Source organism: Tenacibaculum sp. AWR4_210, from assembly GCF_056160945.1.
In genome coordinates, this window is record NZ_JBSWYF010000012.1 from 1 (window position 1) to 57671 (window position 57671).

The 57671-nt window shown below is 35.5% G+C and carries 48 protein-coding genes and 1 pseudogene (1 of these 49 running past the window's edge); 23 read left to right on the forward strand and 26 right to left on the reverse strand.

The window, feature by feature from the left end; translation table 11 throughout:
- Positions 1–1304 precede the first annotated feature (1304 nt).
- The 8 genes and pseudogenes from ACXAG7_RS17675 to ACXAG7_RS17710 all read right to left on the reverse strand — a co-directional run bounded on the left by ACXAG7_RS17675 (position 1305) and on the right by ACXAG7_RS17710 (position 8363).
- Positions 1305–1874 (reverse strand): hypothetical protein, encoded by a 570-nt coding sequence (locus ACXAG7_RS17675; RefSeq protein WP_476667657.1) that lies wholly within the window; start codon positions 1872–1874, stop codon positions 1305–1307.
- A 769-nt stretch (positions 1875–2643) separates the two neighbouring features.
- Entirely contained in the window at positions 2644–3075 is a 432-nt protein-coding gene (locus ACXAG7_RS17680; protein ID WP_476667658.1) for a hypothetical protein, read from the reverse strand.
- Between the two features lie 1351 nt (positions 3076–4426).
- Positions 4427–4792 carry a hypothetical protein gene (locus ACXAG7_RS17685; RefSeq protein ID WP_476667659.1) on the reverse strand — a complete coding sequence of 122 codons (366 nt, stop codon included), beginning with the start codon at positions 4790–4792 and terminating at the stop codon, positions 4427–4429.
- A 16-nt stretch (positions 4793–4808) separates the two neighbouring features.
- Complete coding sequence (locus tag ACXAG7_RS17690) at positions 4809–5099, reverse strand: hypothetical protein (protein ID WP_476667660.1); 291 nt, start codon at positions 5097–5099, stop codon at positions 4809–4811.
- A gap of 89 nt (positions 5100–5188) precedes the next feature.
- Positions 5189–5629, reverse strand: a pseudogene (locus ACXAG7_RS17695) (RHS repeat-associated core domain-containing protein); the annotation flags it as partial.
- Positions 5630–6930: 1301 nt separating this feature from the next.
- The gene (locus tag ACXAG7_RS17700; protein ID WP_476667661.1) at positions 6931–7212 is read right to left on the reverse strand and encodes a hypothetical protein; all 282 of its coding nucleotides are present in this window, start codon (positions 7210–7212) and stop codon (positions 6931–6933) included.
- A 116-nt stretch (positions 7213–7328) separates the two neighbouring features.
- The gene (locus tag ACXAG7_RS17705; RefSeq protein WP_476667662.1) at positions 7329–7838 is read right to left on the reverse strand and encodes a hypothetical protein; all 510 of its coding nucleotides are present in this window, start codon (positions 7836–7838) and stop codon (positions 7329–7331) included.
- Positions 7839–8165: 327 nt separating this feature from the next.
- Positions 8166–8363: a hypothetical protein gene (locus ACXAG7_RS17710; protein ID WP_476667663.1), complete on the reverse strand. Its 198-nt coding sequence runs from the start codon at positions 8361–8363 to the stop codon at positions 8166–8168.
- A 919-nt stretch (positions 8364–9282) separates the two neighbouring features.
- On the opposite strand from ACXAG7_RS17710, the gene ACXAG7_RS17715 reads away from it, so the two are divergent.
- Positions 9283–9756 (forward strand): lysostaphin resistance A-like protein, encoded by a 474-nt coding sequence (locus tag ACXAG7_RS17715; RefSeq protein ID WP_476667717.1) that lies wholly within the window; start codon positions 9283–9285, stop codon positions 9754–9756.
- Positions 9757–10384: 628 nt separating this feature from the next.
- Here the strand turns inward: ACXAG7_RS17715 and ACXAG7_RS17720 are convergent.
- From ACXAG7_RS17720 to ACXAG7_RS17730, 3 genes are all read right to left on the reverse strand, one after another.
- Complete coding sequence (locus ACXAG7_RS17720) at positions 10385–10669, reverse strand: hypothetical protein (protein WP_476667664.1); 285 nt, start codon at positions 10667–10669, stop codon at positions 10385–10387.
- A gap of 68 nt (positions 10670–10737) precedes the next feature.
- The gene (locus ACXAG7_RS17725) at positions 10738–11163 is read right to left on the reverse strand and encodes a hypothetical protein (protein ID WP_476667665.1); all 426 of its coding nucleotides are present in this window, start codon (positions 11161–11163) and stop codon (positions 10738–10740) included.
- Between the two features lie 1006 nt (positions 11164–12169).
- Positions 12170–12763, reverse strand: coding sequence for a hypothetical protein (locus ACXAG7_RS17730; protein WP_476667666.1), 594 nt, complete (start codon positions 12761–12763; stop codon positions 12170–12172).
- A gap of 362 nt (positions 12764–13125) precedes the next feature.
- Between ACXAG7_RS17730 and ACXAG7_RS17735 the strand changes: the two genes are divergently transcribed.
- Positions 13126–13593, forward strand: coding sequence for a hypothetical protein (locus tag ACXAG7_RS17735; protein WP_476667667.1), 468 nt, complete (start codon positions 13126–13128; stop codon positions 13591–13593).
- On the opposite strand, the gene ACXAG7_RS17740 is transcribed toward ACXAG7_RS17735, so the two are convergent.
- The 5 genes from ACXAG7_RS17740 to ACXAG7_RS17760 form a co-directional block, all read right to left on the reverse strand.
- Positions 13590–13763, reverse strand: coding sequence for a hypothetical protein (locus tag ACXAG7_RS17740; RefSeq protein WP_476667668.1), 174 nt, complete (start codon positions 13761–13763; stop codon positions 13590–13592). The genes ACXAG7_RS17735 and ACXAG7_RS17740 overlap by 4 nt on opposite strands.
- A gap of 1721 nt (positions 13764–15484) precedes the next feature.
- Positions 15485–15973, reverse strand: a complete 489-nt coding sequence (locus tag ACXAG7_RS17745) for a hypothetical protein (RefSeq protein WP_476667669.1) — start codon at positions 15971–15973, stop codon at positions 15485–15487.
- Between the two features lie 443 nt (positions 15974–16416).
- Entirely contained in the window at positions 16417–16623 is a 207-nt protein-coding gene (locus tag ACXAG7_RS17750) for a hypothetical protein (protein WP_476667670.1), read from the reverse strand.
- An 86-nt stretch (positions 16624–16709) separates the two neighbouring features.
- Complete coding sequence (locus tag ACXAG7_RS17755) at positions 16710–17201, reverse strand: hypothetical protein (protein ID WP_476667671.1); 492 nt, start codon at positions 17199–17201, stop codon at positions 16710–16712.
- Positions 17202–17595: 394 nt separating this feature from the next.
- On the reverse strand, positions 17596–17916 hold the full coding sequence (locus ACXAG7_RS17760; RefSeq protein ID WP_476667672.1) for a hypothetical protein: 321 nt from the start codon (positions 17914–17916) through the stop codon (positions 17596–17598).
- 1188 nt (positions 17917–19104) lie between these two features.
- On the opposite strand from ACXAG7_RS17760, the gene ACXAG7_RS17765 reads away from it, so the two are divergent.
- Positions 19105–19365: a helix-turn-helix domain-containing protein gene (locus ACXAG7_RS17765; RefSeq protein ID WP_476667673.1), complete on the forward strand. Its 261-nt coding sequence runs from the start codon at positions 19105–19107 to the stop codon at positions 19363–19365.
- Positions 19366–19432: 67 nt separating this feature from the next.
- Here the strand turns inward: ACXAG7_RS17765 and ACXAG7_RS17770 are convergent, their stop codons facing one another.
- The 3 genes from ACXAG7_RS17770 to ACXAG7_RS17780 are packed head-to-tail and all read right to left on the reverse strand — an operon-like array spanning position 19433 to position 27246.
- On the reverse strand, positions 19433–19942 hold the full coding sequence (locus ACXAG7_RS17770) for a PH domain-containing protein (RefSeq protein WP_476667674.1): 510 nt from the start codon (positions 19940–19942) through the stop codon (positions 19433–19435).
- A gap of 18 nt (positions 19943–19960) precedes the next feature.
- Positions 19961–23668, reverse strand: a complete 3708-nt coding sequence (locus ACXAG7_RS17775) for a DUF6443 domain-containing protein (protein WP_476667675.1) — start codon at positions 23666–23668, stop codon at positions 19961–19963.
- Positions 23669–23673: 5 nt separating this feature from the next.
- A complete protein-coding gene (locus tag ACXAG7_RS17780; protein ID WP_476667676.1) occupies positions 23674–27246 on the reverse strand; it encodes a hypothetical protein in 3573 nt (1190 codons plus the stop codon).
- A gap of 372 nt (positions 27247–27618) precedes the next feature.
- Between ACXAG7_RS17780 and ACXAG7_RS17785 the strand changes: the two genes are divergently transcribed.
- From ACXAG7_RS17785 to ACXAG7_RS17830, 10 genes are all read left to right on the forward strand, one after another.
- Entirely contained in the window at positions 27619–28443 is an 825-nt protein-coding gene (locus ACXAG7_RS17785) for a prephenate dehydratase (protein WP_476667677.1), read from the forward strand.
- Entirely contained in the window at positions 28440–29582 is a 1143-nt protein-coding gene (locus ACXAG7_RS17790; protein ID WP_476667678.1) for a pyridoxal phosphate-dependent aminotransferase, read from the forward strand. The genes ACXAG7_RS17785 and ACXAG7_RS17790 overlap by 4 nt, the downstream gene beginning before the upstream one ends.
- Entirely contained in the window at positions 29583–30440 is an 858-nt protein-coding gene (locus tag ACXAG7_RS17795) for a prephenate dehydrogenase (protein ID WP_408042656.1), read from the forward strand. It abuts the gene before it with no gap.
- Between the two features lie 13 nt (positions 30441–30453).
- Complete coding sequence (locus ACXAG7_RS17800) at positions 30454–31536, forward strand: chorismate mutase (protein WP_476667679.1); 1083 nt, start codon at positions 30454–30456, stop codon at positions 31534–31536.
- A gap of 73 nt (positions 31537–31609) precedes the next feature.
- Positions 31610–32362 carry a DUF5995 family protein gene (locus ACXAG7_RS17805; RefSeq protein ID WP_476667680.1) on the forward strand — a complete coding sequence of 251 codons (753 nt, stop codon included), beginning with the start codon at positions 31610–31612 and terminating at the stop codon, positions 32360–32362.
- Positions 32363–32406: 44 nt separating this feature from the next.
- Positions 32407–33348, forward strand: coding sequence for a ribosome small subunit-dependent GTPase A (gene rsgA, locus ACXAG7_RS17810; protein ID WP_408042653.1), 942 nt, complete (start codon positions 32407–32409; stop codon positions 33346–33348).
- 8 nt (positions 33349–33356) lie between these two features.
- Entirely contained in the window at positions 33357–33809 is a 453-nt protein-coding gene (gene dtd / locus ACXAG7_RS17815; protein ID WP_408042652.1) for a D-aminoacyl-tRNA deacylase, read from the forward strand.
- 4 nt (positions 33810–33813) lie between these two features.
- Entirely contained in the window at positions 33814–34458 is a 645-nt protein-coding gene (locus tag ACXAG7_RS17820; RefSeq protein WP_476667681.1) for a TatD family hydrolase, read from the forward strand.
- On the forward strand, positions 34455–35171 hold the full coding sequence (locus ACXAG7_RS17825) for a tRNA threonylcarbamoyladenosine dehydratase (protein ID WP_408042650.1): 717 nt from the start codon (positions 34455–34457) through the stop codon (positions 35169–35171). The genes ACXAG7_RS17820 and ACXAG7_RS17825 overlap by 4 nt, the downstream gene beginning before the upstream one ends.
- Before the next feature lie 70 nt (positions 35172–35241).
- Positions 35242–35886 carry a YceI family protein gene (locus ACXAG7_RS17830; protein WP_408042649.1) on the forward strand — a complete coding sequence of 215 codons (645 nt, stop codon included), beginning with the start codon at positions 35242–35244 and terminating at the stop codon, positions 35884–35886.
- Positions 35887–35956: 70 nt separating this feature from the next.
- On the opposite strand, the gene lipB is transcribed toward ACXAG7_RS17830, so the two are convergent.
- A complete protein-coding gene (gene lipB, locus ACXAG7_RS17835; RefSeq protein ID WP_476667682.1) occupies positions 35957–36658 on the reverse strand; it encodes a lipoyl(octanoyl) transferase LipB in 702 nt (233 codons plus the stop codon).
- A 74-nt stretch (positions 36659–36732) separates the two neighbouring features.
- Between lipB and ACXAG7_RS17840 the strand changes: the two genes are divergently transcribed.
- Positions 36733–39720 (forward strand): reprolysin-like metallopeptidase, encoded by a 2988-nt coding sequence (locus ACXAG7_RS17840; RefSeq protein WP_476667683.1) that lies wholly within the window; start codon positions 36733–36735, stop codon positions 39718–39720.
- 79 nt (positions 39721–39799) lie between these two features.
- On the opposite strand, the gene ACXAG7_RS17845 is transcribed toward ACXAG7_RS17840, so the two are convergent.
- The 4 genes from ACXAG7_RS17845 to ACXAG7_RS17860 form a co-directional block, all read right to left on the reverse strand.
- The gene (locus ACXAG7_RS17845) at positions 39800–42553 is read right to left on the reverse strand and encodes a carboxypeptidase regulatory-like domain-containing protein (RefSeq protein WP_476667684.1); all 2754 of its coding nucleotides are present in this window, start codon (positions 42551–42553) and stop codon (positions 39800–39802) included.
- An 18-nt stretch (positions 42554–42571) separates the two neighbouring features.
- Positions 42572–43405: a GLPGLI family protein gene (locus tag ACXAG7_RS17850; RefSeq protein WP_476667685.1), complete on the reverse strand. Its 834-nt coding sequence runs from the start codon at positions 43403–43405 to the stop codon at positions 42572–42574.
- An 80-nt stretch (positions 43406–43485) separates the two neighbouring features.
- On the reverse strand, positions 43486–44325 hold the full coding sequence (locus ACXAG7_RS17855; protein ID WP_476667686.1) for a GLPGLI family protein: 840 nt from the start codon (positions 44323–44325) through the stop codon (positions 43486–43488).
- Complete coding sequence (locus ACXAG7_RS17860; RefSeq protein ID WP_476667687.1) at positions 44315–44695, reverse strand: hypothetical protein; 381 nt, start codon at positions 44693–44695, stop codon at positions 44315–44317. The genes ACXAG7_RS17855 and ACXAG7_RS17860 overlap by 11 nt, the downstream gene beginning before the upstream one ends.
- Before the next feature lie 121 nt (positions 44696–44816).
- On the opposite strand from ACXAG7_RS17860, the gene ACXAG7_RS17865 reads away from it, so the two are divergent.
- The 3 genes from ACXAG7_RS17865 to ACXAG7_RS17875 are packed head-to-tail and all read left to right on the forward strand — an operon-like array spanning position 44817 to position 47723.
- Entirely contained in the window at positions 44817–46376 is a 1560-nt protein-coding gene (locus tag ACXAG7_RS17865) for a sensor histidine kinase (RefSeq protein ID WP_408042642.1), read from the forward strand.
- Positions 46373–47053 carry a response regulator transcription factor gene (locus ACXAG7_RS17870; protein ID WP_408042641.1) on the forward strand — a complete coding sequence of 227 codons (681 nt, stop codon included), beginning with the start codon at positions 46373–46375 and terminating at the stop codon, positions 47051–47053. The genes ACXAG7_RS17865 and ACXAG7_RS17870 overlap by 4 nt, the downstream gene beginning before the upstream one ends.
- Positions 47054–47108: 55 nt before the next feature.
- Entirely contained in the window at positions 47109–47723 is a 615-nt protein-coding gene (locus tag ACXAG7_RS17875; protein ID WP_408042640.1) for a deoxynucleoside kinase, read from the forward strand.
- Here the strand turns inward: ACXAG7_RS17875 and ACXAG7_RS17880 are convergent.
- Entirely contained in the window at positions 47715–48449 is a 735-nt protein-coding gene (locus tag ACXAG7_RS17880; RefSeq protein ID WP_408042639.1) for a TrmH family RNA methyltransferase, read from the reverse strand. The two genes, ACXAG7_RS17875 and ACXAG7_RS17880, sit on opposite strands and share 9 nt — an antisense overlap.
- 72 nt (positions 48450–48521) lie before the next feature.
- Here ACXAG7_RS17880 and tamL point away from each other — a divergent pair, with 72 nt between their 5' ends.
- The 6 genes from tamL to folK all read left to right on the forward strand — a co-directional run bounded on the left by tamL (position 48522) and on the right by folK (position 57408).
- Positions 48522–50996 carry a translocation and assembly module lipoprotein TamL gene (tamL, locus tag ACXAG7_RS17885; RefSeq protein WP_476667688.1) on the forward strand — a complete coding sequence of 825 codons (2475 nt, stop codon included), beginning with the start codon at positions 48522–48524 and terminating at the stop codon, positions 50994–50996.
- Positions 50997–51085: 89 nt separating this feature from the next.
- A complete protein-coding gene (fbaA, locus tag ACXAG7_RS17890; RefSeq protein ID WP_408042637.1) occupies positions 51086–52144 on the forward strand; it encodes a class II fructose-bisphosphate aldolase in 1059 nt (352 codons plus the stop codon).
- A gap of 74 nt (positions 52145–52218) precedes the next feature.
- On the forward strand, positions 52219–53076 hold the full coding sequence (gene accD / locus ACXAG7_RS17895) for an acetyl-CoA carboxylase, carboxyltransferase subunit beta (protein ID WP_408042636.1): 858 nt from the start codon (positions 52219–52221) through the stop codon (positions 53074–53076).
- A 336-nt stretch (positions 53077–53412) separates the two neighbouring features.
- On the forward strand, positions 53413–53682 hold the full coding sequence (rpsO, locus tag ACXAG7_RS17900) for a 30S ribosomal protein S15 (RefSeq protein WP_408042635.1): 270 nt from the start codon (positions 53413–53415) through the stop codon (positions 53680–53682).
- Between the two features lie 188 nt (positions 53683–53870).
- The gene (locus ACXAG7_RS17905) at positions 53871–56054 is read left to right on the forward strand and encodes a polyribonucleotide nucleotidyltransferase (RefSeq protein ID WP_476667689.1); all 2184 of its coding nucleotides are present in this window, start codon (positions 53871–53873) and stop codon (positions 56052–56054) included.
- 223 nt (positions 56055–56277) lie between these two features.
- The gene (gene folK / locus ACXAG7_RS17910; protein ID WP_408042633.1) at positions 56278–57408 is read left to right on the forward strand and encodes a 2-amino-4-hydroxy-6-hydroxymethyldihydropteridine diphosphokinase; all 1131 of its coding nucleotides are present in this window, start codon (positions 56278–56280) and stop codon (positions 57406–57408) included.
- Positions 57409–57434: 26 nt separating this feature from the next.
- Here folK and gldC read toward each other — a convergent pair whose 3' ends face one another.
- Positions 57435–57671: the 3' portion of a gliding motility protein GldC gene (gldC, locus tag ACXAG7_RS17915; RefSeq protein ID WP_408042632.1), read on the reverse strand. The gene runs 102 nt beyond the window's last position; only the last 237 of its 339 coding nucleotides appear in the window; its start codon lies beyond the right edge, outside the window; it ends in the stop codon at positions 57435–57437.

A 57671-nucleotide genomic window follows, 5' to 3' on the forward strand; every position in this document is an offset into this window, starting at 1 on the left:
ATGGAATTTCGAAAACGAGCGGTACGCAGTAATTTCCTTGTTTGAACTTGATTTTTTGTTTCGTTTTGTATCGAAGACAAAATGAAAATTATAATGTTTAAAAGTACTTTCATTCTTGTTAAGTAATACAAGTTATAAAACAAACAAAACCACAACAGTACTGCAGTGGTTTCATCTTTATTACTTTAAAATTCAATTTCTAATTGCTTACACTTGCTCAGTACTAGTTAAAAACTAGCACTATCAATTACGTTGATATACCAGTACCATATTGATGCTTTGATATAAGACTATAAAGCTAAAAAAGCATATTCTTAAAATATTAAAACAAAGCTACATAATTAAATATAACATTGTTTAATACTTATCTAAATCTCTGATTAAAAATCCAAGCTATCTAGCTTTTATAACTTCAACTTATTCATCCATTCTACTTGTCCCAATCATTTATATAAACTTTAAGTAATTTATATAAAACAACAATAGAAATACTGAAAGTTAAAGAATAAGCAAGTATTGCCATTTCAGACTTACCTCTATATTTCCCAAATACTAAAGAATCTAAATTGTACCATGATATAGTAAGTAAGACAAGAAGTAATAAAGAAAAAATTATAGTAGTTACTTTAAAAAGGTTATTCATTATGTTATTTTTTAATTGATATACATTTACACTATGTTCTCCACCAGTTCCATTATCATCACCCGGATCTACTAAATCTGAAACCTCAATGGATTTATCATTTAATTTAGGGGATTATATGGTGAAAATCGCTTCTATTGCTATCAAAACTCCCATTACCTAAAAAACTAAAAATTGCAACGCAAGGTACAACGGTTTTGGTAGTTTCTTGTTTATAGTATCTACTAATTTTAAGTTCACTATGCTAATTATCATACATACCTCCTTTTATTGTAAATGCCCCCGCATTAAATCCTGATGTTTTTATAGCCTGCCCTTCAGCCACAGAAACTTTTATAGAAAAACCTCCATTATCTTTAGCTTTAAAAACGAGAAACTTTCTTAAAAACAACAGAACCACAACATCTCTGATGTGACCTTATCTTATATTACTTTTAAAACCTAATTTCTAATCACTTACTCATTACCGCCACTAGCAAGAATTCTAGAGGGAGTAGGGTATCTTTTAATCTGTAAGATTTAAGGACTTATTCAGATAAGAAAAACCCACAAATTCGGATTTTGTTATTCTTAATACGAAGCTGCATTATTATAGCTATTATGGTTTATAATACTTCTAATATTAATTTACTATTAAGTCATTCTACCCCCTATTACACTCCTAATTCGTAACATTTTGTTTATTTATTTTTTCTAAATAATTAATAAGGTCAATAACCCCCAGAATTTTCTTTTTCTCTATGTTATTCAGTGAACTATAATTAGATGAATTAGATATGTACTTAAATTTATATATGCCTTTACTTTTTATAAGCAAAACATATGTATCATTACTAATATCATACGAACATATCTGCATTATTCTCTTTTTCTCAACAGTAAATACTTTTTTTTCAAACTCACTTACACCATAATCTGATGTTGTAAAAGTTCTACTATTTTCTCCCTCTATTTCAAGCGTTGTCATTTTTTTATCGTTATCTATAGACCATCTTATAAGCTTATGACTTTTTTTATTACCACCACTATAAAATATTTTTAAGATATCTAAATTGCGATTTTCCTTTAAGAAAGAGGATAGTTCGCTTTTAAAATATTTAAATGTATTCTCATCAACGCCAAAGTCTTTATAAATCAATTTACAATTATCATTTTGATATTCATTTTTTTTTACAAAGCTAGATTTACAACTAAATAAAATTACAATTAACAATAAACTAAATCTATTCATAATTTAATTCTTTCTATAATTTTTATACCCTTTTTTAATTGCGCTAAAAGTAATATGTTTTTGCATCCTTGTTGGGTTTAAGTCTAAATGGATTTACACTAAGCGGAATATTTTAATACACCTAACGAAGAGGATCTTTTTCAACTGTTGTATCAATCTGAGCTCTTATTCTGTTGGTTACATGTCTTACTTCTTTTTCTTCAATTCTCCTTATTCTGTCAACTTGTAAAAGATAAGAGTCAAAATCTATATTTTCTAAATGCTAATAGTACCTATATTCGAGAGGAGATTATCGCCGTTCCTATCCATTCACCTTAAATGTCCTAAGGAAATTATTATTAAAAGACGGTTCGTATTTGATTGGGGATGTAACAATGTTACTTAACTTATCTGATAATAGAAACCAACAATTACAGAAACAGCAATCAAAACAGAAAGCCAAAAATTTAGAACGAGTTACCATAAGAAAGATTCAGTTACACCATATTCTCAATAGAAAACATCAAAGTTTAAAACCTTCGAAAACAGATAGGATAAAAGAGAATAAAAAATGATTAAACAGTAAAAAAAATAGAAAATAATGTTCGCTTTTTTTTGACGACGTATCAAAAATAGACAACAGAAACTTTAAGTCATCTCTTAAAAATCGAATACTAAATTGTAACTTATTTTCTTGTCATTTCCTAGATAAAAAAACGCAAACATTTACGTACTATCACGGCAACCCCAAACAGAAAACCACCTACTAATCAACATATTAACCTTTTGACTATCTAAATTCAAATTTAACAGATAAGCTATCTATTTTCACTCCATAATTTGGAATAATTTTAATTACACATTCTGGTTCATACCATTCAGAGGTAATTACTTTGTTAAATTCATTATTCATTTCTATTATTTGAAAATTATCATCATTTTTATTACCATAATAAAACTTAAACTTTCCATTAGAATAACCTTTTATCTTTATTATTAATCTAGTAATCAAATCTTCTGAATCAACTTTCAAAGTATCAACTAGTTCAGATTTAATTGAACTGTAGTAATTAACCTTAATACTTTCTTTATAACTACTTTGACATGAAAATATTAAAAGTACAGTAATTACAATTAAATAAAACTTTTTACTCATTATGAAATTTATATTTTCGATTGAATTGTCTCTTTTTTTATTACTCCATAAATTTTCTTTTAACAAAAAAAGAATTTACCTTTTTTGTTAGAGCTCACTAATTTATTTTTTTTATTTATTATTCGACCACCACTATTGCTAATTCTTTCATAATTATTTTAACAAAATCTTATATGCTTGCATTTGGATTCGTCTTTCCAACTTCAATACCAATTGTATTATTAGGAACATCCATATAAAGGTCTGCCATTTGATTCCATGGTACGGAATGCTCATGAGCATCTGACCATACTTCTGTATTCTTTGCTTCATTACTTTAAATATTCGGGACCTGTAAGAGGATATGCCTAAAAGCATCAGAAAGATTCCCTCTAAGATTATGATCAATGATTTGACCAACCATATTCGTTACTATTTTTACATTTTTCTCTTTATCTCATCAACTACCTAATCTGGTTTTTCCTCATTTTATTGAATGACCTCAGCAATTCTTGTTTTTGAACTAACTTCTCCAATTCCGGCATTTTTTGAGTAAAAACACACATAGTTTTCAAAGAATAAAGTAAATATTGTTGTTTATCTCCTAGTTTAAAAAACGAGAAACTCTCTTAAAAACAAGAAAACCACAACAGTTCTGCTGTGGCTTTATCTTCAGTATTTTTAAAATTAATTCCTCTTTTCTTAGTCAAAGAGACTACTAGAAAGGATACTAGCAGGAACGGATTTATTTTCGACTTGTAGACTTTTGTGCAAACTAAGAAATAGCGAGTGAAGAAATGGAATTGCGGTGAGATAGCACAAGAGCATAGAATTTCGAAAACGAGCGGTACGCAGTAATTTCCTTGTTTGGACTTGATTTTTTGTTTCGTTTTGTATCTAAGACAAAATGATAATAATAATGTTTAAAAATACTTTTTTATTGTTAAGCAATACAAATTATAAAACAAACAAAACCACAACAATCCTGCTGTGGCTTTATCTTTATTATTTTGAAAATTTAATTTCTACCTGTATACTCATAGCAGTCACTAGAAAGGATACTAGCTGGAACGGATATACTTTCAACTTGTAGACTTTTGTGCAAACTAAGAAATAGCGAGTGAAGAAATGAAATTGCGGTGTGATAGCACAAGAGCATGGAAGTTCGAAAACGAGCGGTACGCAGTAATTACCTTGTTTGGACTTGATTTTTTGTTTCGTTTTGTATCTAAGACAAAATGAAAATAACAGTGTTTAAAAGTACTTTCATTCTTGTTATGAAATACAAGTTATAAAACAAACAAAACCAAAACATCTCTGCTGTGGCTTTTTCGCTATTATTTTTAAACTATAATACTTGTCATTGCAAATGGCTTTTTTAGTACCGTTTTCTATTTAAAATTTCTTTAACTAATTTCCATTACACTATCGCTAAATGTCAATTAACGGGGAATAACAACTTTTTAGCCTCTTTTATATTTGGTTCAATATTCAATTTAAAAACACTAGCTAAGACTTCCAACCAATGACCTTTATCATGGCTATTATGAAAAGAAGCTCCATAAATAACAGCACTATTAGGATAAGCTATTATTCCTTTTTCTTTACATATTTCTGAAAAAACGATTGATAAAACTTCTTTATTTAGCTCCAATGATTGATATTTTTTTGGAAGAAAATCCACCGTAAAAAATATTGACAAACACAAATTTGATACATCCTTATAATCAATATTATCTGGTAAAGATTCATTGAGATACAAAAGAAAATCTTTAAAGTTATTATTTATTAAATTTTTAACCATAATTACTGCTACTTTATTAGTTGGTTATTTCATTCAAACGATTGTGTATCCACTCAATTTGTCTTGGAAGCGTTTCATTTACTTCTTTGGCTAATCCATGTGGGTTAGGAGTATGACCTCTACTAATCTCTCTTACAATTTGGTCATTTCCATTTTGAAGTTGTATTTGAACTTCTTTCAAAACTTTTTCTAACCTGCCTTTTTCAACTTTTAACGTTTGTATGGCTTCATCTGACAGTTTAGCTGTTATTTTAACAACATCATCACTTTTGTCAAACAATTTAAAAATATTACCAAACTTGGTCAATAACGCTGGTAAAAATAAATTAACATCAAAAGTATGTATAAAAGCATTTAATCTATTTTAAGGCTTCACCAAATCCATTGACTCCCCATCTAGATAATAAAATCTTTACCATTCTCGTCATAACCTACTGTAAGTCTATTCCCTCCAAAATTAGGGTCTTCTCCCAACATAGCAGCAGTATTTCTCGCCTGAGAATAGTAGTTTCCCCAATCTTCTTCAGTTTCACAGCTTAAACATTCATCATCAGAACCATCTGCTCTTCTTGTATTATCGTACTCTCCATTTTCACAATCAACATTCCAAGGATTACCATCAAAATCATAAATAATTTGACTAGCGGCACCATTAGAATCTGCATAAAAAATAGGATCATTGTCAAAAGCCTGATAGGAAGAAAATTCATAATGTGTAACTGGATCAATTGAAGTCCATCCAGCAATAGCAGAGTCATAACTTCTAACATCCATTTCATACAAGTCTAGACCTAAAGACTCTTCTAACTCCACACAATTGTATTTAAATTTTTGAACCGTAGCATTCCAAACGGCGGATAATAGTTATTTTATCTCATCAACTACCTAACCTGGTTTTTCCTCATTTTATTGAATGACCTCAGCAATTTTTCTATTTGGAGTAACTCCTCTAGTCCCGGCAATTTTCAAGTAAAAATACACATAGTTTTCAAAGAACAAAGGTTGTATTCCTGTTAATCTTCTTGTTACATTCTCTTCTTATTGGTTCGTACTCTTTTTCACTTAAAGCGAGACTTATTAACAGCTACAAAATCACAACAGTTCTAATGTGGGTTTATCTTATACTATTTCTTAAATTGATTCCTCTTTTATTAGTCAAAAAGACTACTAGAAAGGATACTAGCAGGAACGGATTTATTTTCGACTTGTAGACTTTTGTGCAAACTAAGAAATAGCGCGTGAAGAAATGTAATTGCGGTGCGGTAGCACAAGAGCATGGAATTTCGAAAACGAGCGGTACGCAGTAATTTCCTTGTTTGAACTTGATTTTTTGTTTCGTTTTGGATCGAAGACAAAATGAAAATTATAATGTTTAAAAGTACTTTCATCCTTGTTAAGTAATACAAGTTATAAAACAAACAAAACCACAACAATCCTGCTGTGGCTTTATCTTTATTATTTTGAAAATTTAATTTCTACCTGCATACTCATAGCGGTCACTAGAAAGGATACTAGCTGGAACGGATATATTTTCAACTTGTAGACTTTTGTGCAAACTAAGAAATAGCGAGTGAAGAAATGAAATTGCGGTGCGGTAGCACCAAAGCATGGGATTTCGAAAACGAGCGGTACGCAGTAATTTCCTTGTTTGGACTTGATTTTTTGTTTCCTTTTGTATCTAAGACAAAATGAAAATAATAGTATTTAAAAGTACTTTTATTGTTAAGCAATACAAGTTATAAAAACAAACAAAACTACAACAGTACTGCGTTGGTTTCATCTTTATTATTTCTTAAATTAATTCCTATTTCTTTAGTCATTACCATCAGAAAGAATTCCTAACAGGAACAGACATATCTTCGGCTTATAGCCTTATGAAGGCTAGTATTTGTGCAAACTAAGAAATAGCGAGTAAAGAAATGAAATTGCGGTGCGATAGCATAAGAGCATGAAATTTCGAAAACGAGCGGGCAGTAATTTCCTTGTTTGGATTTGATTTTTTGTTCGTTTTGTATCTAAGACAAAATGAAAATAATAATGTTTAAAAATACTTTCATTCTTGTTAAGCAATACAAGTTATAAAAACAAACAAAACTACAACAGTACTGCTGTGGCTTTATCTTTATTATTTTGAAAATTTAATTTCTACCTGCATACTCATAGCAGTCACTAGAAAGGATGCTAGCTGGAACGGATATATTTTCAACTTGTAGACTTTTGTGCAAACTAAGAAATAGCGAGTGAAGATAACTTAATACAAACGCTAAGTTATTATAAAAATCCGCATCTGGTGAACTACTAGCAGTTACATATCCATCGCCATCAAACTCTACTACAGGAAAAAACTGAACATACCTCTGATTCCAATAGTAATATGCAGTAACTAAAATTAAGGCTCCAACAACAGTTATTTTTTTCATTACTTTTATTTTTAACACATACTTACTCGCAACAAAGCTAGTGGCTATTTTTTACTTCTTGTATACATTTTATTCTAAGTCAAACGAATTTTAAAAAAGACGCACATTTTTACAAATTATTTTACCTTTTTAAAACACGTTTTCATTCTATCTAGAAAGCCCGTTAAAAACTCCTTATTTGATGTATCAAACTTTGTAAAAAAATGATCCTCTAAACCTATATAATCACTCATCAACTTATGTTCACTGCGTAATTTATAGAGTATTATCGTATAATTTCCATCCGTTATCGATAAAGTATCTTTATGTGCTATAGTTAACTTACCTACGAAGCTTTTATTCGAGCTTGACTCTTTTGTATAAAAAAACAAAGAATCCTGAGTAATTTCATATTTTGTTGGAGACAACAGTCCCCCTAAATTTGAATACCGATATAGGGTATTCGTACTGAAAAAAAGTTCTGTATATTCAAACAACTCTTCCGATTTTCCTTCCCTCAACGAATCTGCATGGTAAACAACCCAATCTCCAGTGATAACATTCTCTTTCTTTGATTCTTCTTTTTTAACACAAAAGATAGATACTACAACTAAAATTACGACTCCTACAACAGTTATTTTTTTCATTGCTTTTCTTTTTTATCCATAACTACTCACTAAAAATCTTGTGAGTTATTTTTGACTTCTTGCATGCATTTTATTCTCAGCAAACGAATTTAAAAAAGACGCACATTTTTACAAATTATTTTACGAGTAAACAGTTCTTGCAAGAGGAAACTTACACCGTAAACATGTTCCCGTTAAATTCCATTTTGGCTTATTCGACGAAAAAAAATTCTACTCTCAATAAAGAAAAGGTAATATCTTTAGACATCATCATTTTTCATATCATGATAGCACAGGTAAAAAATTTGTTTCTCACTTGGGAAGTAAAATTCTCATCTTATGCTTACCTCAATTATCAGCTTTCAGACTATCTATGTTTATTATTAACATATTAGGATTAACCGAATCTCTCTTTACAATATTCTTCTCGTTTTTTAAGTCCTCTTCTACCCCTTTAGCAAAATAATACATATCAACTGCATACTCAACAACGAGAACAAGAACAGTAATCAAAACAATTAACAATATGAATTTACCTTTTTTCATGTAGACTAAACTTTATCTTTTTAATTTTGGACAACTTTTCTTTTATCTTAGGTTTTTAGTTTTTTAAGAATAATTATTCGGAACTGGGTTAAAATCTAAAGGAGAATCGACATTCTAATTTATGACCTCCTTTTCCTTAAGCCCACTTTTTTCTGTTATAGATCGAGTAACTAAAATTACGCCTCCTACAACAGTTATTTTTTTCATTGCTTTTCTTTTTTATCCATAACTACTCACTAAAAATCTTGTGAGTTATTATCGACTTCTTGCATGCATTTTATTCTCAGCAAACGAATTTAAAAAAGACCCAGGTTTTTACAAATTATTTAACGATTAAACAGTTCTTACAAGAGGTAACTTACACCTTATAATTGTCGACTCCTTAAAAAAGCGGACAAAAAAGTTTTAAGAGGCAATTATATCTAAAAATAGCTTCAAAGGTAAAGTAGATAGTAAAAGCAATTACCTTTTTTAGTTGCATATAGGAAAGAAACTAAATATATTTCACCTCTAAACAGAGACTATTTAAATCTTTACCTAAGATCCATTTTTTACGACTCAACTATTAAGAAAAGAAAGCCTCCTTTATTAAATGAAAATCTCACAAAACACTGTATTAAAAACCTCTTTCTTATTTATAACCTACTATCTATTAAATGCCATACTAAGCGCAACTTTGTATCTAACCCTGGGAAAAGAAATAATAGAAAACCCTCATATCAACGCAGATCTACTATTACTAATTGACACATTCGTTTACTCAATTTCTTTCTTATTTTTTTATTTCATCATTTTTAGGAAAGAGAATTACATCAATGATTTTAACAAAAGGAATATATTACCCCAAATTATAACCGTTTGCTCTCTTATTTTATTTTATCGCATTCTTATAGACCCTTTTTATAGAGTAGATATAATAATGGGAATAGAACAAGTCCCAGATTTTAAAGAAAGTATATCCACCCCTATAAAAAACACACTTACTGTATTAAACACTGTACTGATTATTCCTTTTCTTGAAGAATTAGTTTTTAGAAAATTTATTCTCGGGAAACTTAGAAAACAAAACTCAATGCTATTTGCTATATTATTATCTAGTTTTCTGTTTTCATTAAATCATTTAAGTTTGATAACTATAAATTACAGCTCGTTATTCAATAGCTTCTTTCTAGGTATCATTCTAGGGGTTATTTTTGTTCGATACGGCTTATTATACTCAATAATAGCACATATTTTCTTCAATCTTTTATGGTTTTTGATAAAAGAATACAGTCATATATATTGGAATATTGAAAGAATAATGAATTTTAACCTACTCTATTTTACATGTACAGGTTTAGCGTTGTTTATAATTATAGTTCTTGTAAGAAGACTACTAAAAACCAGAGATTGACCTTTGTTTGATCTCCTCCCGAATTTAGGTGCTGTTAGCAATTAGAAAATCAGCGTTATTTACACTATTTTAAAAACATACTGTTCGCCATTACAAATGGCGTTTTTAGTAACGTTTTCTATTGAAAACTCCTTTAACCAATTATTACGCTATAGCTAGATGTCAATCTTCGAAGAGTTAATAATTATGACAAAAGTAATCCAACTCTAAATTTTTATTGATAATTCCAACTATTTCTGATAAATCATTATCGTGATTATAAACCTCCCTTTTTAGTACGCCATTAATTTTTAGACTATATTTATAAGCATCTCATTAATAATTGCTCTTAATTAAATCAGAATCCTCAATTTTATGTACTAAAGAATCAATAAAATCTCCATCTTTTTTATTAATATTAAACCTGATTGTCTCTAAAATTTCTAATGCTTCTTTTTAATAAATTGTATCGCTTTTACTTAAAATCTATTGCTACATCTATCTTGATATTTGTATTCTCTTTAATGTAAATCTGATGTATACAATTTTGAGGGCTTTTTATTTCCAAGTATATCGTATCGTCAATTTTATTTTTACAAAAAATTGATAAAAATAAGAGCAAGATAAATTTATAGGCTTTCATCGATGATTATTTTTTTGTGTTTTTTAATATTGGAAGTCCTAACTTTTTTCGCTGTTCATTAGTAGGACCAAATCCATAAAAAATTTTTCTTTTATTTTCTTTTCTTAAATCAATTTCTATGGGAGAACCTTGTAGGCTATATCCGTTTGGTCCAATAGATTCCAATTCCTTTACAAGATAACTCTCAGATTTCTTTATTCCATCAGGATCAATAAACCTGAGAAAATTATTAAACGCATCACTATACGGCGAGTGTCTGCGTATTTCATTTATCAGTAGCTCTAAACTCATCTATCTAAAGCTAAATCGTAGTTACGAGCATCGAAGTTGTGTCTGTTTAATCTACTACCCGTTACCGTTTATTTACCTTCTTTATGATTAAAAATCCATTTGTATGACAACAGCATTACAATGTGCAAAACCAGATATCCATGACCTTTTACTTTTTGAGGTAGCGACAGTTGATCTAAATCACTCATAGTTTCTCCTATTAAAAGTCCTAACTTATATGAGGTGTACTGGTCAATAAATGCAATTATAAATAATAGTATCGCTAAAAGGTAGATAGCATACTGCTTATTGATAACCTTAACTAACTTGTTATAACTAAATTTAAAAAAGAAAATTGATATTCCTATTATTCCAATAAGACTTAGGTAATAATAGATAGTTGATAAGTTATTTTTTAATCCTAAAAAATTAACTATCGAATACAGGAAACTGAATATTTTAATGACAAAAATATACAATACGATTCCAAGTGCTATTTTTTGATTGTTATTCATATTTTATTGATTAATAATTCATGCTATAGTTTTTTTGAATATTATTAAGCTTTTGGTCTAGATGCTATTTTATTAGCTTTTTCATAATTTGATACACCTCTGCCACTTACTTGAGGGTCAAGTTTATTCATTTTATCAGCTTTTTCTATTCCAGCACCAAAAGCGCTGCCAGTTTCATTTTGAACTCGACTAAATACTATGCCAGGATCAATTTTCAGTTCACCTTTATAGCTTTCTCCATAGCCAACATTATCAGCTAAATCATTCGTACTTTCACCTTAACTGATTTGACCTTCATAATTTTCAAAATTGTAACCATCTTTAGTTTTCCCATTTTCTTTTAATTCTGTAATAAAAGCTTCCTCATTATTAATAACATAAACTTCACAGTTTTCATCCTAATATTTTTAATAACTACAGCAATTCTAGTTTTTGAAGTAACTCTGCTAGTTCCGGCAATTTTCAAGTAAAAATACACAAAGTTTTCTCAGAATAAAGGGAATATTGTTGTTTATCCTCTAGCCTTAAAAACTAGAAACTTTCTTAAAAACCACAACAGCTCTACTGTGGGTTTATCTTCATTATTTTGAAAAATTAGCCACTAGAAAGGATTCCAGTGAGAGCAGACATATCTTCGGCGTTTAGGTTTATGAAGGTAAGTATTTGTGCAAACTAAGAAATAGCGAGAGAAGAAATGGAATTACGGTGCGATAGCATAAGAGCATGGAATTTCAAAAACGAGCGGTACGCAGAAATTTCCTAGTTTGGACTTGATTTTTGTTTCGTTTTGTATCTAAGATAAAATGAAAATAATAGTGTTTAAACGACCTTCTATTTTTGTTAAGTAATACAAGTTATAAAAGAGTCAAAACCACAACATTTCTGATGTGGCTCTATTTTAATATTTCTAAAAATTTATTTTCTAATTACTTACTCTTGCTCAGTACTATTTAAAAACTAGCACTAGCAATTACGCTGACATACTAGCACCATCAGGGATAACTATCTACCTATTAAAGATGGTCGATTGAGACTTAACAATTCTCCACATATCTCCTTTTTTCATATCATATCCTAGGATACCTTTATTTTTACTCCAATATAATTTATCTATAAAATTATCTCTAAAATTATAAGTAGTATCCCTAGAAGTCATAACATATACTTTTTCTTGTAAGTTGAAAGCATCTCCAGACATGATAGATTGGATATTACTATTATTATCACTATAAAAACAAGCTTTTTTAAGTTCTAAACTATAACTTAGAAGAGTAGTGTCTTTTCCGTAAGATGATATTTCAAGTATTTTATGCAAAAATTTATTATCCTCACCATTTTCAATATCAGAAACATAAACATGAAGTGATTCAATAACCGTTGGTAATAAATCTAGAGGGTCAGTTGGCATCTTCCGAATTGCAATCTCAGATATTATCAAAGTATCTAAAAAACCTTTATTAGATTTAAAAACTAATAAATCGTTTTTCTTATATGGTTGCCAAGAATAATCTTCTTTAGATAAATTAAATTGACGATGTTGTTTATCATCACATGAAACTAAGATGATGATAAGAAAAAAAAACACTTTCTTACTGAACATTTATTTGGGTGTTTTGAACAAAAATCTCCTATTAATTTTAATATTGCTTGCCAATTATCTGTTACATTATGTCCGCCTCTATTTCCTAATGCTCCTCCTGCAGGTGGTTGACCTTCACCTCCCATAATGTCTTTACCGTCAAAATAAGTAATTCCCTTTATTCTACCAAAAGAACTACCTCCATTACTATAAAACACCTGCTGAAAAAGAGTTAGAAATTAAAATCAATAATTATATAAAAATCGCTTAAGAATTTATACCAAATTTACTAGGTAGTCCAAAAACTCTATAGAACAAAAATAAGGAGCGTTAAAGTAGAGAAAAAGAAGAGTACTATTTCTATATTGCAAGATAAAATATACATGACTAAACTAAAATATGAACAAAAAGTAAAAAACCTATGCAATGCCATAGATATTGCTATCACTTCTTTTGAAAATTACCCACCAAAAGGCTTTAATCAGTCAAGCGTCGATCATATGATTAACACCTACAGAAATTGGAAAAAAGGGATTATTAATGCAAAGAGTAGATACCAGAATGTTAAAAGTTTAGAATACGATATTCAAAACGTATTTACTTTTTTTCAAGAAAGTTCTGGGAAAACAATAAACTACTTTTGGGAACAAATAGAAGAAAAAAATCTACCATATAAACGTGAGAATAAATTAGCAAAAATCCTTTCTAAAAAGAAAATTAAAAATCATTTAGAGTACGATTACGTTTTGGATTCAATAATTCCTTTTCATCAAAAAAGTCTTATAACTGTTGAAGAAATAAGACTTTTAAATGAGATGATAAAAGACTTTGAAGAAAAAGCAAATAATTAAACTTCTTCTTTTCCCTGATTGTTTAAATAGCCAGCTAAATCATATACTGTTTTTATTTCTAGATTTAAATTTTCAGTATCAAATAATTGATATGAAATACCATTTTTATTTTCATTTCGGCAAGAAGTAAGTGATAAAATGACACATGCGAGTATTATATAATATTTCATTATTTCTTTTTATTTAGTTGATAATTATCTTTAGTTACTCTTCTAATAGACATATTACTTCTTGCTCATACACCTTCAGGTTGGCTTCCTGTTTCCGCGGTACGCAGTAATTCCCTTGTTTGGACTTGATTTTTTGTTTCGTTTTGTATCGAAGACAAAATGAAAATTAGAGTATTTAAAAATACTTTATTCTTATTAAGCAATACAAGTTATAAAACAAACAAAACCACAACAGCTCTGCTGTAGCTTCATCTTATATTATTTCTTAAATTAATTCCTATTTCTTTAGTCATTACCATCAGAAAGAATTCCTAACAGGAACAGATATATCTTCAGCTTGTAGCCTTATGAAGGCAAGTATTTGTGCAAACTAAGAAATAGCGAGTGAAGAAATGGAATTGCGGTGCGATAGCACAATAGCATAGAATTTCGAAAACGAGCGGTACGCAGTAATTTCCTTGTTTGGACTTGATTTTTTGTTTCGTTTTGTATCGAAGACAAAATGAAAATTATAGTAATTAAAAGTACTTTTATTCTTGTTAAACAATACAAGTTATAAAACAAAAAAAACCACAACAGTACTGCAATAGTTTCATCTTTATTACTATAAAATTCAATTTCTAATTACTTACTCATTACCTCCATTAGAATTCTCTTTAGTGGGATCGGATATCTTTTCGGCTTATAAGCTTATGACGGTAAGCATTTGTGCAAACTAAGAAATAGCGAGTGAAGAAATGTAATTGCGGTGCGGTAGCATGAGTGCATGGAATCTCGAAAACGAGCGGTACGCAGTAATTTCCTTGTTTGCACTTGATTTTTTGTTTCGTTTTGTATCTAAGACAAAATGAAAATAATTGTATTTAAAAATACTTTTATTCTTGTTAAGCAATACAAGTTATAAAACAAACAAAACCACAACAGCTCTGCTGTAGATTCATCTTATATTATTTTTTAAATTAATTCCTTTTTCTTTAATCATCACCACCAGAAAGAGTTCTAGCAGGAACAGACATATCTTCGGCTTTTAGCCTTATAAAAGAAAGTATTTGTGCAAACTAAGAAATAGCGAATGAAGAAATGAAATTGCGGTACGGTAGCATGAGTGCATGGAATTTCGAAAACGAGCGGTACGCAGTAATTTCCTTGTTTGAACTTGATTTTATGCTTCCTTTTGTATCTAAGATAAAAGGAAAATAATAGTATTTAAAAATACTTTATTCTTATTAAGCAATACAAGTTATAAAACAAAACCACAACAGCTCTGCTGTAGCTTCATCTTATAATATTTTTTAAATCAATTCCTTTTTCTTTAGTCATCACCACCAGAAAGAATTTCTAGCAGGAACAGATATATCTTCAGCTTTTAGCCTTATGAAGGTAAGTATTTGTACAAACTAAGAAATAGCGAGTGAAGAAATGGAACTGCGGTGCGATAGCACAAGAGCATGGAATTTCGAAAACGAGCGGTACGCAGTAATTTCCTTGTTTGCACTTGATTTTTTGTTTCGTTTTGTATCTAAGACAAAATGAAAACAATAATGTTTAAAAATACTTTCATTCTTGTTAAGCAATACAAATTATAAAACAAACAAAACCACAACAATCCTGCTGTGGCTTTATCTTTATTATTTTTAAAAGTTAATTTCTGTATTGCTTACTCATACTCGGTACCAGTTACAAACTGGCGGGAATGGTGTTAGTTTTTGACACAACCCAATTTAGTTATAAATAAGCTCTTGTTTTGAAACTAATTTTACTGACCCTGAATTTGAATTGAACATATATACATAGCTAACTCCAAAATCAGGTCTATTTGAATAATCAAAAGCTTTCTTACTCTCAAAAATCTCAGCAAAAAATATACTGTCTTGTATTTCAGAAAAAAATATTTGAACAATCCCACATTTTTTGATGTTTAATTTCTGAAGTTCTATATTTCTTAAATTCTCATTATCTCCATTATTAGCTATCTCCTCTAATGTTATTGGATTAATAGAATTCAGTTCTTTTTTAAAAAAATTAGCTAACTTGGAGTATGTTATAATTTCATCAGATACATGATACTTTTTTCTATTTTTTGTTATTGATTTATATTCTTTGCTATCTAATATAACATTCAAAGACTCTCCATATGTATCAATTTCAGTAGATTTTTGATTAGTAAATATTAAAGTTATTATTGCTACGAAAAAAAACTTAATGTTCATATTACAAATATATTATATTTAAATAGTTATTCTTTTAGTTCTTCTTACTGATCTACCCTTTCTACTAGTTGTTCGATATCTAAAATTAACATATTTACTTGAGCCTGATTGAATGGTTTTAATATCTCAGGCTTTTTCTGCGATTGGGCAAAATTAAAAAGAAGCAGACCTCCTTTGGGTATATTCTTATGTTACCAAAAAACATTGATAAACAAACCTGTAATTTCGTGAGTTTTCAAACTTTCCAAATTGTCCATAGATTCCCTAACAAAACCACCTTAAAAAATGATTTCTATGTTTTCAAAACAATAGAAAGCTATTTGTTTTTTTCTTCATTCCTATATTCCTTCCTTTTTACAAGGATTCCTTTTTTATTATGCTTTTCTACCTTTCTAATACTACCATTCGGATAATAAAAAAATTAACTTCTCCTTCGGTTTTCCTTAATTATTGAATAGCCGCAGTAACTCTTCTATTTTAAGTAACTCTGCTAGTTCCAGCAATTTTTCTGATAAAAATACACAAAGTACTCCAAGATTAAAGGCAATACCAATGTTTAGCTTCTGGCTCGAAAAACGAGAAACTTTCTTGAAAAGTACAAAACCACGATATGGCTTTTGTAGTTTTGTTAAATAAAGTTCTTTAATCATATCTTTTACTCGTTACAGACTGAAGGAAGAAGATGAAACTTGCTGACTATTGGTCAATTTTCACAGTTTGAGGTTCTATTTTTCCATTAACTAAATAGTTCATATTTATTACAGCTAATAAAATTATTGGCGCTCGATAAACTATTTTTTTTAAAATTTTTGTCCTCTGTTGCCTCAATCACTTTATGAAGTAAGATTAAATCATCATTTCCTTTAAGTTCCATTTCACCAAAGATCTGATGCTGTTCTAAAAGATCTGAATCAATGTTCTTGTTCTTTACTAACAACTTATACGGACATAATTGAAAAATAGAATATAAATTGTTGTAATTCATCTCGAATTTAGATTCTTCGAGTAATTTATTTATCTTTTCTAGTGCTAATTTTTTGTCACTCTCCTTTAATTTTGAAAAAAAATCAAAAAATGAATTCTTTTTTGTGTTTTTCAATAATTTGTCATCTATAAGCACTTTTTCTACTTCTAGCATCAAATCATAAAAACTTACTTCGTTCTTAATTCCATAAAAACTCTCAACACTAGCTGAATATGCCTCATTAACACAGTTCATTAATTCCATCTCCACTTTTTTATCTTGTGTCGAACATGATAAGAAGAACAGAATCATAATTAAAAAATATTTATTCATCATTTTTTGAAAAACGGTTTAAATTCCCAATATGAATGGAATTAATAACATAATTACATGGAGGACGAAAAACAAGTACCCTCCAATTCTACTATAAAAGATTGATTTGTCAATTTCAAAATTTGATTCTCCTAACTTGCAATTTATAAAATGAGAAAATAATATTAACAAAAGAGCTATTATTACCGTTATTAAAACACTATTTTTATTCTTGAATAGATTATTGTATTTATAATTGCTATTCGTAGCTACACTTATTAAAAAAAGGAAAAAACTACTTCAATTTCTTAAAGTAGTTTTCCATAAAAAAATCTAAAATTAATTCTTATTTCTTTTTAGTAGTAAACATCCGAAGGTTGGAAGATGATTCATTTATCAATGATATAGAAAAAGGCTCTTTAGTGTTAAATATTCTTATCTCATCATCTTTTGTACCTGTATATAAAATCAAAACATCTCCCTTTTGGACAATTTTATAAATTAAAACACCACTTTCAGACGTATTTCTAAAATCAATGTAAGAAACCCTCCCATTTGAGTCCTCAAAAATAATATTATCGTCTTTCTTCAATTCAATGATAAAATAAATCAATAATATTACAATTAAGACTCTACTAAACTTTAGCTCTAGTGATCTAATTCCCATATTTTTAACTAGCAACCTTAACTTTTGATACATTACTTTTTTTTACTCGTTATTTATTAAAATTTATATGCTGAATGACTTTTATATTTCTCAGAGAATCTGTCAATTTTCTAAACCTTTCTGCAGCTGTGGCATAATATCTCTATTGACAGGCTATAACACTCTCTTCAAGAACCTACCCAAAAAACTTACTACCAACAACCTAACTCTACACAATACTATTCTATTCCCAATAGAAGAAATGTTGTTATTGGACCTGTAATGTTCCATTCCAAAAGGACTAGTAGTTACTTTATCTCATCAACTACCTAAACTAGTTTTCCCTCATTTTATTGAATAACCACAGCAATTCTTTTATTTGAAGTAACTTTCCCAATTCCGGCAATTTTCAAGTAAAAATACACAAAATTTTCTCAGAATAAAGGAAATATTGTTGTTCATCCTCTAGCTTTAAAAACGAGAAACTTTCTTAAAAACAAACAAAACCACAACAGCTCTACTGTGGGTTTATCTTCATTATTTTAAAAAGCTAGCCACTAGAAAGGATTCTAGAGAGACCAGATATATCTTTAGCGTTTAGGTTTATGACCGTAAGCATTTGCACAGACTAAGAAATAGCAAGTGAAGAAATGAAATTGCGGTGCGATAGCACAATAGCATAGAATTTCGAAAACGAGCGGTACGCAGTAATTTCCTTGTTTGGACTTGATTTTTTGTTTCGTTTTGTATCGAAGACAAAATGAAAATTATAGTAATTAAAAGTACTTTTATTCTTGTTAAACAATACAAGTTATAAAACAAAAAAAACCACAACAGTACTGCAATAGTTTCATCTTTATTACTATAAAATTCAATTTCTAATTACTTACTCATTACCTCCATTAGAATTCTCTTTAGTGGGATCGGATATCTTTTCGGCTTATAAGCTTATGACGGTAAGCATTTGTGCAAACTAAGAAATAGCGAGTGAAGAAATGAAATTGCGGTGCGGTAGCACAAGAGCATGGAATTTCGAAATCGAGCGGTACGCAGTAATTTCCTTGTTTGGACTTGATTTTATGCTTCCTTTTGTATCTAAGATAAAAGGAAAATAATAGTATTTAAAAATACTTTATTCTTGTTAAGCAATACAAGTTATGAAGCAAACATTACTTTAACATTCTCGCCCCATCTGAGGGAACTTGAAAAATGATTGAAGTACATTCTACTCATATTTCGCGTTATGAACGTAATTTAACTTCTCCAACTATTGAAATGGCTAATAAAATTACTAATGCTTTAAAAATAAGTTTAGATTACCTTGTAGGTAATACCAATTTAGAACTTGACACAGAGACTTTAAAACGAGTAGAGGATATTGCTAAATTGTCTAATGATAATAAAAAGCATCTCTATATTCTTTTAGATGCGCTTATTCCTGATTTTAAAACTAAAGAAGCTTATTCATAAAACAAAAACAACGTTATATAATTATTATATAACGTTGTTTATAATTTATCTAATTCTTAGGATTCTCTTATTTGATAAAAGGAAACATTTTCTTCTTCCTTATTATTAAGTTTCCTGGAAAAAAAACCTCTAACTCACTGAAAACAAGACATGATACATTTACTACTTGATCAGTGTTTAAAAAAAATTTAATAAAATGGTATTTTCCAAAAAACAACCAATCCGTTCTCTTATCATAAGCAGGAGGAGTTAACCATAATTCTATTTTTTTTATATCTTTTATCTCAAACTCTATAGATTTTCCTTCTTTGGTATAAATATATAAGTTATCATTTTTTTTTAAAGTCACTCCGATACTATTTCTTTTATGATTATCATATAAAAGCAACACAGGAAGTGCAAAAATTATACACCAACTTAAAAAGAAAGCTAACAAAACCAATAAATTAGATTCTAAATTTTTATCACCATCTATTCTCATTAAAATTAATATTGTAATTAAACCTATTGAGAATGATGATAAAAGAATATTATAGAAATATTTTTTTTTACTTTTTTTATTTAATTTAAAAATCATAATCTAGTTAACTGTAAATTAACGTGGTATCCATCCACCTCCTGTTGGCATAGTTATAGAAATATCTGCTTTAATATAATTCCAGATCTTACCAAATTCATACCATTTTGTATTAGCTCTTGTAGGGTTAAGCTTTTTCAACTCTTTGTTAGCTCTTTCAAAGTCTTTGTATATCATATTACCGACATAAAAGACACCACCTACTAAAATACCTGCGGGTCCTCCATAAGCAAACCCTGCATACATACTAGCTCCAGTACCTACCATATTGAAAGCATAACGACCTCCCGACATTTCTCCATTAATAACTTGCTTTGTGCTAACAAAAGTCGTAACTGCATGACCAATAGGTCCAAGAGGTTTTAGTACACCTCCAACAAACTTCAATGCCTTAAACGGAACTTTAACTCTAGCTACCCATCGCCCAATCAATCTTCCTGCTTTATCATAAACAGGAATTATTGAAATCACTGTAGACTGTTTTAAGTAAGGTATAGTACTATTAGTTGAATTAATACCTAACTTTAATAATGCCCAATCAAAATCGGCTGTACCATCATGATAAGTGTATTGGTCTCCTTTTTTATATTTTTTGCTAGGATCTTCTTTACCAACAATAGATAAACCATTTTTAGAACCATCCCAATTATCAATATCCGTAACCATATAAACGTTATTATCCCCATCATCTCTATGATCAACAACTCTACCACTTGGATCAATAAACGTAGAGGCTATAACCTCAGAATCAGCTCCAGAAGGATCAGAAAAAATAATAGGATTATTATCAAAGGCATTATAAGTCGACTTTGAATGATGAGTTACAGGGTCTATAGAAGTCCATCTTGCAATAGCTGGATCGTATTGGCGCATATCCATCTCCAATAGATTCAACCCAAGAGATTCTTCTAACTCTATTCCATTATACCCAAACTTCTGTGCCGTATTATTTCCTAAGGCTGAGACGTTGTTATTATATCCTTTGTGTTTAAGTCCAAACGGATAGTAATTAGCTTCCTCTACAATCTCGGAATTAGCTGTTATCACTCCATCCTTATTCGCATCAGTATACGTCAAACGGACATTCCCTAAATGATCCTTGTATTGATATACATAAGTAAACAATCCATTTGTCTTTTTAAAATAACCTTCAGGTTGAGCTCCGAACTGAAATTCATTGTTTTTATATACATAACTCCCCACATAGGAATGCTTGGTAACCGTTCCTTGATCAGTTACCTGCTTCTGAATTTTTACACCAGAAGCATCGTAAATATAGTGTATTTTCTTGGTATTCGCATTATTAAACATTACTTCTGTAGGTAGATTTAAATGGTTGTACTTAATACTGGTAATCCCTTTGTTGGCATCAGAAAGCATATTTCCATTAACATCATAGCTATAATCAGCCCCAGTTTGAGTACCATCCTTAAATCCAATAGTTTTGTTGGCGCTGTCCGTTACCTTACTTAGCTTATTCCCTTCATCGTAAGCATAGGTTAAATTATCCATCACACCAAAACTGGTCGCATTGGTATTGGTATGTCCCTTACGAAGTAAATTCAAAATATTTCCATTTTTATCATAGCTAATGCCCGAAACATTGTACTTATCGTCTCCTAAGCCGGTAGCACTTACAATTCTATTTAAAGCATCGTAATTATAATGATAGCTACGTTTGGTTTTATCCTGACTCAGGGTCGACCAGCTCGTTTGACTGATGTTTCCATTAAATAACTTTGTTCCTGTTGTATTGGTATTATAAGCGATCTCGAAATTAAACAGATCGTTATCTACCTTATTATCTTCGTTAATTTTTCGGAGCCACCCACGTATATTATAGCTGTAATCTACTGTTTGTAAGGCCTGTGATTTACCTCCCACCTTCTTCGTTTTTAACTGCCCTAAAGCATCATACACATTGGTTACTAAGGTTTCTGCTTCCTGGTTATTGATTTGCTGTACCTGCTTTAGCAAACGTCCTGCATGATCGTATTCAAACACGTCCTCGGTTACAATGACCGCTTGCCCTTGCCTTTGATGCGTCGTTTTAGACTTCTTAGTTTTTCCAATAAAATCCAAAGCGGTCTCGACGATATCCGTGGTTTGTAAAAAATTATTGTGAGCATAAGCATATAATGGCCTCGCTTTTTCATCATAACAAGTAACACTGGTTATCCAGTATGAATTTTCAAGAGTTTCCGTATCTAGTATACGCGTTTTTGTCACCGTTGCTAAGCCTTGTACTCTTGTAGTTACCTGCTGACTGTAAACCTGTGTAGGCAATGCTATCCCTTCCAATACCTGATGATAGCTATCATAATATGCAATGGTCAACAACTTTGTGTTACTAACTGGAAAATGAGCATTCGTATAAAACATTCCCAATGCGTTTTTGGTTGAAGTTCGTGTCTCATAATTATGATTCGCTGCAGTATGTGTAGCATCCCAGTGGGCCTGCATCGCTACCTGGGTTAAGGCTGTAGTATGTTGGTAACTACCGGTATAAACAACCCTACCCAACACATCATACTTGGTAAACAACCATTGATGCTTATTACGCTGTAAGGCATCTTGAGTCATTACTGGGCGATCCAAACTATCATAAATCACATACTCCCAGTCCTTCCCTGGGATCTTTTTCTTTACCAAACGGTTGCGGTAATCGTAAATATATTGGTAGCCTAATGCATCTAATCCTGTTTTCACATCTGTTAAGGTACCTGTACCCGCATTCATTTTAGGACTCAAAACATAGGTCAAATTCCCATAATCATCATATATATAATAAGTATCGTGAGGTATGAACCGATCTACTATAGCATCTGCTGTAGGTGCTTCCAAATAGGTTCTTTTTAACAAAACCTGTCCTTGCTTATTTTTAAATTCCTCGGTAGTATGTAATTTTGATGAGGTACCTGAATGGTTTTCATCTTTTACCACATTTTTTGTCAAGGTTCCTGCAGCATAAAAGCTCGTCCCTCCTGTTAAGCTTGGTGTATATACCTTATTCGCTAAAGTTAAACTCACTCCAAACAACCGTACTTCATCAGCTTTATTGGTCCCGTACTCCATTTCTATTTCATGACCACTCCCCATGCGCCATTCCTGTCCTGGGGCAGCCTGCTTTAACACTCGCGATAAAGGAGAATTCTCTAACTCTTTTTTCGAATAAGCTGTAATATTGTTTATATCGGTAACTCCAGCAAAATCTTCGGGATAGGCATTTTTATAATAGGTTTGGGTCGCTACCTTTGCTCCTACCTGTATGCTACCTGTAGCCGAACTCGCAGCATAGGGTAAAAACTCCACTACTTGGCGTCCGTAATCATCGTACTCCACATGGGTAACAATATCCTTTTGGCTCGGCGATTGACCAATGGCAATGCTTTGCTTGGTTCTTCCCAATCCATCCAAATACACCACCTGATCGATTACTGATTGATTTTTAGTAATCGTTGGAGAAGTCGTTGCCTCCTGAAAAACTCGCGTAAAAACGTAATTCTCATTACTTAAATTGATCGGGGTATAAACTTGATCTACAATCGTAGCTTTAAACGTTGCTCCTGATTTGATCCAGGTTGTCGGTAAAAAGGTTATACTCTGAGTTGCTTTTAGCGAGTCTTTTACCGTCACCGTATAATTGGACTTCACCAAATTATCCGGAATTTGTTGCGCAAATACTACTCCCGATATCAGGAATAGCAAATTCAATAGTTTTTTCATAGCGCTTAGTTTTTATAGTTGTATTTATGCTCCTTTAATATGTTTCCTTGACTGTCTTTTACGTATTGAAGTCTGTTATACGCGTCGTAGTGATAGGTCATTTTTTGTCCTCTCGGATCAGTTATCGTTGAAACCCCTACCAATGGAATATAGGTATATGAACTCACTTGTGCTGTTGGCAAATTAGCACGTAATTTCGTCATCACTTCCTGCAATCCCGCCTCATCCATCGTTTGTAAATACCCCAAGTTATCTGTACTTTGTTTTCCTAAAGCAGTCATCACTTGTGCATAGCTTGCATTTTCAACTTTAGCAATAGGCTGGGTATAATCATACCCCCATAAGTAGGTAATACGCGTCCCGTCTTGTTTACTTACTTCTCTGGGATTTCCTTTACTATCATAAGAATGGAAAGTCATTCTATTTTCCAATGTAGACGTTCCTTTAGAAATTTGAATTAGTTCTGGTAATATCAGTGACCCAAAAGACTTGTAATTGGTACGTTGTACAGATAATTTTTGTCCGTTTTTATAGGTCTCTACTTGAAGAGGTATTGCATGTTGATGCCTTCTCACCAATTCATCTACTGCCTGAGAGGCCGAAGTATTCAATCCTGAAAGCTGGGCCTTATCACCTGGATAAAACATTTTAGAAATAATTGTACCTCCTTTGCTATCTCTTGTTTCCGTTCTGCTTAACTGTAAATGTTGAACGTTGTCATAAAAATAATTTACAACATTTGTAATTGGGTTTTCACCGTTAACATCGTAAAGTGTTTCCGTCTTTTTATTCAAATAATGCCAATACGAGTATGTTTTATACTTATAGATATGTAAATTTCTTATTAGAGAAGAATAAGAAACTAACTCACCCTCTCTTCTGTTGTAGCAAGGATTCACCGAATACCTTACTATAAGATTATGACTTCCAAATGCATGACATTTCATATTCCCAACAGTAAGCGGTCCCTTGTTATTTTGACCAGGACTAAACAAGGTTACAGGGTCTAAAAGACCTCCTGTTGAAATTTCATGTGTATGATTCGTCAGACATTGCCATATCGGTTTTCCTGGATAGGCCACATCTGTTGCACTACATTTGTAAGTAGGGGTCGCAGGTCGTGTTCCCACAAAATTATACGCCTCAGAAACACTGTAATTTGAAATTTCTGAAACAGTTCTATCAAGCTTATAATCATTTACAACTTCCTTTATCGTTTTTGGAAGAGCATTCGGAGCCGAAGGTTTTGACAAAAACTTTACGCTTTTCTCTAAACCGTGATCCCATCCGAAATTTGTAAAGTTAGACATAGCTCTGTCCTCTCCTAGTAACGTTTCTCCAGGACGATTTCTATGAATAATAAACTTATGCTCTTTTCCTCCTATCTCAAAATTGTCACCTCCGTAACTTACAAAAACCTTGCTATAATAGACATTACTACTTCCTGAATTAACTATAGGAAAGGTCCCTGAAGTATTCAAGATAGAAAAACCTTGAGACCTATAAGAGGGTGCCAGGCCAGTCATCAATTTGTACTGCGTATAATAAGAAACATGGCCTAAACCAGCACGAGTTGCATCCCCTGAAGATTGGTCTTTTTGTTCCAACGACTTAAAATAATAATACCTTTTACTTGTTAACTTCTGTGAGTCAGAATCATAACTTTGAACCCTAGCAATTCTATTTCCTCCCGTAGGTAAATTTTTAAAGCTACCTATCGTTTTCGTTGCCTTTGCTATAACATTCGCTGTAATACACTTAGAAGAATCTCCATTCGGATCTCTTAGAACTACAACTTTATACGTTTTAGCTGGCTGTATAAAAGCCTGCTCATTAAGGTTCGTGTCATTTGTAAACACTTTCTGATAAACTACCTTTTCTGATCCTCCCGTGATCTCATATATTTTTACTATGGCCGAAGCCTTAATCTTAGGGAAATCCAAGCAGCCTTCTGCGGTATTAACATATCCAGAAACCTGACCTGTTAGCGTTACAGGTACTAATTGCCCGAGAGGTAATTGATAATCTTTTAAGTCAAGAATTCCACTACTATGAGTATTCGGTCCTCTTTTTGATGCCAATGCAGTTATATACACATCTTTACTTTCGGTTCCATAATAATCATTACCTTCGTATTCAAACTTCGTAAATCCTTTAGTCGGAAATGTTATTTTATTTAAGAGACCTATTTTTGAAAACGATGCATCTGGTCTCCTATCTGCTAAATTAGTTATGTGTTTTTTAAATACAGGGTAAGCATCACCTAAATCAGGAAGTAAAATTCCTCCACTAGATAAATTACCGACTCCTTTTCCATTATAAAATCCCCAATAATCCTGACTAATAGCAAACCTCTTCGGGAATCGGTGCATATTTTCATAATCAAAAGCGTATTTTTTCGCAGTGTTTTTCATTGACACACTTTCCAAAAAAACTCTTTTATTACTCGTAAAGGTATAATTCAAATTAGCTTCTTCTATACTTTTACCTCCTTCATCTAAAAGACGAATTCGTTTTACTAACATGAAATTCAATATTCCTGCAGGGTGGGTTAAAGAATTATCAAATACCACCTTCCCTCTACTAGCATTATTACTACTAATTTCTATTAAGCGTTTGGATTGTACACGATGAACCGTTTCACAAGTAGAAACTCCTGTGGTCACAGGAAACTCCGAATCTCCTAAAGGATAAGAAGTTGCCAATTTTAAACTTTGAGTATAATTTGAGGTATAGGTATATTCATCATTTTTATCATCATATCGAAAATAAACCTCATCTCCTTTCGGATGCGTTATCTTTGTCAAATACCATGACGTGGTGTACCCTTGTTCTGGAGGTGAAACCACTCCATTATCACAGCGACTTTTTGCATATGTCCTTTCTTGTGCGTTAAATTCGTATTGTACACCGTCTTCTGTAGTTAATTTAAAGTTATTTCTCCCTAGGCTGAAATCTCTCTCAATCCTTAAGTTCGTATGAGGAACGGTTCTATAAACCCCTTCATTATCCATAACGATCTTTCCTGACCTTCCTTGGATATTATAAGAGAACAAATCCGACTCTGAGTCTATATAATCTTTTTTCCCTGAATTGTATAGAAAAGATACAATCTCAGGCTTTACGTTAATAGTAGGCTCATCAATAGAAGGTTGCTTATTCAAAGCCGCTATCGGTAACAAATCAACTCTGTTAATTTCCTCAATCGGGTGCATTCTTCTGTAATTCTCATCTTCCTTTCCTTTAACTATTCTGGAAATAACTCCACCAACAGTTAAACTCCAGCCCAATCCGACATTCGAACTCATTTGGTCCACCTTAATTCCATTGGAACTATAGTCTAAACTAATCGGCACTTGGATATTTTTTGTTCCATAAACAGTAATCGGAACGTTTACCATTGGGGTTCCTGTATACAGTCCTACAGGAAATTCTCCGTATTTGGTCATTTCAAAAGCAGTTGGCGATGGTGGTACTAACTTCGGTAAATCCGCACTTGGCTTTACTCCATTATCTTGCCCATATCCCAACAATGCATACCCTAGCATTACAGCAATGCTTAGCACTCTTGTTTTCATAAATAAAATGTGATTTTAGCAATTATTAATTTTTCATATACGCAGTTGCAAAGATATATTTTTTATCAAATACACCAGCACCGACCACTTATTTTTTTCTTTTTTCTTCTTTAAGCCAACTGTTTACAAGGACTCCTCTGCTATTAACCTTTTTTTTTCATAAAATGTTTGGATATCTAAAATATATTTTAAAGATTTGTCACAAACAAATAAACGACAGTATATCATGTTACAAAACGTATGGCAAGGTTTCTATTTTTACTTTTACTTTTTTAGTAAGAGGAGAGACTTTATACCGTATTGTTAACTAGCATCAAAATAATATAAACTATAAAGTCTCGATTACATCGAGGCTTTTTTTTTGCTTTAAAAATGAGAAAAATAGCCATTCAAGGAATCAGAGGTAGCAACCACCATATCGTTGCCAATAAATACTACGGAACAGACATCGCCCTCAACGAGTGCTTGTCGTTTGACGCATTGACAGACAGTCTGTTGCAAGGACATGCTGACGAAGCCGTTATGGCCATCGAAAACACCATCGCAGGCTCTATTATTCCGAATTACGCCTTGATTGACAAGCACAACTTGCACATTGCCGGTGAGTATTACCTGCCTATACACCACCACCTTATGGCACTGCCCAACCAAAATATGGAGGCTATTAAGGAAGTGTGTTCACACCCCATGGCCCTTTTGCAATGCAAGGAATTCTTTAAGCAATACCCCTTTATCAAACTCGTAGAAGACGTTGATACCTCAGCTGTGGCAAAAACAATCAGTGAGCAACAGCTCCCAGGTGTGGCTGCCATTGCCCCAAAAATTGCCGCAGACATCTTTGGTTTGGAAGTGCTCGAAGACGAAATTCAAACCATGAAGGACAACGAAACACGCTTCGTAATTTTAAAAACCGAAGCTCCTGAAAATGGCATCGACCAAATTGACAAGGCTTCCTTGCGATTTGAGCTCGACCACAAACGCGGGAGCTTGGCTACTGTGTTAAATATTATGAGCGATTGTAAATTAAACCTAACAAAAATTCAATCGCTTCCCATTATAGAAACCCCTTGGAAGTACGCGTTTTTCGTAGACGTTACTTTTCAAGAATATCAAGATTACCAAAAGGCCAAATCCGTACTAGAGATTATGGCCAACAATTTTAAAATATTAGGAGAATACAAAAACGGACGATTATGATCACTTTTGCAAATCGCTTAAACACCGTTCAGGAGTACTACTTTTCTAAAAAGCTAAAAGAAGTACGCAGCCTTGCTGCCCAAGGTCATCCCATTATTAATATGGGAATCGGGAGCCCTGACCTCCCTCCACCCCCAAACGTATTACAGGCCATACAAAACAGTCTGTACGAAACTGGCGCGCATAAGTATCAGAGCTATCAAGGCCTACCAGAATTCAGAGCAGCTGTAGCCCGTTTTTACCAAGATCACTACGGCGTTGACATTGATCCAGCATCCGAAGTGCTCCCCCTAATGGGAAGCAAAGAAGGCATCATGCATATATCATTAGCCTTCTTGAACGAAGGAGATGGTGTTTTGATTCCGAACCCCGGATACCCAACCTATAGTTCCGTAACCAATTTAGTAGGAGCCGAAGCAATTTTTTACGAACTCGATGCAGCAAACCAATGGCAGCCTAATTTCGAAGCCTTGGAGCAACTCGATTTGAGTAAGATAAAACTCATGTGGGTAAACTATCCGCACATGCCTACAGGCTCACAGCCCGTTACTGCGACCTATGAAAAGCTGATCGCCTTTGGTAAAAAACATCAAATCGTCATCGTCAATGACAATCCGTACAGCTTCATTTTAAACGAAACCCCCAGGAGTATTTTGGAAGTTCCCTGTGCTAAAGACATCGCCCTAGAACTAAACTCTTTGAGTAAATCGTTTAACATGGCAGGCTGGCGCGTAGGGAAACTGCTCGGAAGCGCTCATTTTTTAAACGAAGTACTCAAGGTAAAAACCCAAATGGACTCGGGCATGTTTTACGGAATTCAAAAAGGAGCCATCGAAGCCCTCAATTTAAAGCAACAGTGGTTTGACGAGCAAAATGAAATTTACGCGCGACGACAACGACGAATATTCCAGTTAGCAGACATCTTAGACTGCAACTATCAAAACGATGCTACCGGCATGTTTGTTTGGGCTCGTTTGCCCAAAGGAAAAACTTCGGAAAAAACAGTAGATGAGCTGCTCTATGACAAGCACATTTTTGTAGCTCCCGGAACTGTATTTGGTAGTCAAGGGGAAGGCTATATCCGCTTTTCACTGTGCGTACCCGAAGAAAAAATTAACGAAGCAATACAACGATTTTAAATGAACGTATTTATCATAGGATTAGGATTAATTGGAGGGAGCTTGGCGTTGGATATACGACGTGAATTTAAACAAGCACAACTATTTGGCATCGATACTAACGAGGAACACGTGTCGCAAGCGTTGGAACTCGGTATTATTGACAGCGCTGCCAGCATGGACGATTTAAACAAAGCCACCATCGTTATCGTTTCGGTACCTGTCGACATTTCTATTCGCGTATGCCAACAGGTATTGGATATGGTCAACGACCATGCCTTGGTGCTCGATGTCGGATCGACCAAAGAGGCCATATGCGATGCCTTGGCATCCCATCCAAAACGACGTAATTTCCTGGCAACTCACCCAATCGCGGGAACAGAGTTTTCAGGACCAAAAGCCGCATTGGAACACCTCTACCAAGGAAAAACCAACATCATTTGTGAGGTTGAAAAAACAGCTTTCAAATTGCAAGAGCGCGCCTTAGAAGTCTTTGCCAAAATTGGTATGCGCATTCGTTATATGGATGCGAAATCGCACGACAAACACATCGCCTACGTTTCTCACTTGTCGCATATCAGCTCATTTATGTTGGGAAAAACAGTAATCGAAAAAGAGAAAAATGAGCGCGATATTTTTGATATGGCAGGCAGTGGTTTTGCCTCTACCGTTCGCTTGGCAAAAAGTTCGCCCGCCATGTGGGCCCCCATTTTTAAGCAAAACAAAGGTAATGTCCTCGAAACACTAGAAGAGTACATTCAAAATCTACAACAATTTAGAGAATTAATGCTTCGCGATGATTTCGAAGAGATCTTTCGCGAAATGGAAAATACAAATCATATAAAACAAATATTAAACGGTATTCTACAAGAAGCCTAACAACAACAAGAGTATGGAAAATACAAAAGAATTAAGAACCTGGTTAAACGACATGCAATTATCTCACCCTTTAGTAATTGCGGGTCCCTGTAGTGCAGAAACAGAAGAGCAAGTCTTAAAAATTGCCCATGAGCTTAAAGACTCGGATGTAAATTACTACCGCGCAGGAATCTGGAAGCCTAGAACGCGACCAGGAAACTTTGAAGGTGTGGGGGCTTTAGGGCTCAAGTGGCTACAGAAGGTAAAGGAAGAAACAGGAATGAAAACCTGTACCGAAGTTGCCAATGCAACTCACGTAAAATTAGCCATTGAGCACGATGTTGACTTATTGTGGATCGGTGCCCGTTCAACCGTTAGTCCATTTATCATGCAAGAACTCGCTGATGCATTGGAAGGTACCGATAAAATTGTACTGGTAAAAAACCCGGTAAATCCAGATTTAGCTTTGTGGTTAGGAGGAATTGAACGCTTGTATTCCGCAAATATCAAGAAACTAGGAGCTATTCACCGTGGATTCTCGACCTACGAAAAATCGAAATACCGAAATATTCCGGAGTGGCAGTTGGCCATCGAGTTCCAAAACCGCTTTCCCGACTTACCTTTAATTTGTGATCCTTCGCATATTACGGGGAAAAGAGACATGGTTTTTGACGTTTCACAAATGGCCCTCGATTTAAATTTCGATGGTTTGATGATTGAAACGCATCTCGACCCAGACAATGCGTGGAGTGATGCCGCTCAGCAAGTAACTCCTGATACCTTAAAACAAATGATGATCGATTTACGCGTGAGAAAAGAAACCACTTCCGATAAGAGCTACCGCGAATCTCTCGAAAATTTGAGAGCACAAATTAACGTCGTAGATAACCAACTCATTGATATACTCGGTAAACGTATGAAAATAGCCGATAAAATCGGAGCCCTAAAGAAGGAGAAAAACGTGGCCGTATTACAATCAAAACGATGGAACGAAATTTTAGGAAACATGATTTTAGAGGGAGAAGATAGAGGCTTGAGTGAAGAATTTGTATTGAAAATGTTCAAAGCCATCCACCAAGAGAGTATCAATCACCAAGAAAAAATTATCAAAGGCTAAGACAAAGCTACCTTCGGGTAGCTTTTTTTACACCGCTACATTTTGTACTTTGCAGTTACCAAACTCACTTAAAATGAAGCCTATTAATACCATTGACGATGTCATCCGTGAATTGGAGTATATCGTACAATACGCCATAGACCACAACAGTACCACGGGTTACTTTGCCGCGTTGTATTTAAAGGTTACCAAAAAGGTAAAACAGGGCATTGCTGAAGGTTTTTTTGAAGACGGCCCTCGGATGGAAAAACTCGATGTCATTTTTGCCAAACGCTATATTGAAGCTTACCACCAATTTCGAAACGGCAAAACTCCCAGTATGGCTTGGACCAGAGCCTTTGCTTTAACAGATACCTTTTGGCCCATAGTACTGCAGCACCTGCTCGTAGGAATGAATGCCCATATCAATCTCGACCTAGGCATTGCTGCTGCCGAAGTGCAACGAGGAAAACCCATGGATGATTTATATACCGACTTCAACCGCATCAATCAAATTTTATCGTCACTAGTTACCGATGTAGAACGAGATTTGAGCAGTATCTGGCCCTTCTTAGCAAAGCTTTTGCGTTGGACGCGACACTTCGACAATTTCTTAATCGACTTTAGCATGGAACTAGCCAGAGATGGCGCCTGGAAATTTGCCGTAGCACTGGCCGACACCCCTGAAAAACAGCAACCGAAATTCATTGCTACCAGAGATGAAAAAGTAGCCAAAAAAGCTGAGATTATCACCCAGCCCGGATGGATAGTTAGGCTTTTGTTCGCCATTATTAGGCTCGGAGAAAAAGGCAGTGTTGCTCAAAAAATTCAAGATCTAAACTCCTAGAAAATTCGCGTTCGAGATTCAATTTTTATTCTCATCTTTGTTATATGATTGGAACCGTATACAAGTCTACCGGAAGTTGGTATTGGGTGATGAGTGAAAATACCTTGTACAAATGTAGAATCAAAGGAAAATTTAGAATCAAAGGTATCAAAAGTACCAACCCTATTGCCGTAGGCGATATTGTCAGTTTTGATATGGAAACCAAAACCGACGATGAAACGGGGGTAATTACCAAAATTCACGATCGCAAAAATTACATCGTTCGCAAATCGGTAAACCTATCCAAGCAAACGCATATTATTGCGGCAAATATCGACCAGGTGTTTTTGTTAATTACCATTGACAACCCACCTACCCTAACTACCTTTATTGACAGATTTCTGGTTACAGCAGAAGCGTATTCTGTTGATGTAGTCTTGGTTTTCAATAAAATTGATACTTATGAAATTGAGCAAAAGGCCGAAATTCTCTACCTGCGCGATATTTATGAGGCTATAGGATATACCTGTATTGAAGTATCTGCCTTGGAAGAAAAGAACATCGATACTATCAAAGGACTCATGACCTCAAAAGTGAGCATGTTTGCCGGCCATTCAGGTGTAGGAAAAACGACCTTGGTCAATGCCATTGAACCTGGGCTCAATTTAAAAACCAAAGAAATATCTGAACAACACAAGCAAGGACAGCACACGACCACCTTTGCTGAAATGTTCGAATTGAGTTTCGATGCCAGAATTATCGATACTCCTGGAATCAAAGGTTTTGGTGTAGTCGATATGGATAAAGATGAGTTGGGAGACTATTTCCCCGAATTTTTTGCCCTTAAACAACATTGTAAATTCAACAATTGCATTCACCTTAACGAACCTCATTGCGCTGTTAAAGAAGCGCTAGAAAACGAAGAAATTTCTTGGTCTCGCTACAAGAGCTACCTGCAAATATTAGAAGGAGAAGAAGAAAATTACCGAACAGATATCTGGAAATAACCCACTTTATGAAAGCTGTTATTCAACGCGTTAGTGAAGCTAGCGTAACCATTGACCACAATCGTGTTGCCGAAATCAAAGAAGGCTTGTTAATCCTTTTAGGTATCGTTGCTACTGACGAAGTAGACGATATAAATTGGTTAGCCAAAAAAATTGTAAACCTGCGTATTTTTAACGATGCTGAAGGAGTTATGAACACCGCCATCAATGCCACGAATGGTGATATCATTGTGGTGAGCCAGTTTACCTTACACGCCTCGACCAAAAAGGGAAACCGACCGAGCTATATCAAAGCGGCAAAACCGCCTGTCGCCATTCCGCTATACGAAGCTTTTGTAAAACAATTAGAACACGAATTGGGTAAACCTGTACAAACGGGTGAATTTGGAGCCGATATGAAAGTAGCCCTTTTAAACGACGGCCCAGTAACGATTATCATCGACACCAAAAACAAAGAATAATGCAATGGCTTTTATTAACATACATAGCCATAACCTTGTTAATAACTCCGAAACGACTACCCTCTTTAATTGTTTTCCTCCGAGTGAGCTCCCCAACAACGATTTTTCTGTTGGAATCCACCCTTGGTACGTACATCCACAACAGTGGGAGCAACAACTGCTGTCCATTTCACAACGATTAAAACATCCTCAGTGTTTGGCTTTGGGTGAATGCGGACTCGATCCGTTCGCAGATGCGCCTTTAGCACTGCAAGAACGCGTTTTTATCGCCCAGGTGCAACTTTCCGAAACTCATCAAAAGCCACTGATTATACACTGTGTCAAAGCCTTCCCGCGGTTGTTAGCACTTAAAAAACAGCTGCGTCCGCAACAAACTTGGATTGTACATGGGTTTACTAAAAGTGAACAATTAGCCATGACGTTGTTGCAACACGGCTGCTACCTTTCGTTCGGTGCAGCGCTATACCACCATCCAAAACTACAAGAATTCCTTCCTCGTATTCCCCTCGATAAGATCTTTTTAGAAACTGATGCCAGCACCTATACTATTCAAAACATTTACGCTAGATTTGCCGAGCTAAAAAATGAAAGTATTTCATTGATTGAGGCAGAAATATCTAAAAATTTTAAACGAGTATTTTCTTTATGAGTTGGTTAGAAAGAACAGAATTATTAGTGCAGGAAGAAGGACTTCAAAAAATTAAAGACGCCAATATACTAGTCGTCGGACTAGGAGGTGTAGGTTCCTTTGCAGCAGAGTTTATAGCCAGAGCAGGCGTTCAAAAAATGACCATCGTAGACGGCGATGTTTTTGACCCTACAAACATTAACAGACAGTTACCCGCCTTACACAGTACGGTCGGTAAGTCAAAAGCACAAACGGTGGCAGCCCGCCTACGCGACATCAACCCTACTATCGAATTGGAAGTGATTGAAGAATTTTTATCGCCAGAACGCGCGTACGAAATCATGGATCCAAAATTCAATTACGCCCTCGATTGTATCGATAGCATCACACCGAAACTCAACCTGATGATCGCCGCTAGGAGGAAAAAAGTAAAGCTCGTGAGCTCTATGGGGGCTGGGGGAAAACTCGACGCCAGCAAAATCAAAATCAAAGACATCAGTAAAACCAAACACTGTACCATGGCAAGAGTACTGCGCAAACGCCTTAAAGAGCACAATATTGACAAGGGAATTCGCGCCGTATACTCTGAAGAAATGCAACGTGCTAATAGCCTAAAGCTCACCGATGGTACCAACTTCAAAAAATCGTTTTACGGAACAATCAGTTATATGCCCGCCGCTTTTGGCTTACAAGCAGCTTCGTATGTAGTTAACAAATTAATAAGCAAAAAATAACTTCCACGGAAACTATATTTTATTTACATTTGTTCTAAATTAGAACAGATCAATCATTAAAACTAATATTATGAAGAAATCGATTTTTGCCATTGCTTTTTTAGCAGTTACTACCATCGCTTGTAAGAGTGAAAAGAACAAAGTAGAAACCAAAGAAGAAGTAAAAGACGTTAAACAAGTTGAAAACGTGATTAACTCTTACAAAGCCAATGTTGCTGAATCAACAATTTCTTGGAAAGGAACCAAACCTACAGGTGCTCACATGGGAACAATCGCTTTGGAAAACGGAGTGTTAGAGATCGAAAATGGCGCTGTAAAAGCCGGTGAGTTCACAGTAAACATGAAGTCTATTGTTTGTACAGACTTAGAGGCTGGTAAAGGTAAAGAAGATTTAGAAGGGCACTTAAAAGCTCCTGATTTCTTCGACGTTGAAAAATTCCCAACCGCTAAATTTGCAATCACAGGATCAGAGGTTAAAGACGGTAAATTACACATCACCGGAAATTTAACGGTAAAAGATGTTGTAAAAAGTATCACTATTCCTGCAACTATTACTGAAGGAGAAGGAACTGTTAACTTTAAAAGTGAAAACTTTAGCATTGACCGTACAGAGTTCGGAATTCAATACAAGTCTAAAAAATTCTTTGATAACTTAAAAGACAAGTTTATCAACGATTTAATTGAATTGTCATTTGATATCAAAGCAAAAAAATAAGCTACGCCTGTCGTACAAAAAAAGAGGTTGTTTTCACAACCTCTTTTTTTTTGACCTCAAGAACTGTCTTTTAGTCTATATATGCTTCTACCTCAAACAAGGTTTTAAAGTGTTTCAAAATTTTATCTTTCACCTCTTGCTCATCTACGGGCCTTCCTAGCTCAACATGCATCGAGGTCACGGCTTTTCCGCGAATTCCGCAAGGAATAATATTGTCAAAATATCCCAAATCGGCATTGACATTCAAGGCAAAACCGTGCATGGTAACCCAACGGCTTGCTCGGATTCCCATCGCACAGATTTTACGTGCAAAAGGAGTACCCACATCCAACCATACTCCTGTTTCGCCATCGCTGCGTTCCGATTCAATTCCGTACTCCGCTAAGGTTAAAATGATCGCTTCCTCTAACAATCGAAGGTATTTGTGTATATCGGTAAAAAAATTCTCAAGGTCTAAAATAGGATAGCCCACGAGCTGCCCTGGGCCGTGGTACGTAATATCTCCACCTCGGTTGATTTTGTAAAAACTAGCGCCCTTGGCTTCTAATTGTGCTTCGTTAAGCAATAGGTTTTGCATGTCTCCGGACTTTCCTAGCGTATACACATGTGGGTGCTCCACCCATAGAAAATGATTAGGCGTCACAATATCGGTATCCCCTGCTCTGCGGGCGCGTTTCATCGCAACGGTCGCATCGAGAAGTTCCGTTTGTAAATCCCAAGTTTCTTTGAAATCTTTATTCCCTAAGTCTTTTAATTTTACTAATTTATTCATACTTTAGCCGTTAACCCCAATTATTATTAAGAAATTCACCAAATTATTACATTATTAAACATAAACAATCACAGATGAGAAAATCACCCCTTCTGCTACTTTTGGCGGTTGCCTTCACTACGATAGGTACTGCACAAAATTACTGGAAAAAATCAAAACCCAATCAAGATTTCGAGAAAACCAGCACCTACCAAAGAGCTGCCTTTCCGAAAGACTTCCAACTCTTCACACTAGACATTACAGAATTTAGTAAAGCGTTGAGCACAAATGCCAGAGGTATCGCAAGTACCACCCTAGCATTACCTACGGCTACAGGTAAAATAGCCAACTTTAAAATTCGTGAAACATCGGTATTCGAAAGTGGCTTGGCAGCCAAATTTCCAATGATCAAATCGTATTCTGCTCAAGGAATAGAAGATCCTACTGCCACTGCAAAAATTAGTATCGGTACTGACGGTGCTCACATCATGGTGAGTTCTGCGCATCACGAGACTTTATTTATTGATCCGTATACCAAAGACAACAAAACATATATGTCGTATTTGCGTGGAAATGCGCCAAAAACTGACAATGGTTTTGAGTGTCAAGTAGAGGATCTTAAAGACGATGCCGTAAAAACTGGTAAATTAGCAGGTAGAAATGCTAATGACGGTAAATTACGTACCTTTAAAATTGCCATTGCTTGTACTGGTGAATACGCTCAGTTTCATCTAACACAACAAGGAGTAGCAGCTGGAGCTACTGATGCGGTTAAAAAAGCAGCAGTTCTATCAGCAATGAACACCACGATGACTCGTGTAAACCAAATTTACGAAAGAGATTTGGCCACTCGTATGATCATCGTAAATGATAATGACAAAATCATCTATTTAGATGCAGCTACCGACAACCTTTCAAATTCAAGTGCTAGTGCTTTGATCAACGAAAGTCAAACGGTTTGTGACGCTCAAATTGGATCGGCAAACTACGATATCGGTCATACCTTTAGTACCGGTGGTGGTGGATTAGCTGGACTAGGAGTTGTTTGTATTGCTGGGCAAAAAGGACGTGGAATTACAGGTCGCTCTCAACCTATCGGTGATCCTTATGACATCGATTATGTAGCGCATGAAATTGGACATCAGTTCGGTGCTACGCATACATTTAACAATGCCTGTGGAGGAAACAGAACTGGATCTACAGCTGTAGAGCCTGGTAGTGGTTCGACTATTATGGCTTATGCAGGTATTTGTAATCCTAATGTTCAAAGCAATAGTGACGATCATTTCCACGCTGTAAGTATCAAGCAGATGTGGGATAAAATCCAAAGTACTGCTAACTGTGCTGCTACGAGCAATACCGGAAACAATGCGCCAACTGCCAATGCCGGTAATGATGTAAGCATTCCTAAATCAACACCTTTTGTATTAAAAGCACAGGCTACTGATGCTGATGGTACAGGAAGTTTAACCTATAACTGGGAACAAACAGATACTGAAATCGCAACGATGCCTCCAGTAGCTGGTAGTTTAGGAGGACCATTATTCCGATCACTTTCTTCTAAATCTACTCCAGAACGTTATTTCCCAGCATTTAGTACCATTTTAGCCGGAAATACCTCAACTACTTGGGAAGTACTTCCTTCAGTAGCGAGAAGTATGAATTTCGCTGTTACAGTACGTGACAACCACGCAGGTGGAGGATCTACTGCTAGAGACGATATTAAAATTACTGTAGTAGATGCTGCGCCATTTACTGTAAACAACCAAGCAACTTGGGCTCAAAATACAGCAAGAGATATCACTTGGGTTGTAGGACAATCAAATGTTGCTCCGATCAACTGTCAAAAGGTAAACATCAAATTATCAGTAGACGGTGGAACTACATTTAGTATTGACTTAGCTACGAATACCGCAAATGACGGAAGCGAAAACATTACTTTACCTGCTAGCCTTGCAGACACTGACAATGCTATTATTAAAATTGAAGCAGCTGATAATATTTTCTATAATATCACTTCTAAATTTAAAATTAGTACTAGTCCTGACTTTGCCATCTCAAATAATACAGGAGATGCTAATGTTTGTAACACCAAAGCGACAGAGCAGAGCTTTGAAATTAAAATGGTTACCTCAAACGGATATGCTGAAACAGTAAACTACAGCGTTGCTGGAGTACCTGCTAATGCAACGAGTGCCTTTACTCCAACATCATTGAACGCTGCGGGAACTACCCAATTAAAGTTATCAAACTTAGATAACGTTGCTGCCGGTGATTATACCTTAACTGTAACGGCTAAAGGAACTACGATCACTAGAACCTTACAAATTAAACTCGGTGTATCGAACGCTTTATGTGCTTCAAATGGAACTACCCGTTACCAAACGAGTACTACCTATGTAAAGTTCAACACCATTGAAAAGGCGAGTCCAAACAAAACTGCTGGTTACAATGACTTCAAGACATTGACAACTGATGTTAAGAGAGGAGAAACTCACCAATTAACTGTAAGAACCAATACCGATTCTGGAGCACAAGCCTATTCAACAAAAACTTTTGCTTGGATTGACTGGAACCAAAACTGTCAGTTCGACGCAGGTGAAAAATTAGACTTAGGAACTGTTACTGGAGGAGCAGATACACAAACTACCTTGAGTCCATTAAACGTAGTAGTACCTAACGATGCTGAATTAGGATCAACTGTATTACGTGTTTCTACTAAGTATACTGGTGATGGAGACCCAAGTAGTTGTGAAACAAACTTTGACGGTGAAGTGGAAGACTATACTGTTGTTGTAAAAGACGCTACCGCTTCAACAGAAGATGTAGCCTTTGAAAACTTTAACCTTTTCCCGAACCCGTCAAATGGAACTATCAAATTGAGTTTTGCTGTAAAGTCTAACGACAAAGTAAGTGTACAATTATTTGATATTCGCGGACGTTTGGTAGAGCGTAAAGAATTTACCAACACACCATCAGTGTTTAACAAAGAATTGACTTTTGACCAAGTAAAATCAGGAATGTACTTGTTACAAATCCAAAATGGAGGTGCACAAACCACCAAAAAGTTAATGATTAACTAGTCAAAACACACCATATTGTAAAAAAGGTGAGCAGTTACTGCTCACCTTTTTCTTTTCAATTCAAATAAGTATATAACGTTTACAAGTTATATGTTACACTAAACATCCCTATACGAGGCTGTATAAAATAAGTACTGTTACTTACCAAAATGTCATTGCTACTGTTCTGATTAAGCCCATTAGCATCTAGTAAATTGGTAACTTCAATACGGTATTCCCAAGGACTGTCTTTTTTCTGATAACTGATATTCGCACGTAAAAAGCCGTATTTATCAATCGTTCTTCCTGAATTTACAACCTGATTAAAGGTATACTTTGCCGTAAAAGCAAAGGCTTTTAAGAAATACACATCCGTATTGATAAAGGGACTATGAGTAGTAAAAGTATTCTTGACACCTCCAATATCAGATCGATTTATTGTCACGTTGTATCCGACATCAAAATTCGGTGCATCTCTAAAATTAGTACTGAAGCGGGTACGATAGCTCTGCGAAAACGTTTTGGTTAAACGGTTACTCACTGCATTGGTAAAGCGATTGGTTAACAAACTGTTTGATTTTGCATAAGTTATATTCGCTCCCAAACGAAGTTTAAACTTTCGAAAGCTCTTCTGAAAATTAGCATTCCCTGACAAACTTTCATCAGCAAACTGCGAATTAATCGACGTCCTTACCTGGTTCACTCCAATAAACTCCGAGTTCGACTTGATAGCATCAATGCGTTTACTGTAGTTTATAGAGGCAAAAACATTGGTATAGTTAAACATATTAAAGCTGAAATAACTCAGATTCACATTGTGCGACAAGGAATTTTCCAATTCTCTATTTCCAGAATACAAGCTGTTGTAGTTATTAAACACATAGCCCTCAGCCAATTGATTGACATCCGTAAAACTGGTTTGCATTGCATATCGCAGCTGTAGGGTTTCTGACTTTTTTAAGTTCACCTTGATCGAGGCATCCGGTAAAATTCTGGTAAACTGCTGCTGTGCAACCGTCCCTAACTGCGTGTTCTTTGCAATATAAGTATGTGCATTAAACCCTTGATTAAAGGTAAAAATCCCCGTGATAAACTTGTAGTGAATTCCAGCGTAAACATCCCCGAAGTAATACGACACATCATTACTCGTATTGGCAGCAGTAATCTGATTTTTGTTACCATTTAAAATTTCGTAGATATTGGAGTTAAAGTTTTGCTCACTTTGGGTAGTACCTACGGTGACATTTAAATTGCTCTTCGCGTTCAGTACGTAGTAATAATCCAATTTCGCATCGATCTTATTCGTTTTAATACGCTTGCTCTGCTCTACATTGAATGGATCGGCACTCGGATTTAATCCTATCAAATTAGCAAAAGCCAGCTTTTTCAATTCAGCATTGTAAAAAGGATCTTCGTCCTGCCATAGGTGTTGAGCTTCAAAAGAAAAGATATGCTTCTCGTTCAGCGTGTAGTAATAATTTAAATTCTGGTTGACAGAATAGGGCGCTTGTTGTGAGTACTGTGATACCGGTACCAACTCATCCGTTCCGTCTAAGAACAGGCGACGTGATAAGGTTTGAATGTCCTGCTTTTGCTGAGATACCTTCGCAAAAATATCGTAATCAAACTGGTTGTCGGCATTCGGTTTATAGCTAGAGCTCACTTTAAAAAGCCCTAAGTCACTGTTTTGAATAGTGGCATTTTCTGTGGTCTCCCTGTCAATGATTTGATTGGCATTCGCTGGCAAGTTTGTTCTACTAATACCGGTATTTGAATAAATGTTCTCGGTGTTCTCCTGCATTTCCGTTCTATTACCCGAGTAAATAGCGAATCCGCTAATGTCCCAAGTTTTCTTAGGTGCATAACTGAAATTGACGGCTCCAAATTGGGATTCGATATTTTTAGCTCGGTTATTTCTCAAGGTTAGAAAGGAAATGTCGTTAGAACTCACATTAAAATTCGTTCCTGTGCTTGCTGCTACCCCTCTAAATCCACCGGTGAATTTAAAATAGTCACGCATGGTAAAAGGTACTTCCCCTATATTATTCACATCTGTAATGATGTTTAAACTGTATTTCGGACTGTAGTAAAAGAGTTTCGGATGGGCTAAATACCGCGATGTTTCGGTAGCCATACCCACACCAGCTGTTACTTCTCCAAACCAAAAATTCTTTTTTCCTTCTTTTAGTTTTAAATTGATAACGACATTGTCCTCGTTATCAGTAACAGAACTCAATTGACGGATTTCACTGTGATTTTTAAGGACTTCTACCTTGTCAATGGCATTGGCCGGAATATTTTTCGTCGCTAATTTACTATCGCCATCAAAAAAATCCTTTCCTTCTACCATTACTTTTTGAACGGTTTTTCCTTCTACCTCAATCTCCCCATCGTCATTGACTTCCACGCCAGGTAACTTCTGTAAAACATCTCCTAACTTTTTTTCAGTTCCACTTTTAAAACTGTCGGCATCGTAAACTATGGTATCACCTTTAACCGTGACTGGCATGGTGTACGTAATATTAACTTCGTCTAAGGTTTCATCACTGTACAACACAAAATCTTTGCTCAGTGAAACCTCCGTAGTTTGTAGGGTAGTACTCAACGTCTTTTTACCGACATAACTAACTTTTACATCGTAATTCGCATTCTTTTTTAAAGACAACTTGTAATTTCCTTTGGAATCAGTAAACCCGTAGGAGTCCAACTTTTTTGTCAGTTTATTAATAGCAATAACATTTGCCATTTCCAAGGGGGCTCCGATACTATCTTTTACCACCCCTGTTATTGAAATCTGGGCTGTAGTTGCCCAGGCCGTCATCATTAGGATGACTGCTATGAATATATTTTTCATGTTAAATTGTTCGAATTTTTAAAATCGTCCGCGTCCTCTTCCATTACCGCCTCCGCGCCTTCTCTGGAACATCTCGCGCATCTCCTCCATCTTCTTTTTGATGATTTTGTTGTACTCTTCTCGGGTCACCTTCTCCCCTTTGGTCGGTTCTTTAAGCGCTATTTTTTCTTGAGGATTTAATACAATTTCGGAGCACAATAGCGTGGTGCGACCTTCATTGACCTCTAAAATCAGCCCAGGTAACCCCCAGTAACTTCCAGGTCCACTACTCACCGGTATTTGAGGAGTATACCAAGCTGTTACCAAAATCTCTTTTGGGCGTTTCTTTTCTGGTTGTTTTTCCTTTTTTTTACCTCTGGGCTTACGACGCATCGAGCGCCAATCAAAAGCTGTATTCTTTTTGAGTAGCGTAGCTTTAAAACAGGTGTATTTCCCAATTTGTTTGGTTTCACCCGTCATTTCCCAAGCTAGTTTTTCTTTGGGTTCTTCTATTAAAAACTTTTTCCCAAAGAATTCTACTGCAGCCAAAACCTTGGGCTCCTGAACGTCTTTAAAGGTCGTTTCTCCCCCACTAAAACCTCCAAAACGAGATCCTCTTGATCCGGGAGCCTGCAGTTTTGCCTCTTCTTTATATACGGATTGCTTCGTTGTAAAATGCAGGGTATAGGTCTTTTCTAAAAAGTTTTTCATGCGTTCTTTGATTCGCTTTTTGCGTTCTTCGGACATATCATTCCCAAAAGCATTCATATCGAAGGTCGTTTTTGACTGATATACTGCTTTTCCTTGAAACGCTTTTTGCGACCAAGCCCCCATGCTCCCTAACAAGCACAGTACAATTGCGTATTTTCTCATCTGTTTGGTTTTTACAAGTTATCTTAAATCTCTTAGAAGTAAGACTCTTGTAAGCTCCAAAGGTTTAATCGGTTAGAAAATTATCCTTGAATTTCAATGTGTACCGAGTTTCCATCATTGGATCTCCTTCTATTCTTAAATCGCTCCATCATGTCTTTAGTATGTTCTTCCATGATTGTCTCAAACTTTTTTTGACTGACCTTCTTTCCTTTTCTAGGTTCTTTGATTTCGATGGTTTCTTTAGGATTTAAAACAATTTCTGTACACACTATCGTTTGTTTCCCATCTTGAATTTCTAAAATTAACCCCGGTAACCCCCAAAAACTCTCCGGACCGTTACTCACTGGAATTTCTGGAGTATACCAAGCAACGGTTTCAATAGTGATTATTTCTTCTTTGTCACCGTCCTTATCTCCGTCACCAAAGGCTATAGTCCTTCTCGTTTCCGTTCGTTTTCTAGTTGCTTTGTAACAGGTGTACTTTCCAATATTCTTCGTTTCTCCTGTCATTTCCCATCCGTAGTTCGGCAAATCGTCTTTGATCAAAAATCGCTTACCACTGATTTCTGTTTTATTAGCATAGCGTTTTTCCTTAATGTTCTTGTACAGTATATCATTACCTCCACCGTTACCCATGATCTGGATTTGCATACCTCCCATCTGCTGCTGTGGTGACGAAAGTGCTTCGTTTTCCTTATAGGTAGACTCATTTTTAGTAAAATTCAATGTAAATGTCTTTTGGAACTGACGCATCAGCTGTGCCTTTAACTGCTTTTGCAACGCACTGTTCTCTCCTCCTTGCTTATCCCCTAATTTAAAATCAATTTTACGGTGAGTTTTGTACACCGCTTTTCCTCGAAAATCTTGTGCAAATACTCCAATACTCAAAAAAAGGAGTCCTAATAATACTTTAGTTTTCATCTATGTAGTTTTTAAAATTTGTAGCCATTTTTATCAGTTGTTTTACGCTCTTTTGACCTTTAGCAATCATCTTTTCTAAGTTAGCTGCCGTGTCTTCAATGCGAATTCCAAAATTCGCTTTGCTAATCTTTTTCTCTGGATCTTCAGGAAGGCGAATTTCAAACCCTAAACACAGTTTATCATCGGCTTTTGCTCCTTCAAAAATCTCATAAACATCCTTCCAGTTTACCGTTTTAAATTCCTCTGGGCTCGTTACACTAAAAGTCAAAGCCGTTACCTTGTGCTCCTTAATGGTTGCGGAAGCCCCAGAATTCTGAGCCGTCAGCCCTAGTGTTATTAATAAAAAAGTCATGTACAACATTGCTTTCATAATGATTGGTTTTTTGATTTCTGAGACAAAGGTGCTGCGAACTTCCCTACTTTTGCGTTAAGTAGTGTTAACGAGTGTTAACCGATTCTTTTTCTTTCCAATAAGCTAGTATCTTTGTACTATGAAACGCAGCCGCTTTAACTGGATATTGTACTTTATAAGTGCCACGATACTCGTCACTATCGGGGTACAACTGTATTGGAATTTCAAGAATTACCAACAAAACAAACAATACGTTGTCACGGAAATTCAAGAGAGCTTAAACAAATCGATAGAGGAGTATTTTGCCAGTTTAACCAAAGAGAACTTCTTTGCCATAGTCGAACCCAAATCAAGAGTTTCCAGCGATAAACGACAAACCGTGTTTGACAGTATCATGGCTACCATAAAAGACGACATCATTCCCAAAAAACTGGGTAACAAAAAGAAAAAATTCGAAGTTTCCGCGATAGAGTTTGGAGCCAGTTCTGACGATGACTTTCAAAAAATGGACAGTGTTTTTTTCGACTCCATAGTCAAGGAAGCACGTACCCTCAGTAAAAAATTACCTGTTCATACCGATTTAGAGCACCACTTGGAAATCGCTCCTGAAAAGGTTTCGGAAATCCGTGTATATTCGGGTCAAAAATCTGTCGACAGTTTAAAATTTATCAAAGGACTACAAACAGTTTACATTTCTATTAAAAATGAAACTATCAATCACCAAAAGCTCGATAGCTTACTCCAAAATGAATTGCGCAAAAAAGGAATCGCCAGTGACTATTACCTAGAACACCACAAAGGTGAAAAACAAATTTATATCGGTGCTAAAGACAGTACCAAAGTCTATCCGATTCAAACGACGGCAAGGTCTACCTATTTAAAACCTGACGAAACCATCGCTCTCTTTGCTGTTAACCCCACAAAAGAAGCCTTAAAAAGGAGTTCGACAGGCATCTTGCTCTCCTTGGCTTTTTCCCTAGCCATTATCGCCAGCCTGTTTTACCTCCTCAGGGTTATCAATCAACAAAAAGAACTCGCTGAAATTAAAAATGACCTGATCAGTAATATTACCCACGAATTTAAAACGCCAATCACCACAGTATCCACAGCTATTGAAGCTATCGATCAGTTCAACATCATTGACGATAAGGAAAAAACGAAAAAGTTTTTGGCACTCTCAGCTGTTCAATTGAAAAAGCTACATCAAATGGTCGAAAAGTTACTAGAAACAGCTACGCTCGACAGCGAAAAATTACTCTTAAAAAAGGAACCTACAGACTTGGTAGAGCTGGCAGAAAAAACCGTTCAAAAACACGTATTAATCAGCCGTGAAAAATCGATTAAATTCACCACAAACAGCGATACCTACCAGACAAATTTAGATGCCTTCCACTTTGAAAACGCCTTGTCAAACCTCATTGACAATGCCGTAAAGTACGGGGGAAATCAAATAGAAGTGCACTTACACCAAGTTTTATCACAGGTCGAAATCTCTGTGGTAGACAACGGTTCAGGAATCGACAAACACCAGCAAGAACGAATTTTTGACAAATTTTATCGTGTTCCCAAAGGAAATACTCACGACGTAAAAGGCTTTGGTATCGGTCTGTATTACACCAAAAAAATCGTAGAGAAACACGGCGGGACCCTGAGCTTGACCTCCAACCCGCAACAAACCACCTTTAAAATAAACTTATGAGTTCAAAAATAACCCTCTTACTCGCCGAAGATGAACCCAGCTTAGGGCACATAGTGAAAGAAAGTTTAGAAACGAGAGACTTTGAAGTATTTCACGCTGTGGACGGAGAAGAAGCTTGGCAATTGTATACTGAAAAGCAACCCGAAGTACTGGTATTGGACGTTATGATGCCGAAAAAAGACGGTTTTACACTCGCACGAGAAATTCGCGCCCATGACGCACAAATCCCCATCATATTTTTGACTGCCAAATCGCAAACAAAAGATGTCTTGGAAGGCTTTCAGCACGGGGGTAATGACTACCTCAAAAAACCGTTTTCTATGGAAGAGTTAATTGTTAGAATTCACGCCTTGCTCGATCGTGTAAAAATAAAAAATGATCACAGCAATATTGCCATAGGAGCTTTTGCTTTTGACTATCCTAAGCAAACATTAGAAATTGATGGAACCTCTATTTTACTCACGCATCGAGAAGCGGCCTTACTATTCCATTTGAGCCAGAAAAAAAATGAGATCCTCGACCGTTCCTTTATCTTACAAAAACTTTGGGGTAACGACGACTTCTTCAATGCCCGTAGTATGGATGTATTTATCTCAAAGCTGCGCAAAAAATTACAAGTCGATCCTGATATCCAAATTTTAAACATTCGAGGTTACGGGTATAAATTGATTTGTTAAACTGCTTTCTTAATTTATTTTTTTATGTAATTTTACGCCCTGAAATTCACAAATTATGCACGTAGCTATTGCCGGAAATATAGGAGCGGGAAAAACCACTTTAACAAAATTATTAGCCAAACACTATCAATGGGAGCCTCACTTTGAAGCTGTCGATGAAAATCCGTATCTCGATGATTTTTACGGTGAAATGGAACGTTGGTCATTTAATTTACAGGTATACTTCCTCAATAGCAGATTTCGTCAGATTTTAGAATTACGCCAATCGGGTAAAAAAATTATCCAAGACCGTACTATTTATGAAGATGCGCATATTTTTGCGCCCAACTTACACGCCATGGGCTTGATGACCAACAGAGACTTTAGCAACTATTCCTCGTTGTTTGAACTCATGGAAAACTTAGTAACCCCACCTGATTTACTCATCTATTTGCGTGCGGATATCTCTACCTTGGTAGGGCAAATCCACAAAAGAGGCAGAGAGTACGAAAACTCTATTAGCATTGACTACTTGAGTCGCTTAAACGAACGATACGAAGCGTGGATTAGTGGTTACAACAAAGGAAAATTACTCATCATTGAAGTAGATGAGTTAGATTTTGTTGAAAACCAAGAAGACTTAGGATACATCATCGATAAAATCGATGCTCAGATTAACGGGTTATTTTAACCCTCTTCTAAATTCACTTAATAAAATAGCCGTGGCGGTAGCTACATTTAAACTTTCTGTTTTTTGTAGACTACCAAAACGCGGTATACTCAAAACACGGTCAACACAGGTTCGCACCGCATCCGATACCCCGTTGGCTTCATTCCCCATCACCAAAACACCGTTTGTAGGCAATTCAGCAGTATACACGTTTGTTCCGTCCATATCTGCAATATAAACCGGCTGTGCCGTACTTTCTAAAAACGAAACTAAGTCGGTATATTGAATGTTTACCCGCGTTATAGAACCCATCGTAGCCTGAATCACTTTTGAATTATAACAGTCTACGGTATTCTTAGAGCAGAGCAACTGCCCCACACCAAACCAATCGCAAAGACGAATAATGGTTCCTAAATTCCCCGGATCGTTGATGCCGTCCAACACTACGGTCAAATCGTTTGACACTGAGGTAGGCGCTTCCGGAATTTCAAACAATGCCAATACTTTGTTTGGCGACTTTAAACTGCTTACTTTTTTTAAATCCGCTTCGCTAATCAAGCTTACTGCAATGTTTGAGGCCCATTCTAAATCTGCATCAGTAGTGTACAATGCTCGGCAATTTAAACTAGAATTCAAAAGTTCTTGAACTACTTTAATTCCTTCGGCTACAAACAAATTGTGCTTTTGCCTATACTTTTTTTGCTGTAAACTAGTTATTAGTTTGGTATTGTTTTTGGATAAACTCATTAAATAATTTTTAACAACCTAAACCACCAAAAAAGTAGTATTTTTGGTACTTAAATTCGCGCCGCAAAGTTAATGAAAAAACTTTCTACTTATTGTATCTTATTCCTTGTACTAAGTTCGTGTAACACGATTAAATACGTTAAGAAAAACGAGCTTTTACTTACCAAAAACACAGTAATTGTAGACAGTGTTAAGACCTCTGATTTGGAAATCAACGAATTGCTGCTGCAGCGTCCGAATGCCAAAACTTTTGGTTTACCGCTCTCCCTGCATTTTTACAACATCGGTAATCCAGAAGGACCACAAACTCCGAGTGCTTGGGGTAAAAAACACCCGAGAACCTATAATTTTTTTAAAGGCCTTTTTTCAGAGAAGCAGAGTATTTCTGTGGCAAAGTCGGCAATTAGTTTTAACAATTGGTTTTTAAAAAGTGGGCAAGCACCGGTAATTATTCAGGATAAAAAAACGAGAGCAACGCTCTTAAACCTGAAAACTTACTTTCAAAACGAAGGGTATTTTAAGGCCAAACTGCGTGCAGAAAAAGACTCAGTAGGAACTCGAAGAGGTAAAATCACCTATTACATTCAAAAGGGAGCACCGCTAATGCTCGATACCATCACCCGAGAAATTAAATCGCCCGTTCTCGATTCTATATACAAAACCACCAAACTTGCGAGTTTTCTAAAAGCAAACGATCAATACAAAGATCAAAACTTTATTGACGAGGCCAACAGGCTGACAAAATTATTTAGGAACAACGGTATTTATCACTTTGACAAAAATAACAGTATCGATTTCTACATCGCTGATACGGCTGCCGCCAAAACCAATGTCGAACTCGTTATTTCTGATCGCATCGTAGAACAGAACGGTGATTATGTTGCGCAGCCATACAAGGTACAAACCATCAAAGACATTCACGTGGTTACGGATTATTCGTACAGCATGAAAGACGAGGGGTTTAAAGACTCTACAAACTATCAAGGTATTCATTTTTGGGCGCATAAAAAACTCAAATACAATCCTAAATACTTAGCGCAATCGCTGTTTATGAAACCGAATTCTATATACAGTGACACCTTGCGTAAGCTTACGCGAACGCATTTGCGAGGACTTAAAAACTTTAAATCGACCTCCATACGTTTCCGAGAGCTCAACGACCATGAACTAGAGGCCACGATACTGCTCTCCCCCATTGAAAAATACACGCTTGGTTTTGACACAGAACTCTCGCGTTCCAACATCCGAAACTTTGATATTTCTGGAAAGTTTTCATTGATTAACCGAAACACCTTTAAAGGGGCCGAGATTTTCAAATTTTCCGTTTTAGGATCGTACTTTAATTCCAACAACGGTCCAGGTTGGGAACTCGGAGGTGATATTTCTTTGGAAATCCCAAGGTTTATGGCACCTTTTGGACTGCATAAATTTGTTCCGAAACGCATGTTTCCGAGAACGAAATTTTACGGAGGTATCAATATTCAGAAAAACATAGGTCTCGACAAGCAAAATATTTCGGTGGGAATCGACTACAAATGGCAATTTGACAAGCGCAAAACCATACAGCTCGAATTGTTAAATGCTCAATATATTCGAAACTTAAACACCGAAAACTACTTTTTAATTTACCGTTCCGAATACGACAAACTCAACGCAGCAGCCATAAAGCAATCTGGAAATGGACTTCCTGCCAATCAAATTTCGGAATTCAACAATATTAAAAACCGCATAGAGGCCATGCTCGATGACGGTGCCTTTGGAGCCGCTTACCCACAAGCCTACTTACAAACTTTTAATAGTTTTAACCGTTTTCAAATTATTACCTCGGATTTCTTAATCCCTGAAATTGCCTATAGTTTTACCTTTAACAACCAACAAGGAATCAAAGATCAAAGCTTTTCATTCTTCAAAATTCGCGTTGCCAACTCTGGAAATGTCATGGGCTTACTGAGCAATCAGGTTGACGATTTTAAGCAACCTACCGTATTTAAAATACCGGTAGCTCAGTACTTCAAAACCGATATTGAATACAAAAAATACTGGCGTTTAAGCGAAAACTCACTGTTAGCTCACCGAACGTTTCTAGGTGCTATTTTCACCTACAACAACTCTGGTATTCCCTTTAACAGAAGTTATTTTGCTGGAGGTAGTAACGACATTCGCGCTTGGAGAACCTACGACCTAGGTCCGGGTACGCGTCCACCGGTATTGGAATACAATATTGGAAGTTTAAAATTCTTGACGAGTTTTGAATACCGATTCGATGTTTTAGGGGCACTCAAAGGGGCTTTATTCGTCGATGCCGGAAACATTTGGGACCTCGGAAAGATTCAGGAAGAAGATGCGCGATTTAAAGGGTTTAGCTCTGTAAAAGACCTCGCTGTTGGCGGTGGTTTTGGAATGCGTTACGACTTCAAATTTTTGGTCGCTCGTTTAGATTTAGGATTCAAAATGCACGAACCGTATTTACCGTCCAACCAACGCTGGTTTAGCAATTTCGGTTTTTCAAAGTCAGTACTCAACATCGGAATCAACTACCCATTCTAATAAAACGTTGTAGTAAAAAAATCATCATCCTTGGTTAAAAAAGTGTAGATTTGCTTTTGAATAACAATCATAACTAAAATAATATACTGATGATTAAAGCTGGAGTTGCCACTGGTAGAGAAGTACAAGAAATTTTTAAACTTGCAAAAGAGAAAAGTTTTGCACTACCTGCTGTAAACGTAGTAGGCTCAAACACTATTAATACGGTACTAGAAACTGCTAAAGAGCTGAATTCACCTGTTATCATTCAATTCTCAAACGGAGGAGCTCAGTTCAACGCTGGAAAAGGCTTGTCAAACGAAGATCAAAAAGCGGCGATTGCTGGTGCTGTTGCTGGAGCGAAGCACATTCACTTAATGGCGGAAGCCTATGGTATTCCAGTAATTTTACACACCGACCACGCTGCAAAAAAATTACTTCCTTGGATTGACGGTTTATTAGATGCAAGTGAACAACACTTTAAAGAAACAGGAAAGCCCTTATACAGCTCTCACATGATTGATTTAAGTGAGGAGCCCTTAGAAGAAAACATCGCGATTTGTAAAGAATACTTAGCGCGTATGAGTAAAATGGGAATGACCTTAGAAATAGAATTAGGAATTACTGGAGGAGAAGAAGACGGAGTAGACAATACGGATGTTGACAGCTCTAAATTATACACACAACCTGAAGAGGTAGCCTTTGCTTACGAAGAGTTAATGCAAGTGAGTGATCAGTTCACTATTGCGGCTGCTTTTGGAAACGTTCACGGGGTATACAAGCCAGGGAATGTAAAATTAACACCTAAAATCTTAAAAAATTCTCAAGAATTTATCACCGAGAAATACCAAGTTGCTGAAAACACTATCGACTTCGTATTCCACGGAGGATCAGGGTCTACCCTTGAAGAAATTCGCGAAGCTATCGGTTACGGTGTTATTAAAATGAACATCGATACGGACCTTCAATATGCATTTACTGAAGGAGTACGTGATTATATGAAAGAAAAATCTGCATATTTGCAATCACAAATTGGTAACCCAGAAGGAGACGATGTTCCTAACAAGAAATATTACGACCCTCGTAAATGGTTACGTGAAGGAGAGCAAACTTTTAAAGCGAGATTAAAGCAAGCTTTTGAAGATTTAAATAACGTAAATACGTTATAAAAGATTTTTGTATCTTGACCAGCTAAAAGAGAAAGAAAACCAAATACTATAACAAATAACTAAAGAGCATTATTATGGCTTGGTTTAAACGTAAAGACAAAGGAATTCACACCCCAACTGAGGAGAAGAAAGACACGCCCAAAGGCTTGTGGTACAAAACCCCAAGTGGGAAGATAATTGACACAGACGAATTAAAGAAGAACTTATACGTAAGTCCTGAAGATGGCTACCACGTACGTATTGGAAGTAACGAGTACTTTGAACTGTTCTTTGACAATAATGAATTTGAAGAGTTAAATCCGAATTTAACAGCAGAAGATCCATTAAACTTCAAGGATACCAAAAAATACCCTGAGCGCTTAAAAGACGCTCAAAAGAAAACGGGATTAAAAGATGCTGTACGTACAGCTGTTGGTAAATCTCAAGGAAAAGATATCGTTATTGCCTCTATGGATTTTGCCTTTATCGGTGGATCTATGGGAAGCGTTGTTGGTGAAAAAATAGCCCGTGCTATCGATTTCGCCATCGAAAAAGAACTGCCTTTCTTGATGATTTCAAAATCGGGAGGTGCACGTATGATGGAAGCTTCTTTATCACTCATGCAATTGGTAAAGACCTCTGCAAAGCTCGCGCAGTTAGCAGATGCTAAAGTTCCGTACATTTCATTGTGTACTGATCCTACTACAGGAGGAACTACCGCTTCATTTGCCATGTTAGGAGATATTAATATTGCAGAGCCAAACGCCTTGATTGCTTTTGCTGGTCCACGTGTTGTTAAAGACACTACAGGAAAAGAATTACCAGAAGGTTTCCAACGTTCTGAATTTGTATTAGAACACGGATTCTTAGACGCTATTTACGAGCGTAAAGACTTGAAAAAACAAGTAAACTTATACATTGATTTGATTCAAAATCAACCGATAAGAGCCTAAATAAAAAAGCCAGCACTTCGCTGGCTTTCTTTTTCCCCTAAAAAATAAATTCCCCGTTTGTTAAATTAAGGCAATTTGATACTCTAATAACCTTTTATTTACTTTATTATTGTAAGCAGCCCTGCGTTAAAATTTCCTTAATACAACTCCACAACAAAGATCCCTCGCAAGTAAACGCTAGCAACCCCGCTACGCTATTAACAAATTGTCAATAACTTCTTCGAGAAAAACCTTTGAAATAGGCAGTTTCCAAAGAGAAATAAAAAAAATAATTGTACATTTGCACCTTCAATGAAAAAACATTGAGTACATAAGAATCATTTAAACAATATTGGCATGTATTTGACTAAAGAAGTAAAACAAGAAATTTTCGCAAAACACGGTAAAGGAAACAACGATACCGGTACTGCAGAAGGACAAATCGCTTTGTTCACATTTAGAATCAACCACTTAACGGAGCACTTAAAAAGAAACCGTAAGGATTTCAACACTGAGCGTTCATTAGTAAAGATGGTAGGTAAGCGTAGAAGCTTATTAGATTACTTAAAGAAGAAAGAAATCAACAGATATCGTGCGATTATCAAAGAATTAGGTATTAGAAAATAACCTTACAAAAAGAGGCAGGGCTTACCTGCCTCTTTTTTATTGTTCATTATTCAATAAATTTCAGTACTTTTAACCTAGCTGTTGTTTATTTTCAGCAATTTAAAAAGTATTTATACTTCCATTGAAACAACAACAAACACACAACACAACAACAAAAAACGATTTAAAGAATTTTAGAAAAAACATTTATGATTCCAAAAGTATTTAGCCAAGTTATCGAACTTGGAGATGGAAGAACCATTACATTAGAAACTGGAAAATTAGCAAAACAAGCAGACGGTTCTGTTGTTGTTAGAATGGGAGATACGATGTTATTGGCGACTGTAGTGTCGGCAAGAACCTCTAATCCAGACATTGACTTTTTACCTTTAACAGTAGATTACAGAGAGAAATTTGCTGCCTCAGGACGTTACCCTGGAGGATTTATGAAGCGTGAAGCGCGTCCGAGTAATGAAGAAATCTTAACCATGCGTTTAGTTGACCGTGTATTGCGTCCTTTATTCCCTAAAGATTACCACGCTGAAACACAGGTAATGATCCAATTAATGTCGCATGACGAAAACGTGATGCCAGACGCTTTAGCTGGTTTAGCGGCTTCTACTGCTATTCAATTATCAGACATTCCTTTCGAAGCTCCGATTTCAGAAGTGCGCGTAGCACGTGTAAACGGAGAGTTCATCGTAAACCCAAATTACGAACAACTTAAAGAAGCAGATATCGACCTTATGGTAGGAGCTTCTAAAGATTTCGTTGCCATGGTAGAAGGTGAAATGGAAGAAGTTTCAGAAGAAGAGATGGCAGATGCTATCAAAGTAGCTCACGAAGCTATTAAAGTACAGTGTGAAGCTCAGGTAGCCCTAGCAGAAGCTGTTGGTAAAAAAGAAACTAGAGAGTACGAAGGAGAAGCTTCTGACGAAGCACTTGAGGCACAAATTAACGAAGCTGCTTACCAAAAGTGTTACGAAATCGCTAAAAGAGGGACTTCTAAACAAGAACGTGGAGAAGCGTTTTCTTTGGTAAAAGAAGAAATCTTAGCCACCTTTAGCGAAGAAGAATTAGAAGAAAAAGGAGATTTAATCTCTAAATACTTTAGCAGAGCGCACAAAGCTGCGGTTCGCGATTTAACGTTAAACGAAGGATTGCGTTTAGACGGTAGAACAACTACCGATATTCGTCCAATTTGGTGTGAAGTTGATTATTTACCGAGAACTCACGGTTCATCGATCTTTACACGTGGGGAAACACAAGCATTAGCAACGGTTACCTTAGGTACTTCTCGTGATGCTAACATGATTGATTCACCTACAATTCAAGACGAAGAGCGCTTTTACTTACACTATAACTTCCCTCCATTTTCAACGGGTGAGGCACGTCCATTAAGAGGAACGTCTCGTCGTGAAATCGGACACGGAAACTTAGCACAACGCGCGTTGAAAAAGATGATTCCTGAAGATTGTCCTTATACAGTACGTGTTGTATCTGAAGTATTAGAATCAAACGGTTCTTCTTCTATGGCAACTGTGTGTTCAGGAACCATGGCCTTGATGGATGCTGGAGTTCAAATGAAGAAGCCTGTATCAGGAATCGCTATGGGATTAATTTCTGACGGAGATCGCTACGCTGTATTATCAGATATCTTAGGAGATGAAGATCACTTAGGAGATATGGACTTTAAAGTTACAGGTACTGCAGACGGAATCACCGCTTGTCAGATGGACATTAAAATCAAAGGTTTATCATACGAAATCTTAGTAAAAGCACTTAAGCAAGCACGCGAAGGTCGTTTACACATCTTACAAAAATTAGTAGATACGATTGAGCAACCAAACGCAGATGTAAAAGCGCATGCACCTAAGATGGTTACAGTACGTATTCCTGGTGAATACATCGGAGCCGTTATCGGACCTGGTGGAAAACACATCCAAGAATTACAAAAAGAATCTGAAACTACGATTGTTATCAACGAAGACGAAACTACGGAAGAAGGAATCGTTGAAATTTTAGGAACCAACCAAGAAGGAATTGACAAGGTATTAGCTAGAATTCAAGCAATTACATTCAAACCAGAAAGAGGAAGTGTTTACGAAGTAAAAGTCGTTAAGATTTTAGAATTTGGTGCTGTAGTTGAGTATCAAGAGGCTCCAGGTAATGAGGTATTATTACACATTTCTGAATTGGCTTGGGAGCGTACTAACAACGTAGAAGACGTTGTAAAACTCGGTGACCTACTCGACGTTAAATACTTCGGTGTGGATCCGAAAACGAGAAAAGAGAAAGTTTCTAGAAAGGCATTGTTACCAAGACCTCCTAGAGCTGAGAAAAAACCAAGACCGGAAAAAAAGCAGACAGAGAAATCTGAAAGCAAACAATAAAAACTAAAAAAGGCTACCAAAATTGGTAGCCTTTTTAAATTAAGAGATTTTTGTGAATTATAAGATCTAATTCCCCAATTAGAATCTTAGCAAAAAACCTTACTCTATTAAGAAATTCATTAGTAAAACAATTCAAAAAAAGATTACCCTACTTTTATTTTTAAAAATTTTATTTTTTTTATTCGCTAATTGATTTGGTTTTATTTTTCTTTGCACTCTACAAATGAAAATACAACGAATTACATATCTATCCTTAGGGACCAATCAAGGAGATAAGCTCGACAACCTTCAACAGGCTGTCAATAGTATCGCTACTAAAATTGGAGCTGTTTTACAGGTAGCTCCCGTTTACGAAACTCCTTCGTGGGGATTTGAAAGCAGTGCATTTTACAATACCTGTGTAAAAGTTTCTACCAACCTCCCTCCGGAAGCTCTTTTGACCGCTATTTTAGCCATCGAGCAAGAACTGGGAAGGGTTCGTAACAACTCGGGAGAATACAGTGATAGAAGTATCGATATCGATGTATTGCTGTTTGATGATGAGATCATCTTTTCGAAAAATCTCATCGTACCTCACCCCAGAATGTTGGAACGAAAGTTTGCCTTGGCTCCCTTGGCCGACATCGCTCCCAACAAAATGCACCCCATTGCCAAAGCAAAGTTGATAAACTGCCTTCGCGATTGTACCGACACTTCAGAAATTAAACGAATAGACGCCGTAGTACAGCGCCCTATTCCAATTACTGAAAAGTACAATTACATCGCTATCGAAGGGAATATCGGTGCCGGAAAAACCTCGTTGACCAATATGATGGCCGATGAGTTCAATGCTAAAATTGTTTTGGAACGCTTTGCGGACAATCCGTTTTTGCCAAAGTTTTACGAAGACAACGAACGCTATGCCTTTCCGCTTGAAATGAGTTTTTTGGCCGACAGGTATCAACAACTATCAGACGATTTAGCTCAATTTGACCTGTTTAAAAACTTTATAGTTTCAGATTACTACATTTTTAAGTCGTTGATATTTGCCCAAATCACCTTGCAAAAAGAAGAGTACAAACTCTATCGCAAAATGTTTGATTTGATGTACAAAGAGATAACCAAACCAGATTTGTACGTATATCTCTACCAAAATACCAACAGGCTGTTACAAAACATCAAAAAGCGCGGTCGTGAATACGAGCAAAATATTGAAGCTAGCTACTTGCAAAAAATTCACGATGGCTACGTCAATTTCATTAAGACACAGCAACAAGATTTAAACGTCCTCATCATTGATGTGTCGAATTTAGATTTTGTCAACAATGCTAACGACTACGAGTATATTATCAATACGATAAAGAATCACGAATAAAAAAAAGCTGTCCGAAGACAGCTTTTTTATTTTTTTACCAGTTCTAATTTCTCTGCAAAATAATCACAGAAATCACGCATGGTAGCACTCATTTTTTCATCGTTGGTGGCTCTTTCGAAGCTGTTTGCCATCGATACTAAGGTTTGGTGATAAAACTGTTTCATTTCATCTACTGGCATATCCTTCGTCCACAAGTCCATACGCAGGGTATCTTTTTGCTTGTGATCCCAAACAGACAACATGATGGCTTTTGAATATTGATC

Coding starts and splice junctions, on each gene's coding strand:
- ACXAG7_RS17870 (WP_408042641.1), top strand. CDS start 46,373: ATGAGTTCAAAAATAACCCTCTTACTCGCCGAAGATGAACCCAGCTTA.
- ACXAG7_RS17905 (WP_476667689.1), top strand. CDS start 53,871: ATGATTCCAAAAGTATTTAGCCAAGTTATCGAACTTGGAGATGGAAGA.
- folK (WP_408042633.1), top strand. CDS start 56,278: ATGAAAATACAACGAATTACATATCTATCCTTAGGGACCAATCAAGGA.
- ACXAG7_RS17740 (WP_476667668.1), bottom strand. CDS start 13,763: ATGAAATATTATATAATACTCGCATGTGTCATTTTATCACTTACTTCT.
- ACXAG7_RS17805 (WP_476667680.1), top strand. CDS start 31,610: ATGAAGCCTATTAATACCATTGACGATGTCATCCGTGAATTGGAGTAT.
- fbaA (WP_408042637.1), top strand. CDS start 51,086: ATGATTAAAGCTGGAGTTGCCACTGGTAGAGAAGTACAAGAAATTTTT.
- ACXAG7_RS17865 (WP_408042642.1), top strand. CDS start 44,817: ATGAAACGCAGCCGCTTTAACTGGATATTGTACTTTATAAGTGCCACG.
- ACXAG7_RS17745 (WP_476667669.1), bottom strand. CDS start 15,973: ATGAACATTAAGTTTTTTTTCGTAGCAATAATAACTTTAATATTTACT.
- ACXAG7_RS17760 (WP_476667672.1), bottom strand. CDS start 17,916: ATGGGAATTAGATCACTAGAGCTAAAGTTTAGTAGAGTCTTAATTGTA.
- ACXAG7_RS17720 (WP_476667664.1), bottom strand. CDS start 10,669: ATGAGTTTAGAGCTACTGATAAATGAAATACGCAGACACTCGCCGTAT.
- ACXAG7_RS17705 (WP_476667662.1), bottom strand. CDS start 7,838: ATGAAAAAAATAACTGTTGTAGGAGTCGTAATTTTAGTTGTAGTATCT.
- ACXAG7_RS17830 (WP_408042649.1), top strand. CDS start 35,242: ATGAAGAAATCGATTTTTGCCATTGCTTTTTTAGCAGTTACTACCATC.
- ACXAG7_RS17725 (WP_476667665.1), bottom strand. CDS start 11,163: ATGAATAACAATCAAAAAATAGCACTTGGAATCGTATTGTATATTTTT.
- ACXAG7_RS17880 (WP_408042639.1), bottom strand. CDS start 48,449: ATGAGTTTATCCAAAAACAATACCAAACTAATAACTAGTTTACAGCAA.
- ACXAG7_RS17875 (WP_408042640.1), top strand. CDS start 47,109: ATGCACGTAGCTATTGCCGGAAATATAGGAGCGGGAAAAACCACTTTA.
- ACXAG7_RS17700 (WP_476667661.1), bottom strand. CDS start 7,212: ATGAAAAAAATAACTGTTGTTGGAGCCTTAATTTTAGTTACTGCATAT.
- accD (WP_408042636.1), top strand. CDS start 52,219: ATGGCTTGGTTTAAACGTAAAGACAAAGGAATTCACACCCCAACTGAG.
- ACXAG7_RS17775 (WP_476667675.1), bottom strand. CDS start 23,668: ATGAAAAAACTATTGAATTTGCTATTCCTGATATCGGGAGTAGTATTT.
- ACXAG7_RS17790 (WP_476667678.1), top strand. CDS start 28,440: ATGATCACTTTTGCAAATCGCTTAAACACCGTTCAGGAGTACTACTTT.
- ACXAG7_RS17825 (WP_408042650.1), top strand. CDS start 34,455: ATGAGTTGGTTAGAAAGAACAGAATTATTAGTGCAGGAAGAAGGACTT.
- ACXAG7_RS17750 (WP_476667670.1), bottom strand. CDS start 16,623: ATGATTAAAGAACTTTATTTAACAAAACTACAAAAGCCATATCGTGGT.
- ACXAG7_RS17685 (WP_476667659.1), bottom strand. CDS start 4,792: ATGGTTAAAAATTTAATAAATAATAACTTTAAAGATTTTCTTTTGTAT.
- ACXAG7_RS17845 (WP_476667684.1), bottom strand. CDS start 42,553: ATGAAAAATATATTCATAGCAGTCATCCTAATGATGACGGCCTGGGCA.
- ACXAG7_RS17820 (WP_476667681.1), top strand. CDS start 33,814: ATGGCTTTTATTAACATACATAGCCATAACCTTGTTAATAACTCCGAA.
- ACXAG7_RS17860 (WP_476667687.1), bottom strand. CDS start 44,695: ATGAAAGCAATGTTGTACATGACTTTTTTATTAATAACACTAGGGCTG.
- ACXAG7_RS17770 (WP_476667674.1), bottom strand. CDS start 19,942: ATGATTTTTAAATTAAATAAAAAAAGTAAAAAAAAATATTTCTATAAT.
- lipB (WP_476667682.1), bottom strand. CDS start 36,658: ATGAATAAATTAGTAAAATTAAAAGACTTAGGGAATAAAGATTTCAAA.
- ACXAG7_RS17785 (WP_476667677.1), top strand. CDS start 27,619: ATGAGAAAAATAGCCATTCAAGGAATCAGAGGTAGCAACCACCATATC.
- dtd (WP_408042652.1), top strand. CDS start 33,357: ATGAAAGCTGTTATTCAACGCGTTAGTGAAGCTAGCGTAACCATTGAC.
- ACXAG7_RS17800 (WP_476667679.1), top strand. CDS start 30,454: ATGGAAAATACAAAAGAATTAAGAACCTGGTTAAACGACATGCAATTA.
- ACXAG7_RS17715 (WP_476667717.1), top strand. CDS start 9,283: ATGGGAATAGAACAAGTCCCAGATTTTAAAGAAAGTATATCCACCCCT.
- ACXAG7_RS17765 (WP_476667673.1), top strand. CDS start 19,105: ATGATTGAAGTACATTCTACTCATATTTCGCGTTATGAACGTAATTTA.
- ACXAG7_RS17710 (WP_476667663.1), bottom strand. CDS start 8,363: ATGAAAAAAGGTAAATTCATATTGTTAATTGTTTTGATTACTGTTCTT.
- ACXAG7_RS17755 (WP_476667671.1), bottom strand. CDS start 17,201: ATGGAATTAATGAACTGTGTTAATGAGGCATATTCAGCTAGTGTTGAG.
- ACXAG7_RS17795 (WP_408042656.1), top strand. CDS start 29,583: ATGAACGTATTTATCATAGGATTAGGATTAATTGGAGGGAGCTTGGCG.
- ACXAG7_RS17850 (WP_476667685.1), bottom strand. CDS start 43,405: ATGAGAAAATACGCAATTGTACTGTGCTTGTTAGGGAGCATGGGGGCT.
- rpsO (WP_408042635.1), top strand. CDS start 53,413: ATGTATTTGACTAAAGAAGTAAAACAAGAAATTTTCGCAAAACACGGT.
- ACXAG7_RS17855 (WP_476667686.1), bottom strand. CDS start 44,325: ATGAAAACTAAAGTATTATTAGGACTCCTTTTTTTGAGTATTGGAGTA.
- tamL (WP_476667688.1), top strand. CDS start 48,522: ATGAAAAAACTTTCTACTTATTGTATCTTATTCCTTGTACTAAGTTCG.
- ACXAG7_RS17780 (WP_476667676.1), bottom strand. CDS start 27,246: ATGAAAACAAGAGTGCTAAGCATTGCTGTAATGCTAGGGTATGCATTG.
- ACXAG7_RS17675 (WP_476667657.1), bottom strand. CDS start 1,874: ATGAATAGATTTAGTTTATTGTTAATTGTAATTTTATTTAGTTGTAAA.
- ACXAG7_RS17735 (WP_476667667.1), top strand. CDS start 13,126: ATGACTAAACTAAAATATGAACAAAAAGTAAAAAACCTATGCAATGCC.
- rsgA (WP_408042653.1), top strand. CDS start 32,407: ATGATTGGAACCGTATACAAGTCTACCGGAAGTTGGTATTGGGTGATG.
- ACXAG7_RS17840 (WP_476667683.1), top strand. CDS start 36,733: ATGAGAAAATCACCCCTTCTGCTACTTTTGGCGGTTGCCTTCACTACG.
- ACXAG7_RS17730 (WP_476667666.1), bottom strand. CDS start 12,763: ATGTTCAGTAAGAAAGTGTTTTTTTTTCTTATCATCATCTTAGTTTCA.